At 45.2% G+C, this 57,246-nt stretch carries 60 protein-coding genes, 1 other RNA gene, 1 pseudogene and 1 other annotated feature (1 of these 63 only partly in view); of the genes and pseudogenes, 51 read left to right on the top strand and 11 right to left on the bottom strand.

Going from position 1 to position 57,246, the window contains the following annotated elements; genetic code table 11:
* The first annotated feature begins 113 nt into the window (after positions 1–113).
* Together GNE05_RS21065 and GNE05_RS17430 are read left to right on the top strand one after the other, a co-directional pair.
* Positions 114–272: a hypothetical protein gene (locus tag GNE05_RS21065; RefSeq protein WP_164071354.1), complete on the top strand. Its 159-nt coding sequence runs from the start codon at positions 114–116 to the stop codon at positions 270–272.
* A gap of 91 nt (positions 273–363) precedes the next feature.
* Positions 364–604 (top strand) — a binding site (T-box leader).
* A gap of 61 nt (positions 605–665) precedes the next feature.
* Positions 666–2,006 carry an amino acid permease gene (locus GNE05_RS17430; RefSeq protein WP_029973563.1) on the top strand — a complete coding sequence of 447 codons (1,341 nt, stop codon included), beginning with the start codon at positions 666–668 and terminating at the stop codon, positions 2,004–2,006.
* A gap of 34 nt (positions 2,007–2,040) precedes the next feature.
* Here GNE05_RS17430 and GNE05_RS17425 read toward each other — a convergent pair whose 3' ends face one another.
* Positions 2,041–2,958 carry a DMT family transporter gene (locus GNE05_RS17425; protein ID WP_003151595.1) on the bottom strand — a complete coding sequence of 306 codons (918 nt, stop codon included), beginning with the start codon at positions 2,956–2,958 and terminating at the stop codon, positions 2,041–2,043.
* Positions 2,959–3,055: 97 nt separating this feature from the next.
* On the opposite strand from GNE05_RS17425, the gene GNE05_RS17420 reads away from it, so the two are divergent.
* Together GNE05_RS17420 and GNE05_RS17415 are read left to right on the top strand one after the other, a co-directional pair.
* Complete coding sequence (locus tag GNE05_RS17420) at positions 3,056–3,949, top strand: LysR family transcriptional regulator (RefSeq protein ID WP_053285139.1); 894 nt, start codon at positions 3,056–3,058, stop codon at positions 3,947–3,949.
* Positions 3,950–4,062: 113 nt separating this feature from the next.
* Entirely contained in the window at positions 4,063–5,070 is a 1,008-nt protein-coding gene (locus tag GNE05_RS17415) for an LLM class flavin-dependent oxidoreductase (protein WP_110085650.1), read from the top strand.
* 35 nt (positions 5,071–5,105) lie between these two features.
* On the opposite strand, the gene GNE05_RS17410 is transcribed toward GNE05_RS17415, so the two are convergent.
* Positions 5,106–6,194, bottom strand: coding sequence for an arabinose utilization transcriptional regulator AraR (locus GNE05_RS17410; protein ID WP_160183028.1), 1,089 nt, complete (start codon positions 6,192–6,194; stop codon positions 5,106–5,108).
* Between the two features lie 256 nt (positions 6,195–6,450).
* Between GNE05_RS17410 and GNE05_RS17405 the strand changes: the two genes are divergently transcribed.
* The 7 genes from GNE05_RS17405 to eno all read left to right on the top strand — a co-directional run bounded on the left by GNE05_RS17405 (position 6,451) and on the right by eno (position 15,326).
* Positions 6,451–7,845 carry an arabinose-proton symporter AraE gene (locus tag GNE05_RS17405; protein ID WP_003151605.1) on the top strand — a complete coding sequence of 465 codons (1,395 nt, stop codon included), beginning with the start codon at positions 6,451–6,453 and terminating at the stop codon, positions 7,843–7,845.
* Positions 7,846–8,109: 264 nt separating this feature from the next.
* Entirely contained in the window at positions 8,110–9,144 is a 1,035-nt protein-coding gene (gene cggR, locus GNE05_RS17400; RefSeq protein ID WP_003151607.1) for a gapA transcriptional regulator CggR, read from the top strand.
* Positions 9,145–9,177: 33 nt separating this feature from the next.
* The gene (gene gap, locus GNE05_RS17395; RefSeq protein WP_003151611.1) at positions 9,178–10,185 is read left to right on the top strand and encodes a type I glyceraldehyde-3-phosphate dehydrogenase; all 1,008 of its coding nucleotides are present in this window, start codon (positions 9,178–9,180) and stop codon (positions 10,183–10,185) included.
* Positions 10,186–10,506: 321 nt separating this feature from the next.
* Positions 10,507–11,691, top strand: coding sequence for a phosphoglycerate kinase (locus tag GNE05_RS17390; RefSeq protein WP_025649298.1), 1,185 nt, complete (start codon positions 10,507–10,509; stop codon positions 11,689–11,691).
* 25 nt (positions 11,692–11,716) lie between these two features.
* A complete protein-coding gene (gene tpiA, locus GNE05_RS17385; RefSeq protein ID WP_003151618.1) occupies positions 11,717–12,478 on the top strand; it encodes a triose-phosphate isomerase in 762 nt (253 codons plus the stop codon).
* A complete protein-coding gene (gene gpmI, locus GNE05_RS17380; protein WP_003151620.1) occupies positions 12,471–14,006 on the top strand; it encodes a 2,3-bisphosphoglycerate-independent phosphoglycerate mutase in 1,536 nt (511 codons plus the stop codon). The genes tpiA and gpmI overlap by 8 nt, the downstream gene beginning before the upstream one ends.
* 27 nt (positions 14,007–14,033) lie before the next feature.
* On the top strand, positions 14,034–15,326 hold the full coding sequence (gene eno, locus GNE05_RS17375) for a phosphopyruvate hydratase (RefSeq protein ID WP_007409956.1): 1,293 nt from the start codon (positions 14,034–14,036) through the stop codon (positions 15,324–15,326).
* A gap of 30 nt (positions 15,327–15,356) precedes the next feature.
* Here the strand turns inward: eno and GNE05_RS17370 are convergent, their stop codons facing one another.
* The gene (locus GNE05_RS17370; protein ID WP_022553806.1) at positions 15,357–15,818 is read right to left on the bottom strand and encodes a GNAT family N-acetyltransferase; all 462 of its coding nucleotides are present in this window, start codon (positions 15,816–15,818) and stop codon (positions 15,357–15,359) included.
* Between the two features lie 131 nt (positions 15,819–15,949).
* Here GNE05_RS17370 and GNE05_RS17365 point away from each other — a divergent pair, with 131 nt between their 5' ends.
* A complete protein-coding gene (locus GNE05_RS17365; protein WP_029973565.1) occupies positions 15,950–17,728 on the top strand; it encodes a zinc ribbon domain-containing protein in 1,779 nt (592 codons plus the stop codon).
* A gap of 40 nt (positions 17,729–17,768) precedes the next feature.
* Here the strand turns inward: GNE05_RS17365 and GNE05_RS17360 are convergent, their stop codons facing one another.
* Positions 17,769–18,479 (bottom strand): hypothetical protein, encoded by a 711-nt coding sequence (locus tag GNE05_RS17360; protein WP_014418906.1) that lies wholly within the window; start codon positions 18,477–18,479, stop codon positions 17,769–17,771.
* A 434-nt stretch (positions 18,480–18,913) separates the two neighbouring features.
* On the opposite strand from GNE05_RS17360, the gene GNE05_RS17355 reads away from it, so the two are divergent.
* On the top strand, positions 18,914–19,546 hold the full coding sequence (locus tag GNE05_RS17355; protein ID WP_025649294.1) for an NAAT family transporter: 633 nt from the start codon (positions 18,914–18,916) through the stop codon (positions 19,544–19,546).
* 20 nt (positions 19,547–19,566) lie between these two features.
* On the opposite strand, the gene GNE05_RS17350 is transcribed toward GNE05_RS17355, so the two are convergent.
* Positions 19,567–20,124: a GbsR/MarR family transcriptional regulator gene (locus GNE05_RS17350; RefSeq protein ID WP_014418904.1), complete on the bottom strand. Its 558-nt coding sequence runs from the start codon at positions 20,122–20,124 to the stop codon at positions 19,567–19,569.
* 260 nt (positions 20,125–20,384) lie between these two features.
* Here GNE05_RS17350 and opuCA point away from each other — a divergent pair, with 260 nt between their 5' ends.
* From opuCA to opuCD, 4 genes are read left to right on the top strand one after another with little or no spacing between them, the layout of a single operon-like run.
* Positions 20,385–21,524, top strand: a complete 1,140-nt coding sequence (gene opuCA, locus GNE05_RS17345; RefSeq protein WP_053285144.1) for an osmoprotectant ABC transporter ATP-binding protein OpuCA — start codon at positions 20,385–20,387, stop codon at positions 21,522–21,524.
* 20 nt (positions 21,525–21,544) lie between these two features.
* On the top strand, positions 21,545–22,198 hold the full coding sequence (locus GNE05_RS17340) for an ABC transporter permease (RefSeq protein ID WP_003151654.1): 654 nt from the start codon (positions 21,545–21,547) through the stop codon (positions 22,196–22,198).
* A 37-nt stretch (positions 22,199–22,235) separates the two neighbouring features.
* The gene (gene opuCC, locus GNE05_RS17335; protein ID WP_160183215.1) at positions 22,236–23,129 is read left to right on the top strand and encodes an osmoprotectant ABC transporter substrate-binding lipoprotein OpuCC; all 894 of its coding nucleotides are present in this window, start codon (positions 22,236–22,238) and stop codon (positions 23,127–23,129) included.
* Between the two features lie 17 nt (positions 23,130–23,146).
* On the top strand, positions 23,147–23,821 hold the full coding sequence (gene opuCD, locus GNE05_RS17330) for a glycine betaine/carnitine/choline/choline sulfate ABC transporter permease OpuCD (RefSeq protein WP_012118473.1): 675 nt from the start codon (positions 23,147–23,149) through the stop codon (positions 23,819–23,821).
* Positions 23,822–23,855: 34 nt separating this feature from the next.
* On the opposite strand, the gene GNE05_RS17325 is transcribed toward opuCD, so the two are convergent.
* Positions 23,856–24,389: a GbsR/MarR family transcriptional regulator gene (locus tag GNE05_RS17325; RefSeq protein ID WP_003151660.1), complete on the bottom strand. Its 534-nt coding sequence runs from the start codon at positions 24,387–24,389 to the stop codon at positions 23,856–23,858.
* 285 nt (positions 24,390–24,674) lie between these two features.
* Here GNE05_RS17325 and GNE05_RS17320 point away from each other — a divergent pair, with 285 nt between their 5' ends.
* From GNE05_RS17320 to GNE05_RS17245, 16 genes are all read left to right on the top strand, one after another.
* Complete coding sequence (locus GNE05_RS17320) at positions 24,675–25,820, top strand: betaine/proline/choline family ABC transporter ATP-binding protein (RefSeq protein WP_032869653.1); 1,146 nt, start codon at positions 24,675–24,677, stop codon at positions 25,818–25,820.
* A gap of 16 nt (positions 25,821–25,836) precedes the next feature.
* Entirely contained in the window at positions 25,837–26,490 is a 654-nt protein-coding gene (locus GNE05_RS17315; protein WP_017418898.1) for an ABC transporter permease, read from the top strand.
* 14 nt (positions 26,491–26,504) lie between these two features.
* Entirely contained in the window at positions 26,505–27,422 is a 918-nt protein-coding gene (locus tag GNE05_RS17310; RefSeq protein ID WP_160183027.1) for an osmoprotectant ABC transporter substrate-binding protein, read from the top strand.
* Between the two features lie 18 nt (positions 27,423–27,440).
* Positions 27,441–28,112: an ABC transporter permease gene (locus GNE05_RS17305; protein WP_069013014.1), complete on the top strand. Its 672-nt coding sequence runs from the start codon at positions 27,441–27,443 to the stop codon at positions 28,110–28,112.
* A gap of 213 nt (positions 28,113–28,325) precedes the next feature.
* Positions 28,326–31,418, top strand: coding sequence for a lantibiotic dehydratase (locus tag GNE05_RS17300; protein WP_053574264.1), 3,093 nt, complete (start codon positions 28,326–28,328; stop codon positions 31,416–31,418).
* Positions 31,409–33,253, top strand: a complete 1,845-nt coding sequence (locus tag GNE05_RS17295; RefSeq protein WP_053574265.1) for an ABC transporter ATP-binding protein — start codon at positions 31,409–31,411, stop codon at positions 33,251–33,253. Before GNE05_RS17300 ends, GNE05_RS17295 begins: the two co-directional genes overlap by 10 nt.
* Positions 33,226–34,551, top strand: a complete 1,326-nt coding sequence (locus tag GNE05_RS17290; RefSeq protein WP_069013015.1) for a lanthionine synthetase C family protein — start codon at positions 33,226–33,228, stop codon at positions 34,549–34,551. Before GNE05_RS17295 ends, GNE05_RS17290 begins: the two co-directional genes overlap by 28 nt.
* A gap of 72 nt (positions 34,552–34,623) precedes the next feature.
* Entirely contained in the window at positions 34,624–34,785 is a 162-nt protein-coding gene (locus tag GNE05_RS17285) for a gallidermin/nisin family lantibiotic (RefSeq protein ID WP_076983573.1), read from the top strand.
* Between the two features lie 5 nt (positions 34,786–34,790).
* Positions 34,791–35,135, top strand: coding sequence for a lanthionine synthetase LanC family protein (locus GNE05_RS17280; RefSeq protein ID WP_076983574.1), 345 nt, complete (start codon positions 34,791–34,793; stop codon positions 35,133–35,135).
* 77 nt (positions 35,136–35,212) lie between these two features.
* Entirely contained in the window at positions 35,213–35,383 is a 171-nt protein-coding gene (locus GNE05_RS17275; RefSeq protein WP_069013017.1) for a gallidermin/nisin family lantibiotic, read from the top strand.
* Between the two features lie 551 nt (positions 35,384–35,934).
* Positions 35,935–36,441 carry a NisI/SpaI family lantibiotic immunity lipoprotein gene (locus GNE05_RS17270; RefSeq protein ID WP_053574262.1) on the top strand — a complete coding sequence of 169 codons (507 nt, stop codon included), beginning with the start codon at positions 35,935–35,937 and terminating at the stop codon, positions 36,439–36,441.
* A gap of 1 nt (position 36,442) precedes the next feature.
* Complete coding sequence (locus tag GNE05_RS17265; RefSeq protein ID WP_053574261.1) at positions 36,443–37,159, top strand: lantibiotic protection ABC transporter ATP-binding protein; 717 nt, start codon at positions 36,443–36,445, stop codon at positions 37,157–37,159.
* Positions 37,156–37,911, top strand: a complete 756-nt coding sequence (locus GNE05_RS17260) for a lantibiotic immunity ABC transporter MutE/EpiE family permease subunit (RefSeq protein WP_053574260.1) — start codon at positions 37,156–37,158, stop codon at positions 37,909–37,911. Before GNE05_RS17265 ends, GNE05_RS17260 begins: the two co-directional genes overlap by 4 nt.
* A gap of 1 nt (position 37,912) precedes the next feature.
* Complete coding sequence (locus tag GNE05_RS17255; protein WP_053574259.1) at positions 37,913–38,683, top strand: lantibiotic immunity ABC transporter MutG family permease subunit; 771 nt, start codon at positions 37,913–37,915, stop codon at positions 38,681–38,683.
* Positions 38,684–38,700: 17 nt separating this feature from the next.
* Positions 38,701–39,363, top strand: a complete 663-nt coding sequence (locus GNE05_RS17250; RefSeq protein WP_053574258.1) for a response regulator transcription factor — start codon at positions 38,701–38,703, stop codon at positions 39,361–39,363.
* Positions 39,354–40,727: a sensor histidine kinase gene (locus GNE05_RS17245; protein ID WP_053574257.1), complete on the top strand. Its 1,374-nt coding sequence runs from the start codon at positions 39,354–39,356 to the stop codon at positions 40,725–40,727. The genes GNE05_RS17250 and GNE05_RS17245 overlap by 10 nt, the downstream gene beginning before the upstream one ends.
* 276 nt (positions 40,728–41,003) lie before the next feature.
* Here GNE05_RS17245 and GNE05_RS21565 read toward each other — a convergent pair.
* From GNE05_RS21565 to GNE05_RS17230, 4 genes and pseudogenes are all read right to left on the bottom strand, one after another.
* Positions 41,004–41,167, bottom strand: a pseudogene (locus tag GNE05_RS21565) (hypothetical protein); the annotation flags it as partial.
* A gap of 108 nt (positions 41,168–41,275) precedes the next feature.
* On the bottom strand, positions 41,276–41,596 hold the full coding sequence (gene catR / locus GNE05_RS17240) for a catDE operon transcriptional regulator CatR (protein WP_059367807.1): 321 nt from the start codon (positions 41,594–41,596) through the stop codon (positions 41,276–41,278).
* An 81-nt stretch (positions 41,597–41,677) separates the two neighbouring features.
* A complete protein-coding gene (locus tag GNE05_RS17235; RefSeq protein WP_003151674.1) occupies positions 41,678–42,109 on the bottom strand; it encodes a helix-turn-helix domain-containing protein in 432 nt (143 codons plus the stop codon).
* 24 nt (positions 42,110–42,133) lie between these two features.
* Positions 42,134–42,544 (bottom strand): transcriptional repressor RghR, encoded by a 411-nt coding sequence (locus GNE05_RS17230; RefSeq protein ID WP_014418895.1) that lies wholly within the window; start codon positions 42,542–42,544, stop codon positions 42,134–42,136.
* A gap of 195 nt (positions 42,545–42,739) precedes the next feature.
* Here GNE05_RS17230 and GNE05_RS17225 point away from each other — a divergent pair, with 195 nt between their 5' ends.
* The 9 genes from GNE05_RS17225 (at position 42,740) to GNE05_RS17185 (ending at position 49,363) form a co-directional block, all read left to right on the top strand.
* Positions 42,740–42,925 (top strand): helix-turn-helix domain-containing protein, encoded by a 186-nt coding sequence (locus GNE05_RS17225; RefSeq protein WP_087920807.1) that lies wholly within the window; start codon positions 42,740–42,742, stop codon positions 42,923–42,925.
* Positions 42,926–43,048: 123 nt separating this feature from the next.
* Positions 43,049–43,279 (top strand): preprotein translocase subunit SecG, encoded by a 231-nt coding sequence (secG, locus tag GNE05_RS17220; protein WP_003151681.1) that lies wholly within the window; start codon positions 43,049–43,051, stop codon positions 43,277–43,279.
* A gap of 118 nt (positions 43,280–43,397) precedes the next feature.
* A complete protein-coding gene (locus GNE05_RS17215; protein WP_007409986.1) occupies positions 43,398–44,138 on the top strand; it encodes an alpha/beta hydrolase in 741 nt (246 codons plus the stop codon).
* Positions 44,139–44,156: 18 nt separating this feature from the next.
* On the top strand, positions 44,157–46,490 hold the full coding sequence (gene rnr, locus GNE05_RS17210) for a ribonuclease R (protein ID WP_014418894.1): 2,334 nt from the start codon (positions 44,157–44,159) through the stop codon (positions 46,488–46,490).
* Positions 46,491–46,629: 139 nt separating this feature from the next.
* The gene (smpB, locus tag GNE05_RS17205) at positions 46,630–47,100 is read left to right on the top strand and encodes an SsrA-binding protein (RefSeq protein WP_160183026.1); all 471 of its coding nucleotides are present in this window, start codon (positions 46,630–46,632) and stop codon (positions 47,098–47,100) included.
* A gap of 168 nt (positions 47,101–47,268) precedes the next feature.
* Positions 47,269–47,631: a transfer-messenger RNA gene (gene ssrA / locus GNE05_RS17200) on the top strand.
* A 74-nt stretch (positions 47,632–47,705) separates the two neighbouring features.
* Complete coding sequence (locus GNE05_RS17195; protein WP_014418893.1) at positions 47,706–48,011, top strand: barstar family protein; 306 nt, start codon at positions 47,706–47,708, stop codon at positions 48,009–48,011.
* 137 nt (positions 48,012–48,148) lie between these two features.
* Complete coding sequence (locus tag GNE05_RS17190) at positions 48,149–48,454, top strand: barstar family protein (protein WP_160183025.1); 306 nt, start codon at positions 48,149–48,151, stop codon at positions 48,452–48,454.
* Between the two features lie 114 nt (positions 48,455–48,568).
* A complete protein-coding gene (locus tag GNE05_RS17185; RefSeq protein WP_014721805.1) occupies positions 48,569–49,363 on the top strand; it encodes an SDR family NAD(P)-dependent oxidoreductase in 795 nt (264 codons plus the stop codon).
* 38 nt (positions 49,364–49,401) lie between these two features.
* On the opposite strand, the gene GNE05_RS17180 is transcribed toward GNE05_RS17185, so the two are convergent.
* A complete protein-coding gene (locus GNE05_RS17180; RefSeq protein ID WP_017418907.1) occupies positions 49,402–50,292 on the bottom strand; it encodes a LysR family transcriptional regulator in 891 nt (296 codons plus the stop codon).
* A 151-nt stretch (positions 50,293–50,443) separates the two neighbouring features.
* Here GNE05_RS17180 and GNE05_RS17175 point away from each other — a divergent pair, with 151 nt between their 5' ends.
* The 9 genes in view from GNE05_RS17175 to GNE05_RS17135 are tightly spaced (at most 25 nt apart) and all read left to right on the top strand, a layout consistent with a single transcriptional unit that may run on beyond the window.
* Positions 50,444–50,983: a GNAT family N-acetyltransferase gene (locus tag GNE05_RS17175; protein WP_003151702.1), complete on the top strand. Its 540-nt coding sequence runs from the start codon at positions 50,444–50,446 to the stop codon at positions 50,981–50,983.
* A complete protein-coding gene (locus GNE05_RS17170) occupies positions 50,980–51,792 on the top strand; it encodes an amino acid ABC transporter substrate-binding protein (protein ID WP_014418889.1) in 813 nt (270 codons plus the stop codon). Before GNE05_RS17175 ends, GNE05_RS17170 begins: the two co-directional genes overlap by 4 nt.
* 25 nt (positions 51,793–51,817) lie before the next feature.
* A complete protein-coding gene (locus GNE05_RS17165; RefSeq protein WP_014418888.1) occupies positions 51,818–52,630 on the top strand; it encodes an amino acid ABC transporter substrate-binding protein in 813 nt (270 codons plus the stop codon).
* A gap of 22 nt (positions 52,631–52,652) precedes the next feature.
* Positions 52,653–53,375 (top strand): amino acid ABC transporter permease, encoded by a 723-nt coding sequence (locus tag GNE05_RS17160; protein WP_007409997.1) that lies wholly within the window; start codon positions 52,653–52,655, stop codon positions 53,373–53,375.
* Between the two features lie 15 nt (positions 53,376–53,390).
* The gene (locus tag GNE05_RS17155) at positions 53,391–54,098 is read left to right on the top strand and encodes an amino acid ABC transporter permease (RefSeq protein ID WP_014418887.1); all 708 of its coding nucleotides are present in this window, start codon (positions 53,391–53,393) and stop codon (positions 54,096–54,098) included.
* Positions 54,095–54,874: an amino acid ABC transporter ATP-binding protein gene (locus GNE05_RS17150; RefSeq protein WP_007613788.1), complete on the top strand. Its 780-nt coding sequence runs from the start codon at positions 54,095–54,097 to the stop codon at positions 54,872–54,874. The genes GNE05_RS17155 and GNE05_RS17150 overlap by 4 nt, the downstream gene beginning before the upstream one ends.
* Complete coding sequence (locus tag GNE05_RS17145) at positions 54,871–55,878, top strand: LLM class flavin-dependent oxidoreductase (protein WP_017418912.1); 1,008 nt, start codon at positions 54,871–54,873, stop codon at positions 55,876–55,878. The genes GNE05_RS17150 and GNE05_RS17145 overlap by 4 nt, the downstream gene beginning before the upstream one ends.
* 11 nt (positions 55,879–55,889) lie before the next feature.
* Positions 55,890–56,177, top strand: a complete 288-nt coding sequence (locus tag GNE05_RS17140) for a glutaredoxin family protein (RefSeq protein WP_095060538.1) — start codon at positions 55,890–55,892, stop codon at positions 56,175–56,177.
* Positions 56,174–57,246, top strand: partial view of an LLM class flavin-dependent oxidoreductase gene (locus GNE05_RS17135; protein WP_160183024.1) — the 5' portion only. It continues 256 nt past the right edge of the window; only the first 1,073 of its 1,329 coding nucleotides appear in the window; it begins with the start codon at positions 56,174–56,176; its stop codon lies off the right edge, out of view. Before GNE05_RS17140 ends, GNE05_RS17135 begins: the two co-directional genes overlap by 4 nt.

The raw sequence follows: 57,246 nt of genomic DNA, 5'->3' as shown, positions 1-57,246 counted from the left end.
ATGATAAAGCAAGTTTCAATATAAGGAAAACAGAATTTTAAAATTGTTTTTTCAATTTTGTATATAAAAAAAGAGAAAAAGCCGCCGATGATAGAAAGTGAGGAGGCACCTGAATGAAAAAAGCATGGATTCTCGTCATATCATTCGGCATTGCACTTGCGCTGTTTTTATACGCAAACACAAAGGTGAAAGCGGAAAGCGCGGCGCCCGGAAAGCAAAGCCTTGTGTCCGGATTTCAGCTGAAATTTCCGAATCACCGGGTAGGACAATAGGCGGCAAAAATTAGTATTGACTTTGAAAATAGAAGACTGTATATTATGATACTATATTCAGAAAATAAAAACTCAAGAGATTCATTTAACATAAAACACTGTGAACGGGAGCAGTAAAAGAATCCAGTCAGAAAAAGAGAGCCGCGGGTTGGTGCAACGCGGACTGATTGTTCTTTGAACTCGCCCGGAAGTGGCAGGGCGGAACGGAATTGTCGGAATATTCCCTATGTCCTAACGGCTGACCTTCGTTAAAAGGTTTTTAAGCTGGATTCCGGATATTTCGGGATCAACAAGAGTGGTACCGCGGCTGCCTGAGGCACGCCGTCTCTTTTCCTAAAGAGGCGGCGTGCTTTTTTATGTGATGAACACTTTTTGCGAGAGGGCGTGTGATAGATGGAAAAGGACAAGCAAACGTTAAAACGGACGATGTCGTCCAGACACATTATGATGATGGCGCTTGGAGGCGCAATCGGGGCCGGGCTCTTTAAAGGCAGCAGCACGGCGATTGATGAAGCGGGGCCGTCCGTGCTGTTGGCCTACCTCCTCGGCGGAATCATTCTGCTATTTATTATGCAAGGGCTGGCCGAAATGGCAGTCAGAAACAAACATGCAAGGACGTTCCGTGATTTGGTTCAGCAGTCGCTCGGATCGTACGCTGCATACTTTTTAGATTGGATCTATTGGAAAATGTGGGTGCTCAATATTGCCGCGGAGGCGGTCGTAGCCGCCATTTTCATTCAATATTGGCTGCCGGAATGTCCGATATGGATACTGGCTCTGATCATTTCCATCGTGGTGACGGTCGTAAACATGCTTTCTGTGAAACTGTTTGCCGAGACGGAGTACTGGCTCGCGCTTATTAAAATTACAGTGATTGTCATCTTTATTTTATGCGGTATTCTGCTTTTATTTTTCTCATTCGGCAATCACACGGCGCCGGGGCTGTCTCATTTAACGGATCACGGAGGATTTTTCCCGCATGGAGCGGGGGGCGTCATTACGGCGATGCTCGTCGTGATCTACTCATACGGCGGAACGGAAATCATCGGCGTCACGCTGGCGGAGACAAAAAATCCCGAAAAGGTGATCCCGAAAGCTGTCCGAAGCACGTTAACGCGGATTGTCGCTTTTTACTTGCTGCCGTTCTTCATCATCGTCAGCCTGATTCCTTGGAATCAAGTCAACAGCGTTCCCGAAAGCCCGTTTGTCATAGTATTTAAGATGATCGGAATTCCGGGTGCCGACCATATTATGAATGCCGTCATTCTTCTTGCGATTATCTCGTCTATGAATTCGGGACTGTACGGATCATCCCGCGTCTTGTTTACGCAGGCTTCTGACGGCCGGGTGCCGAAAGTTTTTTCAAAACTATCGAAGAAAAAGGTTCCCGTCTATGCGATTCTGACTTGTACGTCATTTTTATATGTAGGCGTCCTGATTTCTTTATTCGCAGGAAGCCGGACGTTTAATTATTTGATGGGTTCACTCGGCTATACGGTGCTGTTCATCTGGCTGATTATCGGCTTCGCCCATTTGAAATCAAGAAAACATTCAACAGAACAGCCGGCTTATTACGTCAAATGGTTCCCATACACGACATGGTTCGCGGTGCTTGCGCTTTTGGCCATCCTGATCGGCGTAATTGCGACGACATCCATCGTCATCACATGCATCACTGCGGCCATCTATCTCCTCATTACGGCTGCGTATCTTGTGAAAGGGAGACGTCAATAAATAAAAAAACTCTTGCCCCGCGGCAAGAGTTTTTTTAATGAACGGCCTTTTTTTCTGCGGCCAGAGCAGGTGTTTTCAGTTTTTTCGGTGTTATATTCACAAAACAAATGCTTGTGACGATCAGAAGCAGTCCGGCTAAAAGGCTGACGGTAAGCGGCTCATGCAGGAATATCGAGCTGACGACAATGGATATGAGCGGGATCAGGAAGGTGTAAGAGGCAACCTTGCTTGCTTCCCCTGAACCGACAAGCGTAAAAAAGGCGAGCCAGCCGAGCGCGATAACAAAAACTGAAATGAACAGAAGGCTCAGAATGAACGGAGCTTTCCATTGAATCGCTGAAAAGCTTTCTGAAAAATGGCCGGAGCTGACAAGCAGCACGCCGCCGATCAGAAGCTGAAGAGCGACCATCCAGATAGAATCCGCGCGTCCGCCCGTTCTTTTCACATATACCGTGCCGAGCGCCCAGCTGACCGCAGAGCCTAAGGCCAAAAGAATGCCGGCGATGGAAATATGGCCTCCGAAACCGGCTGCGCTGATGACGGCGACACCGGCAAAGCCCAGAATAAGACCGGCTATTTTTAAAGGATACATCGATTCCCCGAGCCACAGCCAAGAAAAAACGCCCATTAACACCGGCTGGAAAAACACGATGGCTGAAAATAAGCCGGCAGGCAGGTAATTCAAGCCGACCGTTTGCAGGCCGTAAAATAAAGTAATATTTAAAATGGCAGAAATAAGATAGATCGGCCACGTTTCTTTAAAACGCAGCTTTTTAAAACGGGGCAGCGCCACCATTAATAATAGAAGTCCGCCGATCAGCGTGCGGATTCCGGCAAACAGAAGAGGCGGCGAATAGGCAAGCGCGGCCTTTGTCAGCGGCCAGTTAATTCCCCATACCGTGACTAGAAACGCCAGCATAAGAGCCGTCTGTATTTTCGAAAGCTGTTTCACGTCGTTCACTCCTTGTAGAACAATTCCATCATATGATACGGTAATCAGTAAGATAAATAAAATGAATCTTTTTTATAAGGAGCATAAGTAAAACGTTATGACAATTACACAACTGCGGGTTTTTGTTCAAATCGCTGAAACGGGAAGCTTTACAAAAGCGGGGCAGGCGCTGAATATGACGCAGCCCGCCGTCAGCCATGCCATCTCTGCGCTTGAGTCAGAGCTCGGCATCAAGCTGATCATCCGCGAGCGCCGCAACGGCGTAAGGCTCACGGACACGGGCGGAAAAATTCTCGTCCATATCAGAGAGGTGCTCAAAGGCATAGAAAAAGCCGAGCAGCTGGCGGCCGCGGAAAGAGGTCTTGAACAGGGAACGATTCACATCGGCACATTTCCGGCCGCTTCCGCTTATTTCATTCCAAAGCTGATCAGCGTGTTTAAAAAACGGTATCCGAAGCTTGAACTGGTGCTTCATGAAGGAACGGCGGACGAAGTAAAAGAATGGCTGCAATCCCGGATGATTGACGCGGGCATTCTGCTGTTCCCGACAGAGGATATGGATTACTTTCTGCTGAAAAAAGACAAAATGGCAGCGGTTATGCATAAAGATCATCCTCTCGCCGCACGCTCAACCGTAACGATAAAAGATCTGGACGGTGAACCGATGGTGGTTTGCGAAGGCGGTTACACGTCACCTTTTGCAGGCCTGTTTAAACAAGCCGGTGCCGAACTTTGCGCCGCCTTTACCGTGTTTAATGTCAGTACGTCCATCAATATGGTGCGGGAGGGGTTGGGTATGGCAATCTTATCCGATATGTCCATGGCCGGCAATCCCCTCCCGGAAGAAGTGGTGATTAAAGAGTTTGCGCCGGATGTATTCAGGGAGGTGCAGCTGGCGGTTCCTTCCATGAAAGACGCATCACTTGCCGCCAAGCTTTTTATTGATGTCGCCGAGGAGCTGTTCATCCGTAAGAAAACCGCCGCTGACTGATTGTTCGAAGATCATCGAATCAAATTGTTTAACTCACGGGAAAAGCTGTGGTAAGGTGTGTGGTAGAGACCTTGTTTAAGATCTGCTTACACTAAACCATAAAGGAGAAAACGATGGCTGAACATACATTGAAAGATACTGCGTTTTCCGTATTGAATTTATCGCCGGTCGTACAGGGGGGAACGGTTGCTGAATCGTTCCGCAACAGCATGGATTTAGCGCGCCGCGCCGAGGAGTGGGGCTATAACCGCTATTGGCTTGCGGAGCATCATAATATAGAAGGCGTTGCCAGCTCGGCAACGGCGGTGCTGATCGGCCACATCGCCGGCGGCACGAAAAAAATCCGCGTCGGTTCTGGGGGTATTATGCTGCCGAATCATTCTTCACTTGTGATCGCGGAGCAATTCGGAACCCTTGAAACGTTATATCCGGGGCGGATTGACCTGGGGCTCGGACGCGCGCCGGGGACCGACCAATTAACGGCGAGAGCCTTACGAAGAAACATAAACAGCGGGGAAGATTTTCCGGAGCAGCTTGAAGAATTGAGAAATTACTTCAAACCGTCAGGCAATGTGCGCAATCAAGTCCGCGCCATTCCGGGCGAAGGGCTGGACGTGCCGATCTGGCTTCTGGGCTCAAGCGGCTTCAGCGCGCGTCTTGCGGGAGAGCTCGGGCTTCCGTTCGCCTTTGCGGCTCACTTTTCACCGAAAAACACCGTGCCCGCCCTTGAGCTGTACCGCAGCTCCTTCCGTCCGTCAGGCGTACTGGATCAACCGTACGCGATGGTCGGCGTCACCGTCATTGCCGCCGATACGGATGAAAAGGCGGAGCATCTGGCAACATCGCATTATCAAAGATTTTTAGACCTCGTCCGCGGCACGCCGAACCAGCTGAAGCCTCCTGTTGAAGACATGGATCAAATCTGGTCGCCGTATGAAAAAGCGATGGTCAATGAACAGCTCAGTTCAACGATCGTCGGCGGACCGGAGCGTGTGAAGGAGAAGCTGGAAAGCTTCATCCGGACAACACAGGCGGATGAAATCATGGTGAATTCAGAAAGCTTTGAGCATGCCGACAGAATGAGATCATTTGAAATCATCGCCGAATTAAAAAACAGCTGAGCAAAAAAAGCAATGTGCCGCGCACATTGCTTTTTTTATTCGCCGATCCGCCTGACTGAATTCCGGATGATGAGTTCCGGTTCATACACGACGTCATCCTTCTTCGGTTTTTTATGTTCTAAGCAGTCGATGACGTATTTTGCCGCCGCTTTCCCCATAATGGATTTCGGATGCTTGACAGAGGTGAGCTTCACCTCGGAAATCTGGGCGAAATGTGAATCGTCATAGCCCATGACCGACACGTCATCAGGCACCTTTAACCCGAATTCTCTGAGAAGATTAATCGTCTTCAGCGCAATTTCGTCATTGTAGCAAAGAATGGCCGTCGGATGTGACCCGCTGTTTTGCTCAAGGGTATGCTTTATTTTTTGGAGAAGCACGGTTTCTTTTTCCTCAGTCGTGTAAGTCACGATCATGTCCGGAGACGGAAAAATCCCGCGCTCCCGATGCGCCTGAAGATAGCCGTTCATCCGTTTGACGCCCTGCGTGTCATCCGCTTTAAAGATTCCCATAATGTGCGTGTGGCCGAGAGACATGACGTATTCGCAAGCCAGCATGCCGCCTTTGACATCATTGACGGAAAAGCTCGGTGCGGCCAGCTCCGCATAAGAGGCGTTAATCATGGCAAACGGAATGCCGTTTTTCTCCAGATTGAGATAGTAGCCGATGTTGGGCGTCTGCAGCGCGCTTTTTGTAGGCTCGACAATCAGCCCGTCTATATTTTTGGACAGCAGGTTTTCAAGGCCGCGCCGCTCACTTTCTGTATTGTTGTTGGTGCTCGTCAGCAGCATGGAATAGCCCTGTTCGCTTAAATAAGATTCAATTCCCCTGATGATGCTCGGAAAAATATAGTCTGATATGTACGTTGTAATGACGCCGATCGTTTTGTTTGAATGCATGGCTGATTTCGCCGTGCGTGAAGCGACAAAGGTGCCTCCGCCCTGAACGCTGTACAGCAGCCCCTGCGAGACCAAATCGCCGATCGCCTTTCTGATGGTATGGCGGCTGACGCCGAACTGCTGCATCAGCTCATTTTCCGTAGGCAGCTTTTCGTCCGGCTGTATTTTTCCTTGATTCAGCCATGAACAAATTTCTTCTTTTACTTGAGCATATTTCGGTAGCATATCAATTCCTCCAAAATGTATACGGACAAATTCCAGTATAACATAGTAAGCCCTTTCATCAAGCTGTAAAAATAATTGACAGATTATGAAAAACTGCTTATTCTTTATTTGTACGTACTAATTTTCCTTATTTTTAGATAAAATTCTTTACAAGTACGTACAAATGTGGCGGTTCTGAAGAAAACAAAGCAACATCAAGCGCCGCACTCAGATTTGTAAGCGTTTTTATTCTATTATTCGCGGGAGGGTAAAATTCATGAAGAATCACCCGGCACCAATTGGCTCAAATGTACCTGTCACTCGGCAGCATTCCAAGTGGTTTGTCATTCTCATCTCATGCGCGGCCGGACTGGGAGGGCTTTTGTACGGTTATGACACGGCGGTGATTTCCGGCGCCATCGGTTTCCTGAAAGATTTGTACCGCTTAAGTCCTTTTATGGAAGGGCTCGTGATTTCAAGCATAATGATCGGCGGTGTTTTCGGCGTCGGGATTTCCGGATTTTTGAGCGACCGTTTCGGACGGAGAAAGATTTTGATGGCAGCGGCGCTGTTGTTTGCGGTGTCAGCGGTTGTCTCTGCGCTTTCGCAAAGTGTGTCTTCCTTAGTGATCGCCAGAGTCATCGGCGGTCTGGGAATCGGCATGGGCTCCTCGCTTTCTGTCACGTATATTACCGAAGCCGCTCCGCCGGCCATACGCGGCAGTCTGTCTTCACTGTATCAGCTGTTTACGATATTAGGGATCTCCGGCACTTATTTTATTAACCTCGCCGTTCAGCAGTCCGGCTCGTATGAATGGGGAGTGCACACCGGCTGGCGCTGGATGCTCGCTTACGGCATGATTCCGTCCGTCATCTTTTTTATCGTGCTGCTTATCGTGCCTGAAAGCCCGCGCTGGCTTGCGAAAGCGGGGCGCCGGAATGAAGCCCTCGCCGTGCTGACGCGCATTAACGGCGAGCAGACCGCGAAAGAAGAAATCAAACAAATCGAAACGTCTTTACAATTAGAAAAAATGGGGTCATTGTCTCAGCTGTTTAAACCGGGGCTGAGAAAAGCGCTTGTGATCGGGATTCTGCTGGCTTTATTCAATCAGGTCATCGGCATGAACGCAATTACGTATTACGGGCCGGAAATTTTCAAAATGATGGGCTTCGGACAGAATGCGGGGTTTATCACGACATGCATCGTCGGTGTCGTTGAAGTGATTTTCACCATTATCGCGGTTCTTTTAGTCGATAAGGTAGGCCGGAAAAAGCTGATGGGGGTCGGATCAGCCTTTATGGCGCTGTTCATGATCTTAATCGGGGCATCCTTTTATTTTCAGCTGGCGAGCGGTCCGGCTTTAGTCGTCATCATATTGGGATTCGTCGCCGCTTTCTGCGTATCAGTCGGGCCGATTACGTGGATCATGATTTCGGAAATCTTTCCGAACCACCTCCGCGCACGCGCCGCCGGTATTGCGACGATATTCTTATGGGGGGCCAACTGGGCGATCGGCCAGTTCGTGCCGATGATGATCAGCGGGTTGGGGCTCGCGTACACCTTCTGGATATTCGCCGTCATTAATATTCTCTGTTTCTTGTTTGTCGTGACGATCTGCCCTGAGACGAAAAATAAATCATTAGAAGAAATAGAAAAACTCTGGATAAAATGAAAGCGTTTTACGACAAAAGTCCGCTCCGGCGGGCTTTTGTCTGTCACCTTCATTCCGTTTCTGTATATAATGACTGTATCAAGGAGATACTGGGAAATCCTGCGAAGAATGTCGACGAATTGACCTTTAACAGTTGAATTAACAATGTCATCCTGTTAAAATAATTAAAGAAAGCAGACATAATTTTTTTTGGCTATGATGGGACGTTTTTTGTCATAGCGGGACATTTTCTGTCCAGTATGAATAGGAAGGAACGTTTGAGTCATGAACCAGTTAATACAAGCTCAAAAAAAATTATTGCCTGATCTTTTGCTTGTGATGCAGAAAAGATTTGAAATCTTGCAGTATATCAGGCTTACCGAACCGATCGGCCGCAGAAGTCTTGCAGCCAGTCTCGGATTGACCGAGCGCGTTCTCAGAAGCGAGGTTCAGTTTTTGAAAGAACAGAATCTCATCGATATTAAAACAAACGGCATGACAATGACGGAAGAGGGCTACTCACTGCTTTCGATTCTGGAAGATACGATGAAGGATGTTTTAGGATTGACGCTTTTGGAAAAGACATTAAAAGAGCGGCTTAATCTGAAAGACGCCATTATCGTTTCCGGAGACAGCGACCAATCTCCTTGGGTCAAAAAAGAATTAGGGAGAGCGGCCGTTGCATGTATGAAAAAGAGATTTTCAGGCAAAAATATCGTCGCTGTAACCGGCGGTACGACAATTGAAGCCGTCGCCGATATGATGACGCCGGATTCAAAAAACCGCGAGCTCCTGTTTGTGCCCGCAAGAGGCGGTTTAGGCGAAGATGTGAAAAACCAGGCGAACACCATATGCGCGCATATGGCGGAAAAGGCTTCAGGCACTTACCGGCTTTTGTTCGTTCCCGGGCAGCTGTCACAAGGCGCCTACTCATCTATTATTGAAGAGCCTTCCGTAAAAGAGGTGCTTCACACGATTAAATCAGCGAGTATGCTCGTTCACGGAATCGGCGAAGCTAGAACAATGGCGGAGCGAAGAAACACGCCTTTGGAAGATTTGAAGAAAATAGATGACAATCATGCGGTGACAGAGGCATTCGGCTACTACTTTAATGCGGACGGAGAAGTCGTTCACAAGGTGCATTCAGTCGGAATGCAGCTTGATGACCTCGATGCCATTCCCGACATTATCGCGGTAGCGGGCGGATCATCAAAAGCAGAAGCAATCGAAGCTTATTTTAAAAAGCAGCGAAACACGGTTCTCGTCACGGACGAAGGAGCCGCAAAGAAGTTATTAAGGGATAACAGTCCCTCAATATAAATATCTCTCACTTATTTAAAGGAGGAAATAATCATGGCAGTAAAAGTCGGTATTAACGGTTTTGGTCGTATTGGACGTAACGTATTCCGCGCAGCATTAAACAATCCTGAAGTTGAGGTAGTAGCGGTTAACGATTTAACAGACGCTAACATGCTTGCTCATCTTTTACAATATGATTCCGTACACGGAAAATTAGATGCAGAAGTTAAAGTTGACGGCAGCAACCTTGTTGTTAACGGCAAAACAATCGAAGTTTCTGCTGAGCGCGATCCTGCGAAACTCAGCTGGGGCAAACAAGGCGTTGAAATCGTAGTTGAATCTACTGGTTTCTTCACAAAACGCGCAGACGCTGCGAAACACTTAGAAGCAGGCGCGAAAAAAGTTATCATCTCTGCACCTGCTAACGAAGAAGATATCACAATCGTTATGGGTGTTAACGAAGACAAATACGATGCGGCTAACCACCATGTTATCTCTAACGCATCTTGCACAACAAACTGCCTTGCGCCGTTTGCAAAAGTACTTAACGACAAATTCGGCATCAAACGCGGTATGATGACAACTGTTCACTCTTACACAAACGATCAGCAAATTCTTGATCTTCCGCACAAAGACTACCGTCGTGCGCGTGCAGCAGCTGAAAACATCATTCCTACATCAACTGGTGCTGCTAAAGCAGTTTCCCTTGTTCTTCCTGAACTGAAAGGCAAACTGAACGGCGGAGCTATGCGTGTGCCGACTCCAAACGTTTCTCTTGTTGACCTAGTTGCTGAACTGAACAAAGACGTAACGGCTGAAGACGTAAACGCAGCTCTTAAAGAAGCGGCTGAAGGCGATCTTAAAGGAATTCTCGGCTACAGCGAAGAGCCATTAGTATCCGGAGATTACAACGGCAATGCTAACTCTTCTACAATCGATGCTCTTTCTACAATGGTTATGGAAGGCAGCATGGTAAAAGTAATCTCTTGGTACGATAACGAAAGCGGCTACTCTAACCGCGTTGTTGACCTTGCAGCTTACATCGCAAAACAAGGTCTTTAATTCATAGCTCCCGGAAAGGGCCGGACTTGGTTCTTTCGGACAGAAACGCTATAATGAAAGCGGACAAGGGAAGGGGACGGACTCCCTTTCCCTTTTTCCATGAGAACCGGCTTTCAGAAAGCGCCGGATTGCTGCAGAACGTCCGCGTTTTGAAGTTTCCGCGGCACTTTCGTTTTCTGAGCCGCCTGCCCTGGCTCAGAAGACGATCTGCCCCGTGCCCGGAAGCTGCAATCTGCCCCGCGGCGGAAGCATCATGAGGCGGTTTCACGTTTCACGTTTTTCGTGCTATGCAAACCATTTTGAAGGAGGATCTCCTAAGGCATGAATAAAAAAACAGTAAAAGACATCGACGTAAAAGGCAAAGTCGTATTCTGCCGCGTTGACTTTAACGTTCCAATGAAAGACGGGGAAGTAACAGACGATACTCGTATCCGAGCTGCGCTTCCAACAATCAAACACCTTGCAGACCAAGGCGCGAAAGTCCTTCTTGCGAGCCACTTAGGCCGCCCGAAAGGCGAAACGGTTGAGGAGCTTCGTTTAACTCCTGTCGCTGCACGCTTAGGCGAACTGCTCGGCAAAGAAGTGAAAAAAGCGGATGAAGCTTACGGCGATGCTGTAAAAGCACAAATTTCTGATATGAAGGACGGAGACGTTCTTGTATTGGAAAACGTACGTTTCTACCCTGGTGAAGAGAAAAACGATCCTGAGCTTGCTAAAGCATTTGCTGAGCTTGCGGATGTATATGTCAATGACGCATTCGGTGCTGCCCACCGTGCTCACGCATCTACAGCCGGAATTGCCGAGCATCTGCCGGCGGTTGCAGGATTCCTGATGGAAAAAGAGCTTGACGTTCTCGGCAAAGCCGTGACAAATCCTGAGCGCCCGTTTACGGCAATCATCGGCGGCGCGAAAGTAAAAGACAAAATCGGCGTAATCGAAAGTCTGCTTGATAAAGTGGACAACCTGATCATCGGCGGAGGTCTTGCTTACACATTCGTAAAAGCGCTTGGCTATGAAGTCGGTAAATCTTTGCTTGAAGAAGATAAAATCGAACTTGCAAAATCATTCATGGACCGCGCGAAAGAAAAAGGCGTTACATTCTATATGCCGGAAGACGTGCTCGTTGCTGATGATTTCTCTAACGATGCAAACGTTCAAATCGTGCCGATCTCTGAGATTCCAAGTGATTTAGAAGCGATCGACATCGGAACGAAAACCCGCGAAACGTACGCTGAAGTTATCAAAAACAGCAAACTTGTCGTATGGAACGGACCGATGGGCGTATTCGAAATCGACTTGTTCGCTCAAGGCACAAAAGCAGTGGCTGAAGCATTGGCAGAGGCAAACGATACATACTCTGTCATCGGCGGAGGAGACTCTGCGGCAGCCGTTGAAAAATTCGGCCTTGCTGACAAAATGAGCCATATCTCAACAGGCGGCGGCGCATCCCTTGAATTCATGGAAGGCAAAGAGCTTCCGGGTGTAGCTGCGCTGAACGATAAATAAAAACTGCTATAAGGAAGTGGAACAGATGAGAAAACCAATTATAGCCGGTAACTGGAAAATGAACAAAACACTCGGCGAAGCTGTCAGCTTCGTTGAAGAAGTGAAATCTTCCATTCCAGCAGCAGACAAAGCGGAAGCCGTTGTTTGCGCACCAGCTCTTTTCTTAGAAAAGCTGACTTCTGCTGTTAAAGGAACTGACCTGAAAGTCGGCGCCCAAAACATGCATTTTGAAGAAAACGGTGCGTTCACAGGTGAAATCAGCCCGGTCGCTCTGAAAGACCTTGGCGTGGATTACTGCGTCATCGGCCACTCTGAGCGCCGTGAAATGTTCGCTGAAACTGATGAAACAGTTAACAAAAAAGCGCATGCCGCTTTCAAACACGGCATTGTGCCGATCATTTGCGTAGGTGAAACGCTTGAAGAGCGCGAAGCCGGAAAAACAAATGATCTTGTTGCCGATCAAGTGAAAAAAGGTCTTGCGGGTCTTTCTGAAGAGCAAGTTGCCGCTTCCGTTATTGCGTATGAGCCAATCTGGGCAATCGGAACAGGCAAATCTTCTACAGCGAAAGATGCTAACGACGTCTGCGCGCATATCCGTAAAGTCGTTGCTGAAAGCTTCAGCCAGGAAACTGCTGACAAGCTCCGCATTCAATACGGCGGCAGCGTAAAACCTGCAAATATTAAAGAATATATGGCAGAGTCCGATATTGACGGTGCTTTGGTCGGCGGCGCAAGCCTTGAACCGCAGTCATTCGTTCAATTATTGGAGGAAGGTCAATATGAGTAAAAAACCAGCTGCACTCATCATTCTTGATGGGTTCGGATTACGCAATGAAACAGTCGGAAACGCAGTCGCACAAGCGAAAAAACCGAATTTCGACCGTTATTGGAACCAATACCCTCATCAGACGCTGACGGCATCAGGCGAAGCAGTCGGACTGCCTGAAGGACAGATGGGGAACTCTGAAGTCGGTCATTTGAATATCGGCGCAGGACGTATTGTGTACCAAAGCTTAACACGCGTGAACGTTGCCATCCGCGAAGGCGAATTCGAACGCAATCAAACGTTCCTTGACGCCATCAAAAACGCGAAAGACAACGACAAAGCGCTGCACCTGTTCGGCCTTCTTTCTGACGGAGGCGTACACAGTCATATCAATCATTTATTCGCGCTGCTGAAGCTTGCGAAAAGTGAAGGACTGACGAAGGTGTATATTCACGGTTTCCTCGACGGCCGCGATGTAGGTCCGCAAACAGCGAAAACTTACATTCAGCAGCTGAATGAGCAGATCGAAGAAATCGGTGTCGGCGAAATCGCCAGCATTTCCGGACGCTACTACTCCATGGACCGCGACAAACGCTGGGACCGTGTGGAAAAAGCGTACCGCGCAATGGCTTACGGCGAAGGCCCGTCTTACCGCAGCGCGATGGATGTAGTCGATGATTCTTATGCGAACGGCATTCATGATGAATTCGTCATTCCGTCCGTCATCACAAAAGAAAACGGTGAACCCGTTGCGAAAATTCATGACGGCGATTCTGTGATTTTCTATAATTTCAGACCGGACCGCGCTATCCAGATTTCAAACACGTTTACCAACAAAGATTTCCGCGATTTCGACCGCGGTGAAAATCATCCGAAAAACCTGTATTTCGTCTGCCTGACTCACTTCAGTGAATCTGTTGACGGATATGTGGCTTTTAAACCGGTAAACCTTGACAATACGGTGGGTGAAGTATTAGCACAGCACGGGTTAAAACAGCTTCGCATTGCAGAAACTGAAAAGTATCCGCACGTTACGTTCTTTATGAGCGGCGGCCGCGAAGAAGAATTCCCGGGCGAAGAGCGCATCCTCATTAACTCGCCGAAGGTCGCGACATATGACCTGAAGCCTGAAATGAGCGCGTATGAAGTGAAGGATGCTCTTGTAAAAGAAATCGCGGCTGACAAGCACGACGCGATCATCCTGAACTTTGCAAACCCTGACATGGTCGGCCACTCCGGAATGGTCGAACCGACGATTAAAGCAATTGAAGCAGTGGACGAATGCTTAGGCGAAGTGGTTGACGCCATCATCGCTAAAGGCGGACATGCCATCATTACCGCTGATCACGGTAATGCGGACATTCTGATTACAGAAACAGGCGAACCGCACACTGCCCATACGACAAACCCAGTCCCAGTCATTGTGACGAAAGAAGGCGTGACGCTGCGCGAAGGCGGAATCCTAGGCGACCTCGCACCAACGTTATTAGACCTTCTCGGTGTTGAAAAACCGAAAGAAATGACAGGAACATCTTTAATTCAAAAATAAGCGTAAATCAAAAGGAGAGACAAACTCATGCCATACATTGTTGATGTTTATGCACGCGAAGTCCTTGACTCCCGCGGCAACCCAACAGTTGAAGTTGAAGTATATACAGAAACAGGAGCTTTCGGCCGCGCATTAGTGCCAAGCGGAGCTTCTACAGGTGAATACGAAGCGGTTGAGCTTCGTGACGGCGACAAAGACCGTTACCTTGGAAAAGGCGTGTTAACTGCTGTTAACAACGTAAACGAAATCATTTCTCCAGAGCTTCTCGGCTTTGACGTAACTGAACAAAACGCAATCGATCAGCTTTTAATCGAGCTTGACGGAACTGAAAACAAAGGCAAACTCGGTGCGAACGCAATCCTTGGCGTATCTATGGCTTGTGCGCGCGCAGCTGCTGATTTCTTACAGATTCCTCTTTACCAATACCTTGGAGGATTTAACTCAAAAACGCTTCCTGTACCGATGATGAACATCGTAAACGGCGGAGAACATGCTGACAACAACGTAGACATTCAAGAATTCATGATTATGCCTGTAGGCGCGCCTAACTTCCGTGAAGCGCTTCGCATGGGCGCTCAAATCTTCCACAGCCTGAAATCCGTTCTTTCTGCTAAAGGAATGAACACAGCTGTAGGTGACGAAGGCGGATTCGCTCCGAACCTTGGTTCTAACGAAGAAGCGCTTCAAACAATCGTTGAAGCAATCGAAAAAGCCGGCTTCAAACCTGGCGAAGAAGTGAAACTTGCGATGGATGCTGCATCTTCTGAGTTCTACAACAAAGAAGACGGCAAATATCATCTGTCTGGCGAAGGCGTTGTGAAAACATCTGCTGAAATGGTTGACTGGTACGAAGAAATGGTTTCTAAATACCCAATCATCTCTATCGAAGACGGACTTGACGAGAACGACTGGGAAGGCCACAAACTTCTTACAGAGCGTCTTGGCAAAAAAGTTCAGCTTGTCGGTGACGACCTTTTCGTTACAAACACGAAAAAGCTTGCTGAAGGTATCAAAAACGGCGTAGGCAACTCTATCCTGATCAAAGTAAACCAAATCGGTACATTGACTGAAACATTCGATGCGATCGAAATGGCGAAACGCGCAGGCTACACTGCTGTTATCTCTCACCGTTCAGGTGAAACTGAAGACAGCACAATCGCTGACATCGCTGTGGCAACTAATGCAGGACAAATCAAAACAGGTGCTCCGTCCCGTACGGACCGTGTTGCGAAATACAACCAGCTTCTTCGCATCGAAGATCAGTTGGCTGAAACTGCTCAATACCACGGTATCAACTCTTTCTATAACTTGAATAAGTAATCGAAAAAACCTCCCCATGGGGAGGTTTTTTTATATATCTGCATAAAGCCTTACCATGTCGCGGCACTGTATCCCGTTTTCGAAAATCTCCTCTTCATAATGCCTGATGAAAAAATCATGGTCGATGGCTTGAAGCCTGAAGCCGCATTTTTGGTAAAGGGCAAGCTGGCCTATACTGGAGTTGCCCGTTCCAATTTCAATAGTCGCCGCTCCCATTTGTTTTGCCTTATTCACGGCCTCTTCTATGAGCTTTCTGCCGATGCCATTGTTGTGCATTGATTCTTTCACCGCAATGTTGACGATTTCTACTGTTTTTGGTCTTGTTTTCAAAAGGACGAAGACTCCTGCAAGCTCGTCTGACGTCCAAGCCGTATAGCATTCTCCTCTTACAAGATAATCATCGACAATCTCTTTCGACGGATCGGCCAGCAGCAATAGTTCGTACAGCGCTTCATCCGGCTCCGCGGCTTTTCGGATGCTCAGTTTTTGCATGTCCGTTTCTCCTCCTCCGTTATGATCGACAGCTATTTTTCAAAATAACTCCAAAATCATTCTACTTTATTATAAAATATGAAACATAGGAAAAGTTATACAAGTTTTGCAGATTGAATAGGAGGAAAGTCATGTCTTTTTGTAAGTATTGCGGCCAGCAGAACAACGAAGAGGCGCATTTTTGTAAAGAATGCGGAAAACCGATCGGGAAAGGAAGCCGGCTGGAGCGGCAGGCGGCTGAATCCGCATCACAGCCGAGAAAGCCGATCCCTAAAAAAACGCTCTTCCTATGGGGAGGCATTGCCGCAGCGCTGATCTTATTGATTGCCGCATATAAAACCGGAGCCTGGCTGACATCTGAAAAAAGGCTCACAGATCAATTCGAACAGGCGGTTCATGACGGGGACACGAAAAAGCTCGCAGCCCTGCTCACTCCTTCAGACAAAAAACTGAAGCTGAATGAGACCAATGTCAAACCGCTCCTTGCATACGCAAAGAAACACGATGAACTGCTGGCATCGCTTCGCGGCAATTCATCAGAAAAAGATGCGGTATACGTCAAAAAAGAGGGAAAAACCCTTCTTTTGTTTGACCATTACGAACTGAAAGTCGATCCGGTTTATTTCCGCGTCACAAGCAATTATAAAGGCGCCGATCTTTATATCAACAGCGAGAAAACAGGTACGGTCAAAAAAGCCGATGAAACCCAAATCTTCGGCCCGTATGCACCCGGTGTCTACACGGCGGAAGCCAAGCTTAAAAATGAGACGGTTGACGTTGTCAAAAAGCAAGAGGCAGAGGCGGCCGGCAGCCGGAATGTTGAGTTTGACCTGCCGTTAGACGCCGAGGATGTGACATTCACTCCGGCAGACAGCTTCAAAAGCGCGAAAGGCGATCTGCTGATAAACGGCAAGTCCGTCCATAAAGATCCGTTTACATCCGTTACATACGGTCCGCTCTTAACTGACGGTTCCATGACAGCCGCCGTGGAGGCTGATTTTCCTTGGGGGAAAATGAAAACTGCCGATGTTCCGATCAACAGTACTGATGTGGACTTAACGCTTATCCCGGATCAAGATACACAACAAACAATCATGGACACGATTGTCAAAACAACGAAGCAGTATACAAAAGCGATGGCAGACGGAAATACCGATCAGATGACCGAGGCTGGTTCCGCCTGGAAAGAGCAGACGAAAGAAGTGGTATCCGGCATGAAGAGTTCCGGCACCTTTTTGAAGGATCAGTATAAAGAGACAAGCTTTGATCTGGATTCATTTGCGATTTCTCAAGAGAACGGCCGCTGGCAAGTAACTGTTACGGGTAAAGAGCTTCATGAGTCTGCTTATTTCGACGGGAATACGAAGCCTGATATGGAAGAGGCTGAGCCGAGCTTTCACTATGTACTCTCATATGATACAAAACATAAAAAATGGGTTTTCGAAAAAGCTGACCCTGCCTCAGATTCTTCCGGGACAAATGTAAAAAAAATAAAAAACGACCAGCCGAAAACCTATACATCCGCATGGGCATCATCCAAAGGAAATACAGCTTCAGGCAGCGTGACAAACGAGCAAGTCACATCGTTTATGACTGATTACCTGACAAATCAATCAAGCGCCGTCAGCCTTAACAATTTTGCCATCATGGCGGGCAATTTAGAAGAGGGGAGCCCTTTGTATGCTGATCAGCAGAAACTGGTCAAAAAACTGCACAGCGAGGGGACGACCGAAGTATTTAATGAAGTGAATGTCAAAAGCTTTTCACAGAAAGGCTCCCATTTGACGATTCACACGTACGAGGAGTTTTATATTACGAAAGCCGGCGGCAGTCCGAAGCTCAGAACATACAATTGGACGTATGGCGGCGTTGTTAAAGACGGAAGAATTTATTTAACATCCATTCAATAAAAAAAACCCCCGCGCCAATCAGGCGGCGGGGTTTCCGTTTTTAAAAGAAGAAATAATTCATGAGTTCTTTTATATAATGCTTGATCGTGAATTGAAACGTTACGCAAATGATCAAATAGATGACGATAACAGAATAAATGATATCCGCCTTAGTAGTGAGCTGATGCTGATAGCTCGCCAGCATGAGCGGAGGCACGGCAAACGCCGCTCCTAAAAGACCGACAGCCAGAATGGTGAAGCAAACGGTTGTATGAAGCAGCATAAAAATGAGGGCAAGAAGCAAAATAGCTGTAAACGGAATCAAAAAGGCCCCGAATCTGGACAGCGAATCTTTAAATGACACCTGCGCGCCGCCGGCCTTCAAAGCGATAAAAATCAAGAGATACAGGCAGAAAACGCATAATGCAAAGGTAAGCGCCGGCTTGATCACAACTGCGGTAAAACTGACGTCACGAAAGCCGTCTGATAGAAGAATATAAAACATAATCGGCGTCACCAGGCAGAAAAGCACCATGTTGATGATGCTGCTGACAAGCTGTTCGCCGCCTGTCGTTTTACATGTTTGGTACGGTCTCTTTAACACATCAAGCACGAATAAGGCAAATTGCTTTGAAGCCTGCTTAGCGGCGGCGCCGGCCTGAGCGGCCTGGCCCTGCGTTTGGCCTGCGCCTCCCTGCCCGGGCTGGGGCGCCCCGCATTTTTCACAAAACTTTCCGCCATCAGTATGATGGCCGCATTGAGAACAATACATTCTAAAACTCCTTTTACAAGTAATATAGGGATTTTGTTCAATATTTACATTATAAAAGAAAATAGGACGGATGTAACGGAGTTTTCTAAAGATATACAAATCACTTTCTCTATGAATTGATAATAGAGAAAAAGTACCCATTATGGTAGAATTTTAATGAAGCTGATAGATATCATGTCTCTCGGCGCATTGATTCAGAGTGAAAAAGGAAATTAACGCATGCTAAAAAAATTGAAAATGCTTTATCGGCTGTTGAAATTCGGAAAAGGCTTATGGAGATAGCAAACAAAAAAAACCGTCCTTAGGACGGTTTTTTTTGTTTCCGGATCGTCCGGCTGAGGTTATAAAAAGCAGACCCCGGGGTAAAAACCATGCATAAGAAACAGCGGAGAACAAAACATAACTCAATAACGGCAAGCCATAAGGAGGTACGCATGTTTTCATTCATCATTCATGTCTTCATTTCACTGTTTGCAGTCTCCAATCCCATCGGAAACGTGCCGATTTTTCTTTCACTGACGGAAGGGTACTCGGAGAAAGAACGGACAGCGATTGCGCGCAAGGCTTCCGTGCTGTCGTTTATCATCTTGGCGGCTTTTTTAATCTTCGGCCATCTGATCTTTAAACTGTTTGACATTAACATTCATGCCTTACGTATCGCGGGCGGCATTTTTATTTTCGGCATCGCTTATAATCTTCTGAACGCGAAGAAATCTCATGTACAGTCTCTCCATCATGAAGAGAAAGGGGAGAGCAAGGAGAAAGCCGATATATCTGTGACGCCTTTGTCGATTCCGATTATCGCCGGTCCCGGTACGATCGCGACAGTGATGAGTCTGTCGGCCGGCCATGGCGGCATCATCCATTACATCAGCGTGCTTATCGGCATTGCGGCCGTCATCGCGATGACGTTCATCTTCTTTCACTATTCTTCTTTCATCAGCAATAAGCTCGGGAAAACCGAAATGAACGTCATTACCCGACTGATGGGGCTGATTTTGGCGGTGGTGGCGATCGGCATGATCGGCGCCGGTCTGAAAGGCATGTTCCCGATATTGGTTTCCTGACTTAAAAAAGCAGCGCCCGGTTATCTTCGGGTGCTGCTTTTTTCTATTTTCGGCACATGCTGAAACACTTCTTCACTCTCAAAAAATTCTATCAAACGGCTCAGCCAGTCATAATAATGGAGCCAATCCGTCAGTTCATCCAAAAGCTGGCGGGCTTTTTCTTCAATATCGGGACTGAGATTTTCCGATTCCAGAAGCTCAGTCAGCTCGCGGTTCAGCTTTTTATAGAGCATTTTGTTTTTGCTGACCGCCTTTGTCCAATTTGCCGTAAACAGGGAGATAAACGTCTGGTAATAATCACGCTCGACGTCGTAAAGGTCTTTCCGAACGCCTTTTTCAAACACTTTTTCAGCCAGATTGGCATCGGTCATTTCGCGGACCACCTGGCTCATCCTCGTTTTGCTCATCCCGGTCGCCTCTGACAGCTCATTTAACGTCATCGGCTTGCGGTTCATATAAATAATACCGAGCACACGTCCAAGTGTGGCCGGCATTCCGAATGTATGCATATTCTCGGCGATTCTCTCAATGAGATGCTCTTCAGCATGCCCGATGATATCAAGAGCGTTTTTTTCCACGGCTGATCATCCCTTCACTGGCTTTTCATGCTGACAATATATCATATTTTTTACAGTTGATGAAAAAGATGATGCGGCAGGATATGCGAGCTATCGGGAGCGATTGTAAGAACATCCGCATTGTCAGCGGGATAACATGAAAAAATACGTATATTGTATATAATTTCAACACATTGTAAACTTTTTATTTTACAAATTTCATCTTATAATAAAGATTATACTTTTCAGAAAAATAACGGAACCCTTCGGAGGTGCACGGATTGCTGAGATTAGAAAATGTATCGAAAGTCTATAAAGGCGGAAAAAAAGCTGTCAACAGCATTGATTTAAATATCGAAAAAGGCGAGTTTATTTGTTTTATCGGGCCGAGCGGCTGCGGAAAAACGACGACGATGAAAATGATTAACAGACTGATTGAGCCGTCATCCGGAAAGATTTTTATCGATGGCGAAAACATTATGGAGCAGGACCCGGTGGAGCTGAGACGGAAAATCGGCTACGTCATTCAGCAGATCGGACTTTTCCCTCATATGACCATTCAGCAGAACATTTCCCTCGTGCCGAAACTGCTGAAATGGCCGGAACAAAAGCGGAAGGAACGGGCGCGGGAGCTTTTGAAGCTCGTCGATATGGGCCCGGAATATTTAGACCGCTATCCTCACGAGCTGAGCGGCGGACAGCAGCAGAGAATCGGCGTGCTGCGCGCCCTTGCAGCGGAACCGCCTCTTATTCTTATGGATGAACCGTTCGGAGCGCTTGATCCGATTACGCGGGATTCCCTTCAAGAAGAATTCAAAAAACTGCAAAGAACATTGAATAAAACGATTGTGTTTGTAACACACGATATGGATGAAGCTATTAAGCTGGCTGACCGGATCGTCATTTTAAAAGCGGGAGAGATCGTTCAGGCCGGCACTCCTGATGACATTCTCCGGAATCCGGCTAATGAGTTTGTCGAAGAATTTATCGGCAAAGAACGGTTATTGCAATCAAGACCGGACATTGAACGCGTCGAGCAGATGATGAACAAAAAGCCTGTCACCGTTACGGCGGACAAAACGCTTTCGCAGGCGATACAGGTGATGCGGGAGCACCGTGTCGATTCCCTGCTTGTCGTTGATGACCTGAATGTGCTGCAAGGGTATGTCGATGTCGAGATCATTGATCAGAACCGGAAAAAAGCGAGCCTCGTCGGCGACGTGCTCCGCTCTGATCTGTATATGGTCGAGCAGGGGACACTGCTGCGCGATACCGTACGCAAAATTTTAAAGCGCGGAATGAAATATGTACCCGTCGTTGATGAACAAAGGCATTTAGTCGGAATTGTCACGCGGGCGAGCCTTGTCGACATCGTTTACGATTCAATCTGGGGCGAGGAAGACCAGCTGGTGACAGGCTGACAAGGGGAGGAACGCTTACAATGAATGAAATGATCAAGTTTTTGCAGACGAACGGCGGAGAACTGTTATATAAAACGTGGGAGCATTTATACATTTCGATCATCGCCGTCATATTAGGCATTGTCGTCGCCGTTCCGCTCGGAGTGGCGCTGACGAGAATGAAAAAGGGCGCAGGCGCCGTCATCGGCGCCGTCAACATTGTGCAGACCTTGCCGAGTCTCGCGATACTGGCATTTTTTATCCCGCTGTTAGGCGTGGGAAAGGTGCCCGCGATCGTCGCGCTGTTTTTCTATTCGGTGCTGCCGATTCTCCGGAACACGTATACAGGCATTCAAGGCGTAAACAAAAATCTGCTGGAATCGGGAAAAGGCATCGGGATGACGGTCTGGGAGCAGATCAGGCTTGTGGAACTGCCGCTTGCGGTTCCGGTGATCATGGCGGGCATCCGCACATCCACCATTTATCTGATCGGCTGGGCGACGCTTGCTTCCTTTATCGGGGGCGGCGGGCTCGGAGACTATATTTTTATCGGCCTGAATCTCTATCAGCCTGAATATATTATCGGCGGCGCCGTGCCCGTCACCATTTTAGCCATTATCATTGATTATCTGCTAGCGGCGACGGAACGGAAGGTGACGCCGAAAGGGCTGAAAGGACTGAAGGAAGTATCATAAGGAGTTGGCTGTTTTGAAAAGAAATCAAAAGAGATGGATGTGCGCACTGGCGCTGTCGGCTGCTCTGCTTCTAGGCGGCTGTTCCCTTCCCGGCCTGAGCGGGGCTTCCGACGATACGATCAAAATCGGGGCGCAAAGCATAACGGAATCAGAAATTATCGCCAATATGATCGCACAGATGATTGAACACAATACAGACTTGAATACGGCATTAATTAAAAACCTCGGATCGAACTATGTCCAGCAGCAGGCGATGCTCGGCGGTGAAATCGATATCGCCGCGACGCGCTACTCGGGAACGGATTTAACGAGCACCCTCGGCATGGAAGCGGAAAAAGACCCGAAAAAAGCATTATCCATCGTCCAGAAGGAATTTGAGAAACGCTTCCATTACAAATGGTTTGATTCTTACGGATTTGAGAACACATACGCTTTTACCGTCACGAAAGAGCTTGCGGAAAAAGACCATTTAGACAAAGTGTCCGATATTAAGAAGCATGCGGATCAATTTAAGCTCGGTGTAGACAATGCGTGGCTGAAAAGAAAAGGTGACGGCTATAAGGGCTTTACCGACACGTACGGCTTTGAATTCGGCACAACCTATCCGATGCAGATCGGACTTGTATACGATGCCGTGAAAAATGGGAAAATGGACGCCGTCCTCGCTTATTCAACGGACGGACGGATTAAAGCGTACGATCTGAAAATTTTAAAAGACGACAAGCAATTTTTCCCGCCGTATGACTGTTCGCCGGTCATTCCCGACAGTGTGCTGAAGCAGCATCCTGAACTGAAGGGCATTGTGAATAAACTGATCGGCAAAATCGATACGGAAACGATGCAGGAATTGAATTACGAGGTGGACGGCAAGCTGAAAGAACCGTCCGTCGTCGCTAAAGAATTTTTGGAGAAACATCATTATTTTGAATAAGAAATGAGGTGGGGCAAATGGAAGTGCTGCAGCAGCTCGGCACTTATTATTCTCAAAACGGCGCCTATGTGCTTCAGGAGTTTTACCGCCATTTTCTCATGTCGGTATACGGCGTTTTATTTGCGGCGATCGTCGGGGTTCCGCTCGGCATCTTCATTGCCAGGCACAGAACATTAAGCGGCTGGGTATTCGCGGTGACAAACGTGATTCAGACCGTGCCGGCGCTTGCGATGCTTGCGGTGCTGATGCTCGTCATGGGGCTCGGCGCCAATACGGTGATATTGTCGCTGTTTTTATATTCGCTTCTTCCGATCATCCGGAATACGTACACGGGAATCGCCAGCATTGAACACGCTTATCTTGAATCAGGAAAAGCGATGGGCATGACCAAATTTCAGGTGCTCCGCATGGTGGAGCTGCCGCTTGCGCTTTCCGTCATCATGGCGGGGCTGCGGACGGCGCTCGTCATCGCGATCGGCATTACGGCAATCGGTACGTTTGTCGGCGCGGGCGGACTCGGTGACATTATTGTCAGGGGCTCAAACGCCACGAACGGAACCGCGATTATTTTGGCCGGCGCCATTCCGACAGCGCTGATGGCCGTTATCGCAGATCTTGTGATGGCATGGCTGGAGCGGGCGCTGAGTCCGGTGAGAAAGAAAAAACGAACCAAAGCGCCGAATGCGGCATGAAAAAAAACGCCTTGCGGGTCAGGGCGTTTTTTTCTTATGGCTTCGGAACATGCTTGAAAATTTCTTCGCTTTCAAAAAACTCGATCAGACGGCTGATCCAGTTGTAGTAATCTAGCCAATCCTTTAATTCTTTCAGCAGTTCGTTGATTTTTTCCTCAGCTTCTTCCGGCACGCCGTTTTCAAGGACGGCCGTCAGTTCGCGGTTCAGCTTTTTATGCATCATTTTATTTTTGCTGACGACCTTGCTCCATGTGGCCGTAAACAGCGTAATAAAGGTTTGGTAATAATCCTGCTCGACGTCGTATAAATCTTTGCGGACGCCTTTTTCAAACACTTTTTCCGCCAGATTGACGTCAAGCATTTCACGGACCGCCTGGCTCATTCTCGTTTTGCTCATGCCGGTCGCTTCTGATAATTCAGTTAAGGTCATCGGCTTGCGGTTCATATAAATAATGCCTAAAATGCGCCCCACCGTCGCGGGCATTCCGAATGTATGCATATTTTCAGCGATTCGTTCTATCAAATGATCTTCAGCTTGTTCGATTACGTGTAACGGATCTTTCTCCAACAGTTTCAATCCTTTCAGTCAGCAATTCCGATGTCAATATACCACATTTTTAAACCGGCGGAAATGCTCTTCCGAGAGAATTTGGCAGTAATCCGGAGCAATAAGAAGAACTTTGCCGGTCAATACGGGTTAATCAGTGCTTACACAACCTTTATATATAATATGGACAAATTGTAAACTTTTTAATTTACAAAGTTTAATTTATAATGGAAAACGTTCAATTGTCTGAAAAGTTAAATTTGAATTTAACGAATTGAATAAACTTAACCATGGAGGTGTGAGTGTTTGCTGACATTAGAAAATGTCTCGAAAATGTATAAAGGCGGGAAAAAAGCCGTCAACAGCATCAACCTGAATATCGCCAAAGGCGAATTTATTTGTTTTATCGGACCGAGCGGCTGCGGCAAAACGACGACGATGAAAATGATCAACCGCTTAATTGAACCGACAGAAGGCAGAATCCTGATAGAGGGCCGAAACATTATGGAACAAGACCCGGTGGAACTCAGAAGAAGCATCGGCTATGTCATCCAGCAGATCGGGCTGTTTCCGCATATGACCATTCAGCAGAACATTACGCTCGTTCCGAAGCTTTTAAAGCATCCTGCTGAAAAACGGAAGGAACGGGCGCGGGAGCTTTTAAAGCTCGTTGATATGGGGCCTGAATATTTAGACCGTTACCCTCATGAACTGAGCGGAGGACAGCAGCAGCGAATAGGTGTATTACGGGCACTTGCCGCAGAGCCGCCGCTCATCTTAATGGATGAACCGTTCGGGGCGCTTGACCCGATTACGAGAGATTCCCTTCAGGAAGAATTTAAAAAACTGCAAAAAACCTTACATAAAACCATCGTATTTGTTACCCATGATATGGACGAAGCCATCAAGCTTGCGGACAGAATCGTCATTCTGAAAGCGGGAGAAATCGTCCAGGCCGGAACGCCTGATGAGATTCTCAGATTTCCGGCGAATGAATTTGTTGAGGAGTTTATCGGCAAGGAACGGCTGATCCAATCATCCAGCCCTGATATTGAACGGGTGGAGCAGATCATGAATCCCGATCCCGTGACGGTAACACCTGAGAAAACACTGTCAGCCGCCATTCAGCTGATGCGTGCCGAGCGGGTGGATTCGCTGCTCGTCATTGATGAAAAGAACGTTCTCCAAGGTTATGTCGATGTGGAGATGATTGACCGCAATCGAAGACAAGCGGTAACCGTCGCGGAAGTGCTTGACCGGGATCTGTACACGGTCAGAAGCGGCACTCTGCTCCGCGACGCCGTCCATAAAATTTTAAAAAGAGGCATGAAATTTGTGCCGGTCCTTGATGAAGCCGGCCGGCTAACGGGAATCGTGACAAGGGCAAGCCTCGTAGACATCGTCTATGACTCCATCTGGGGAGAAGAGAATCAGCTCGCGGTGATGTCATGAGGAGGCTTCAATTGATATGAATCAGACCGTGCAATTTTTACAGGCAAATGGAGGAGAGATGCTTTATAAAACATGGGAGCATCTGTACATCTCATTAATCGCCGTCATGGCGGGCATTCTCGCCGCCGTTCCGCTCGGCGTCCTGCTGACGAGGATGAAAAGAGGAGCCGGCGCCGTCATCGGCATCGTCAACATCATTCAAACCTTGCCGAGCCTTGCCATTCTTGCGTTTTTTATTCCGCTTTTAGGCGTAGGAAAGGTCCCGGCCGTTGCGGCGCTGTTTTTCTATTCCATGCTGCCGATTCTCAGAAACACGTATACGGGGATTCTCGGCGTCAATCGGCATCTTTTGGAATCGGGAAAAGGAATCGGCATGACGGCATGGGAGCAGATCAGGCTTGTAGAGCTCCCGCTTGCCGCTCCGGTCATCATGGCGGGCATCAGGACATCTTCGATTTATTTAATCGGCTGGGCGACGCTCGCCTCCTTTATCGGCGGAGGCGGGCTGGGAGATTACATTTTTATCGGCCTGAATCTTTATCAGCCGGAGTATATTATCGCAGGCGCCGTTCCGGTCACAGTGCTGGCGGCAGCCGTCGATTACATGCTGGGGATGACAGAACGGAAAGTCACGCCTGACGGGCTGAAAAGCATAAAGGACGCTTCATAAGGAGGAGGTCTCTCATGGGGAATAGATGCAAAAAACGGCTGCTCGCAATTGTCTGTATCGGCATGCTGCTCCTTGGTGGATGCTCGCTCCCGGGATTGAGCGCCGCATCGGAGGACACCATTAAAATCGGCGCGCAAAGCATGACCGAATCAGAAATCATCGCGAGCATGCTCGGACAGATGATCGAACATCACAGCGGGTTGAAAACATCCGTTATTAAAAATCTCGGCTCCAATGCCGTACAGCAGCAATCCTTGATCAACGGTGATATTGATATCGCCGCGACGCGCTATACAGGAGACGCGCTGACCGGGACGCTTCGCATGGAGCCGGAAAAAGACCCGGACAAAGCGCTGCGGCTCGTTCAGCGTGAATTTCAAAACAGATATGACATGAAATGGTTTGATTCTTACGGCTTTGATAATACATACGTCTTTACCGTTTCCGAACAGCTTGCCAGCAAGTATCATTTAGAAACGGTATCCGATGTCAAAAAAGAAGCGTCTCATCTGAAATTCGGCGTCGATAACTATTGGATGAAGCTGAGAGGCAACGGATATCAGGATTTTATGAACACATACGGAATGTCATTTGAAGGCACGTATCCGATGCAGATCGGCCTTGTTTACGACGCGCTGAAAAGCAGAAAGATGGATATCGCGCTCGCTTATTCCACCGACGGAAGAATCGTCGCTTACGGACTGAAAACGCTGAAGGATGATAAGCGGTTCTTTCCTCCGTATGACTGTTCACCCGTCGTTCCGGATCATGTATTAAAAGAGCATCCCGAACTGGAGGGCGTGATCAATCAAATGATCGGCGCGATTGATACAAAGATGATGCAGAAAATGAATTACGAAGTTGACGGCCGATTAAAAGAGCCGTCCGTCGTGGCCAAGGAATATTTAGAAAAACATCATTACTTTGAATAACGGAAAGGAGATGTGCGGATGGACACGATGAAGGAGCTGTTTACGTATTATGCTCAAAACGGCAGTTATGTTCTGTATGAGTGCTGGCGGCACTTTCTCATGTCGGCGTACGGCGTCGTTTTCGCCGCCATTCTCGCCATTCCGGCCGGAATTGTGACAGCAAGGCACGGGCGTCTCGCCGGCTGGGTGTTTGCTGTGGCGAACGTGATTCAAACCGTTCCGGCGCTTGCGATGCTCGCCGTCCTGATGCTCGTCATGGGACTCGGCGCCAATACGGTCATCACGGCTTTGTTTTTGTATTCACTGCTGCCGATTCTCAGAAATACGCACACGGGCATTATCAATATCGAGCACGCTTATCTCGAGTCGGGAAAAGCGATGGGCATGACGAAATACCAAATCCTTCGTATGGTGGAGCTGCCGCTTGCGCTTTCCGTCATTATGGCGGGTCTCCGAACGGCGCTCGTCATTGCCATCGGCATCACGGCGATCGGCACCTTCGTCGGGGCGGGCGGCCTCGGCGATATGATCGTCAGAGGGTCGAACGCGACAAACGGAACCGCCATTATTTTGGCGGGCGCCATCCCGACCGCGCTGATGGCGGTATTAGCTGATTTAATGATGGTCTGGATTGAAAGAATGTTAAATCAAGTGAAACAAAAAAGTGAAAAAAAGCTTATAGGTGTTTAGAATAAAAAAAGGATTCTTTTCTTAGGGGAAAAGAATCCTTTTTATATGGGGTTTATCGGGCTATATCTTGATACTTTCTTGATTTTCCAAATGTATATTATAAATAGTACATTTATAATAATTTTCATAAAATAGAATTAAATGGAGGTTATCGCGGGAAAATGTTGAATAGTTTTTATATACAGTGAATACATAGGGGGGCTATAGACTAATATGAAATCCTTATATACACTTGAAAATAATTATATGATTCGGGTTCCTTTAGTACATCATGTCTTGAAAAATGAGAACTTTCAGGATACCGATCAGTTGTTGCATGACTTTGGCAGTGATTCACTCTTTCGGGAACAAATACTGGTATCTAGTAAGACATTATATGACACAATGAATACTTTCATTCAGTCACCGGATAAATTAAAAGGGAAAAAAAAGCGGAACTTCCGGCAGGCAATTTTGAAGTACGCAATTAGACGAGCAACAAGAACAACACCCTTTGGCCTTTTTTCTGCAGTGGGTATTGGGTCTTTTTCTAATGAGAATCAATTATCTTTCAATCAGCATTCATTTTACAAAAAAGCTCGGGTTGATTTTGAATGGCTCTATCAATTAATCAAAAAACTAGAGAGCGAATACACTGAGTTGCTTTCTTTTACAATAAATCCCGCTTGTTACATCAAAGGTGATCGGGCTTACTTGTTGTATAGCACAGATGGAAAATCTGAAGAGGTTAGTGTTCGTGCAACATCGGTTTTTTATCTAATAAATGAACTCTGTGGTGAATGTGTTGCTTATCAAGAAATTATTCGTAGTTTGACAGAGAACTATGAAAATACCCCAATAAGCAAAATTAATCAATATGTAGAAGACCTTATTGACAAAGAGTTTCTGATATCAAATTTACGGCCGCCAATGACTGTTTCAGATCAATTTCAGTATTTAATTGCTCAAGCGGAAAGCAGCCAAATTCCAAATGAGTTTCTTCGGGCTTGCAGGAAAATTCAATATCAAATAGATGAATATAACCGGATCACTATCGGAAAGGGAGAGTACAAGTATTTAAATCTGATTGAGACAATGAACGAACTCATAAAGACTTCATCTCCTTTGCAAGTGGACACTGGATTAGATGACTTCTCCATTCAACTAGATAATGAAACATCTCTTGCGATAAGTGAATTGGCTAGCGTGTTTACTTATATGGCTGTCCCCTTCGCAAAAAGATTAGACCACTTAGAAAAGTACAAAAATGTGTTTTTGGAGCGTTATGGGTATGAAAGAGAGATTCCTCTTTTAGAAATGCTTTGTTCCAGTGCGGGCATTGGTGCTCCTGCTACTTACACGAATCCTTCTAATGAATTCTTCGAAGAAACATCATTTGGGGAGCAATTTTCGCCTGAAATAAAACAATTTTTTATGAGAAAATACTTTGAATCAGTTAGAAAGAAAACTCCTATTCAACTAAACGATGAAACATTCCATAGAATATGCAACTCTGAAATTGCAGATGAAGAAATTCCGGTGTCGTTCGAACTCAATTTCTTTCTTAAATTACGTAATGGCAGAGTCCTGCTTTATTTAGGGCCCAATGTCGGATCTACGCGTGCTGGGAAAACATTTGGAAGATTTACTCACTTATCTGATTCAATCAGTACTGTCATAAAAAATATACACAACAAAGAAAAGGATATAATAGACAGTAAAGTAAAAATTTGTGAGTTGAGTATCGTACCTAATCAGGTCAGGTCTGGAAATGTAACAAGGAATGAAAACTATCGGGAAAAAGAAATGACTCTTTTTACAAACAGTGTCCTGCATCACAGTGATTCTGTTAAAGCAGAAGATGTTCTAATTGGGATCAATAAAAACCAAATCTTTTATGCCAGACATAAAAGTACTGGTGAAATTCTTTCTTTTGAATCAAATCATATGTTTAATCCTTTATTAATGCCAAACGCCTTAAGGTTTTTATTAGAAATTTCAAGAGACGGCAAAAGGGAATGGAATAATTTCCCGTGGTTGAGCATCTACAGTGATTTTAAGTATATTCCTGAAATCAAATATAAAGAAATAATCTTATCATGTGAACAATGGTTGGTACACAAAAGTGATTTAAGCATGCATTCGAATTCATCGATAGAAGAGGCGAAAACTGCTTTTTTTGAATTTCACTGTACTTATAACCTTCCGCAAACATTTTATATCGTTAACGCAGATAATCGATTATTAATTGATATAGAGGATGATCGTACTTTGGATGTTTTTTTCTGGGAACTTAAAAAAACGGATCACAACCAGCCATTACAACTTGTAGCTGCTGAGCATGATGCAGATGCTTTAAAGGATAGAAACCAAAATGTCTATTCGGGGGAAATCGTCGTTCCGCTTGTCAGAAATAAACCAGAAAAACCATTGGATTTACCGATCTTTAACTCGATAGAGGAAAATAGGTTCGAAAGAATTAAAATGCCTTTTGAAGATTGGCTGTTTATTAAACTTTATTGTAAACAAACTAGAGAAGAAGAGCTCATTGCCTTTGAAATAGCTGATTTTTATAACGAAACTTCCCGTAAATTTCCAGTAAGGCATTTCTTTATGAGATATCGAGATCCAAAGCCACATATAAGACTTAGATTTAATGGAAAAGTAGAAGTGCTGTACAGCTTATTTCCACAATTATTGAATTGGCTGAAAAGCTTAAGAGAAAAAGGGCTGGTTACAGAGTTTGTTATCACCCAATATGAGCGGGAGATAGAACGATATGGCGGGCCAGAACTAATGGATGCGGCAGAAGAGCTTTTCTGTGAAGATAGTAAAGTTGTTGAAACGATGATTAGAATGCATCGGATGAAGGACATTGCGTTAAGCAATGAAATCGCAGGTATGGTTTCTGTCATACAATTTTTAGAACAGTTCGAGCTTACGTTTGAAGAGCAATTAACTTTTTTAGAGAAAAATTGTCTGCAGAATGAGTATCGTACTGAATTTAAGAAGGATAGAGAAAAGTATATTGAAATATGCAACTCTGATAGAGATTGGGATAATCTCAGAAAAACAAGTGATGGCAGAATATTATACGAAATATTGAAAGTAAGAAAGATAGCTGCAGCTAATTACGCATGTTTAATAAAAAAGGAATTTAATAACAAAGAAGCAGTATTTTCACGTATAGGTAGTGTAATCCACCTGCATTGCAATCGTTTATTCGGAACCGATAGAGAAATGGAAAATAAAATACTTACACTTTGCAGACATTCATTATATGCGCAGCGATATCATAAGAAGAATGGTAGTTTAGCATGGAAGTAAAGGAACAACTGAAGCTAAAAGAGCTGCTGTTTATCATGAAACAAATGCCTAAGACATTCAAATTGATTTTTACCTTAGAGAGGGCACTGTTTATAAAGTTGATTGTATTCAGTATTATTACTGGTATTTTGCCTATTGTGTCACTATATATTTCACAAGAATTGATCAATTCCCTTGTGACTATTCAGAAAGATGTTTCAATTGTTATCAGCATTTTCTTGACATATCTAGGGGTATCGTTTTTTTCGGAACTCATTTCGCAGATTTCAGAATATTATAATGGTAAATTTCAATTAAATATTGGCTATAAACTTAACTATAAAGTCATGAAAAAGAGCAGTAATCTAGCTCTTAAGGATTTCGAAAATCCAGAAATATATGACAAGTTAGAGAGGGTAACAAAAGAGATTAGTTATAAGCCCTATCAGATTATTCAAGCCATCATCACAATGACCACATCATGTGTGACGCTGCTCTCATCCATTGCGTTTTTGATGTCATGGAACCCTAAAGTATCCCTGCTATTACTAGTTATTCCAGTGATTTCTCTATTTTATTTCTTGAAGATTGGACAGCAAGAATTTTTTATACACTGGAAACGGGCAGGACAGGAAAGGAAATCATGGTATATCAGCTATATACTCACACATGACTTTTCTTTTAAAGAATTAAAATTGTATAACCTTAAGGATTATTTATTAAACAAGTACTGGGATATCAAAAAAACATTTATAGGACAAGATACAAAAATATTGAGAAAGAAAACGTATTTAAACCTCATATATGAGATTGCAGTGCAATTAGTTGGAGCTGTCATTATCTTTATTGCCATCATGTCGGCTTTCGCGGGAAAAATAATGGTCGGTAATGTAATGAGTTATATCAGATCGGTTTCTCTGGTGCAAAATCACTCACAATCTATTATGACAAGCATTTATTCCATCTATAACAGCAATCTCTATATGAATCAATTGTATGAGTTTCTGGAATTAAAAGAAGAGAAAAATGAAGGTCACAAGAAACAAATTGTTGAGCCTATTGATTCTGTTGTTTTTCAAAATGTCAGCTTTATCTATCCCAATCAAGGAGAACAGACACTGAAACATATTAATGTCTCATTGCATAAAGGAGAACGTGTAGCCATTGTTGGACCAAACGGATCAGGGAAAAGTACATTTATTAAGCTTCTTACCGGCTTATATGAAGTTCAGCAGGGCGACATTTTAATTAATGGAATAAATATAAAAGAACTGGATATGGACAGTTATATGAACCAAATTGCAGCGCTATTTCAAGACTTTATGAAATACGAAATGACATTAAAAGAAAATATAGGATTCGGACAAATTGATAAACTACATCAAACAAACAAAATGCATGAAGTTCTCGATATTGTGAAGGTCGATTTCTTAAAAAGCCACTCTTCCTATCAATTCGATACACAGCTCGGACTATGGTTTGATGAAGGAAGACAGCTATCCGGTGGACAATGGCAAAAGATTGCTTTGGCAAGAGCATATTTTAGAGAGGCTTCTATGTATATTCTTGACGAACCAAGTGCTGCTTTAGATCCTATTGCTGAAAAAGAAATCTTCGATACCTTTTTCAGTTTGTCTAAGGATAAAATAGGAATATTTATCTCCCATCGATTGGTTGCAGCTAAATTGGCAGACCGAATCATTGTGATGGATAATGGAGAGATTGTCGGAATAGGCAAACATGAAGAGTTATTAAAAACATGTCCGCTGTATAAAAAGATGGATGAGTCCGAAAACTACATGAATCCACTAGAGGAGGAACGAAGTAAATGGACAGAAGTACAGTATCAGGGATAGAAATTGAAACTGTTAAAAAAATTGCTCGTCAAATGTCAAATTTCGATAAAGTGCTGGAAATTGTGAATCAAAAAGATAATTTTCATAGTATTGGTGGAGTTCCGCTTATTCCTTGGAAGTCGACTGCTTTAAGCCATGGCATACCAGGCATTTGTATGCTGTACGGTGAATTGAACGCTCATTTTCCTGCTGAAGGATGGGACGAGCTGGGACATCAATATTTATCTATGTTAGTAGATGAAATAAAAGAAAAAGGGCTGCAAACTCCGTCAATGTTTTCGGGAGCAGCAGGTATTGGACTGGCAGCTGTCTGCTTATCGCAAGATTTTGCCTATTATAATGGTTTTATCGCTCGTATTAACGAATATCTGGCTGAAGTTGTACCTTTATTGCTAAATGAATATAAACAGAGACAACTTTATATGACTGATTACGATGTTATAGAGGGTGTCAGCGGAATTGCGAGCTACCTGTTGTTGTTTCAGGAAGATAAGAGAATGAAGGATTTGTTAATTCAAATTTTAAAATATCTCGTTAGGTTAACAGAAGACATTAATGTGAAAGGAGAAAAAGTCCCGGGTTGGCATATTCCATCTCTACATCAGTTTACTGATATTGAAAAAAAATCTTATCCTTACGGTAATTTTAATATCGGTTTAGCACATGGAATACCTGGTCCTATTTGTATTCTATCCTCAGCGCTTATGGAAGGAATTAAAGTAAATGGTCAAGAGCATGCTGTTGAAAAAATGGTCGAGTTTCTTCTAGAGTTTTCACAAAATGATAAAGATCATTTGTATTGGAAAGGAATCATAAGCTTTGAAGAGTATCAATATGGATTACAGCCAAGTACAGTAAATTTTAGCAGAGATGCTTGGTGTTATGGGAGACCTGGTGTTTGTTTAGCGCTTGTTAAAGCTGGAAAAGCCCTTCGAAATAATCAATATATAAATCTCGGAGTACAGAATTTAAAGTATACAATCTCTGATATACAAGGAATTTTTTCACCTACCATATGCCATGGTTTTAGCGGAATTGCTCAGATTTTGCTTGGAGTGAATCAACTGACCGGGCAGGAGCATTTTAAAGATGAACTTGAAAAGATTAAACGAAAGATTGTTAGTTTCTATGATAAAAATTATATTTTTGGGTTCCATAACTATGAATCGTTAGAAGGGAACAAAGTAGTTCCTTTACAGTACGTTGGTCTATTGGATGGAGTAATAGGTGTAGGACTAGGAATTTTAAATATGGAATTAGGATCAAAAACAGAATGGACAAAAGCATTATTAATTTGAATAAAAAGTAAAAAATGATAAAATATTGATATTCGTCTGATAGTATATAGGTATTGAAAGGAGGTGACTAATATGTCAAAGTTCGATGACTTCGATTTGGATGTTGTAAAAGTATCTAAACAAGACTCAAAAATTACTCCTCAAGTGTTAAGTAAATCACTTTGTACACCAGGGTGTATAACTGGTCCTTTGCAAACTTGCTACCTTTGTTTTCCAACATTTGCTAAGTGCTGAAAATTGTGAATCAAAAAGATAATTTTCATAGTATTGGTAGAGTTCCGCTTATTCTTTGGAAGTCGACTGCTTTAAGCCATGGCATACCAGGCATTTGTATGCTGTACGGTGAATTGAATGCTCATTTTCCTGCTGAAGGATGGGACGAGCTGGGACATCAATATTTATCTATGTTAGTAGATGAAATAAAAGAAAAAGGGCTGCAAACTCCGTCAATGTTTTCGGGAGCAGCAGGTATTGGACTGGCAGCTGTCTGCTTATCGAAAGATTTTGCCTATTATAATGGTTTTATCGCTCGTATTAACGAATATCTGGCTGAAGTTGTATCTTATGGACAAAAGCATTATTAATTTGAATAAAAAGTAAAAAAAGATAAAATCTTGATATTTGTCTGATAGTATATAGGTATTGAAAGGAGGTGACTAATATGTCAAAGTTCGATGACTTCGATTTGGATGTTGTAAAAGTATCTAAACAAGACTCAAAAATCACTCCGCAATGGAAAAGTGAATCAGTTTGTACACCAGGGTGTGTAACTGGTGTTTTGCAAACTTGCTTCCTTCAAACAATTACTTGTAACTGCCATATCTCTAAATAAGTAAAAAACCAGGATTTTGTTCTGACTCTTGCCTTCTCAGTGTTATACATAATTATTTTCCCAGAGTTAGAACGCAAAAAAATATTTTTACAATTAAGTAACGAGTGTGAAAGAGCTTTAATTTCACACTCGTTTTTTATTTGACTGTTGATAAATAGACAGGAGTGAAAAAAGTCATTCGATGACTGTAGTTATATCCACAGTCTTTCCGCCAAATACAAAGACGGTTTTACTATGTTGGTATTCTCAAGATAACATATTTTAGACGGATGAAAAAAGAGATTAAACCATCTAAAGTAAGTAAGGAATGTTGCCTGATCACACTCTTTTTATATGGTCATATAATCGAGTCGCTGTAGGCCAAATACTTAAAGTTTCCAGCTGGAAATGCATTTTGATTAAATTTTGATAAAAGTATTTTAGAATAATCATCATTCGATAAGAAAAGCTCTATTACAAAGATATTTGTTCGTATGGCAAAGAATCTTTGATCCATTTTTTATATTTAACATCTTTTTGGAGGAAATTTCATAAGAGTGAGGTGATGTATAGTGTTTCTAAAAAGATGTGTAATTGTTTTTGGTTGCTTTATTGTTTTATTTATGTTGTCCGCATGCCAATCATTAACAAAGTTTAAAGATAAAGTTTATGAAGAAACAAAAAAAACAATGCATTTTACTGATGACAATGAGAACGAAACATCTGAAACAACGGAGAGTCTGATTGACCAGGGAAAACATGATCAGGTGGTGTATGACGGCAAGATTTATCAGCTGCAGGATAAAGTTGATAAAGATATTAAAGGAAAAGTTATAGGGGCAATAGGCAAAACTTTTTTTGTTGATGGCGATGGAAAGAGATGGTCTGAAGAAGAACTGAAAGAGCCTTATATCTATATGGATCCGGATAAAATAAGGGATAAAAATCCATTCCGCTATGGAAAGGTATACAGTACAAAGGAACATCCTGATACTAAAGACGAAATCATTGTTGAATGCAATAGTGAGTATTATAAAGCGATTATAATAAATAATGAAAAGGATAAAGGGAGAGAGTGACATGAGTTCAGTCCTATTAGAGACCAAAGGTCTTACAAAAAAGTTTGGAAAAGAAACAGCAGTTGCGGATGTTTCATTAACCGTTCAAAAAAATAGCATTTATGGTTTGTTGGGACCAAACGGAGCTGGGAAATCAACTACACTCAAAATTTTAACGGGAATTTTACGGAAGACTTCTGGCGAGATTTTCTTCGATGGACATAAATGGAAACGCTCTGATTTAAAAAATATTGGATCATTAATAGAATCTCCACCTCTTTATGATAATTTAACTGCATTTGAAAATGTGAAAGTACATGCTACGCTGCTCGGTCTTTCAAAGGAACGGATAAACAGCGTGCTCGAAACTGTCGATATGTTACATGCTGGAAAGAAAAGAGCAGGACAATTCTCGATGGGAATGAGGCAGCGGCTTGGAATTGCAATTGCTTTATTAAATCATCCTAAATTATTAATCCTCGATGAACCAACAAACGGGCTAGATCCAATTGGTATACAGGAGCTTAGGGACCTTATTCGCTCATTTCCTCTAGAAGGAATAACTGTTATTTTATCTAGTCACATTCTTTCAGAAGTCGAGCAAATAGCAGATCATATTGGTATTATCAGCGACGGCCATCTGGGATACCAAGGAGAAATAAATAAAGCTGATAATTTGGAGCAATTGTTTATGGAAGTTGTCAAATCAAGTCGTGAAAAAGGAGGTGCAAAAAAATGAAAAATTATATAAAAGCCGAAAACCTGAAGTTTAAAAGAACGTTTTCTAGAAGAATGATTATTTTTGTACCTCTTCTTAATATAGTTTTTTCTTTTTTAATGAACATTCAATTTTTTGTATCAGGTACTTTTAACTGGTGGTCTATTATCTTTATGCCGGTGATGATTTCATTATTTTGTTCTTTATCTCATCAAAAAGAAAAAAGGGCCTCTAATTATAACGGTACGTACTCATTGCCTGTAGATTTAGAAAAATTATGGTATGCAAAGATTATAATTATTATGATTTATTCACTAATATCTCAGATTGTATTTTTAATTTTTATGTTTCTTATGGGTTTCGTTATAGCTGATTTGTCCAACGTTTCACTTTCTATTATTGCTGCGAGTATATTACTTTGGATAACAAGTCTTTGGCAAATCCCTCTCTGTTTATATGTAGCTAGAAAGTGGGGATTCACAATAGCTGTCATGTTTAATCTGATAGGGGCTTTAGTTTTAGGAATTATGCCAGCATCTCGTGCTTTTTGGTGGTTTATTCCTTGGAGTTGGCCAATTCGAATGATGTGCCCCGCTATTGGTATTCATCCTAACGGCTTGCTGCTTGAAAAAAATGATCCTTTGCTTAGTTGGGCGGTCGTACCTTCTGCTGTATTCATTTCTATTGTCTTATTGTTGATCCTTGCATTTCTGACCAGCCGTTCGTTTGCTCCTGCCAAAGATTACAGAACAAATAAGCAGGAGGCGATGTAAGTTGAGACTATTATTGAGGTGCTTAAAAGCTGATTTCCAGAAAACAAAGAACACCTCCTTTATTTGGTTGCATATTCTTATACCTCTAGTATGTTCAGTTGTATTTATTCTTTATTTTTATGGGAGAAATCAGAGTCAATTTCAACAGTATAAAACTTTTATGGAAGCTATCGCAGTTGCTATGCCTCTTCTCATTGGGGTGCTTTGCGGAATGACTGCATCATTAGAAGAACAGGCAGGCAAATTTAAAGTGTTACTGGGAAGCACTTCTCCGAAAATCATTGCTTATGTGAGTAAAACGCTATTGCTCATCTTAATGAATATTTGCTCTATTTCCATATCAATTATCAGTTATTTATTGGGGTTAAAGTTTATTTTAAAAGTGCCGAATTTATCTTACACTATTTTTATATCGGGTGGCGCGTGGCTCGTTGCCGGCAGTATAGCTCTTTATTTTATCTATTTTTTTATTAGCCTCATGTTCGGAACGGGGGCTTCTGTCCTTATAGGAGGGGCTGGTCTGTTAATGACTTCACTTATGAATACAGGTTTAGGTGATATCATATGGAAATATAATCCTTGGGCTTGGGGAGTTAGATTGTCAGGGCTAAACGGCATGTTACAATTCAAAGAAATCAATGAGAAGCTTAAACCTTTTTTTATCCAAGAAATAAATATAGGTGCATTAATTGTGATATTTAGTATAATATGTTTATTCACTGTCAGTCTTATATGGTTTAGTAGATGGGAAGGCAGACAAACTTTTGAATAGTATAGGGGGACCATGGAGTGGCGAATATCCTTGCTGTTGATGATGAAAAGGACATTCTTGTCCTGATAAAGAATATTTTACGTCGTGATCAGCATCAGGTTGACACATTAATTAGTGTACAAGGCCAGCCGCTTGATATATTTCAAGGGTACGATTTAATTTTGCTTGATGTTATGATGCCGAATATAGATGGCTTTGCTCTTTGTAAACAGATCCGGCCGTTGGTTGATTGTCCGATTTTATTCCTAACGGCTAAGACTGAAGAGGAAGCAATAGTGAACGGCCTCATTACAGGCGGAGATGATTATATTACAAAGCCGTTTGGTATCATGGAGCTTAGTGCCAGAGTTAATGCCCATTTAAGAAGAGAGCATAGAGAGAAGCATCAGTCGAAAAGAGTCATTTCAGGTTTTTTGTTTCATTTTGATAGTAAAGAAGTTTTTATTAATAATCACAAACTTAACCTTACAAAAAATGAATATAAAATCTGTGAATTCTTAGCACAAAATAAAGGAAGAATTTTTTCAAGAGAACAAATTTACGAGGAGATATACGGAATAGAGGGGAATGCCTTATATTCAACAATTACTGAATTTATTAGAACGATTCGCAAGAAATGTAAAGAGCACAATGCAGATCCCATTAAAACGATATGGGGCGTCGGTTACAGATGGGAGTAGGTTTCAAAGGAAAAAAAACGCTCCTTAAGGAACTTATAAAGTATATGGCGACGCTATGTATCAGTTTGGTTGTGGTCGCTGTGCTTTATTTATTTATTAATATACTTGCAATGAATACTGGATTTTCCTATCCAGCTAATTATAATGAACGAGAAGCTGAAAAACTTGTGCCAAAACTTGCAACTGTTGATAAAGTGACCCCGGATATGATTCCGGATACAATGTCGTATGCTATTCTTGATAAGAAATCAAAAAAAGAAACGGCTGGGACCGTTAAAGAAGAGGATCTGCATCTGGTAAAAAAGAAGATAGAAAAAAAGCCATATGTTAACTATAAACAAAAAGGGTACTTGGTTATAGAAAGAAAAAATGAGTACTGTGTTTTGCAATATTCATTACGGGCAGATTTCAGTTCGCCTTTATTAAGAAAATACCTTCCTAACTATGAGCTAACAAGTATGTGTATATTAGTCATTTTGTTTATAACCGTTATTTTTATTGTGACAACATACTTTGCCAATGGATTAAAAAAACACTTTGAGACACTCAATATAATCACACGATCTATTAAAGAACAGGATTTGCAATTCAAACCTGAATTTACGAATATCAAGGAGTTTGATTGTGTAATCGATTCTTTACTGGATATGAAAGATGCTCTTCAAAATTCACTCGAGGCACAGTGGCGTTTAGAAAAAAATAAAAAAGAGCAAATTGGCGCTTTGGCACATGATATCAAAATTCCGATGACCATTATTAAAGGGAATGCTGAATTACTCAGCTTATCAATACAAAATGAAGAACAAGCTGAATATACAAAATATATCCTCGGTGCAGGGAATAGGATTGAACAATATATTCATCAGTTGATTCACCTTTCAAAGACGGAGGAGTCACTAACGATCAATTTGGAGAAAGCTTCAATTGATGAGTTAACGAATGCTTTACAGGAAGATATATCGGCCTATAAAGGGAATAAGGAAGTTAACATCTTATTCAAAAAAGAAAACCTAATGCATAAAGTGAAGGTAGACTGTCAATTGTTACATAGGGCTTTATTAAATATTCTTACGAACGCAGTTGATCATACGCCAGAGGGTGGGGGTGTCTCGGTTCAAGCAGAATGTGACTATGCAAACTTTCTCTTTGTGGTGACAGACACAGGGAATGGATTTTCTCAGGATGGCTTAAAGAAAGCGACAGATCTTTTTTACATGGATGATAAGAGCCGTCATTCTAATGGTCATTATGGAATGGGGCTTACTTTTGCAAAGAATGTAGTAAACCTTCATAACGGAGAACTTAAGATAGGTAATAGCCAATATGGTGGAGGACAAGTGCGAGTAAGCATACCTATAAGATAGAAGTGATAAAAACCCATGCTTTGATTGGAAGGCATGGGTTATTTATTAAATAATAAACTGATCCATCTTCTCATTAAGCTCCTTCACAATCTGTTAAAATTCTTCGATATTCTAGAGCACTTGAACCATTGAATTGGATGATCACTCGCTAATCGAAATTGTTTCTTTGATTTCGGGAACGGATTCCTCATATAGAGAAGCGATATTTTGATTGATAGTAATCGATTGGTTTGTAAGTTCGTCACTTCCTTAAAGGTGGTTTGTTTGCTCTTAGTTAAGTGTCCTCATTTTGCTTTTGTCTGTGTAAATCAGAAAATCCTTTTCTTTAGAAGACAGGTGCTCGGTCAAATTGTGATATCATTGATGCCGTCAATTAAAACCATTTTGTTCTGATTGATTTCATCTGTCTTTTAAATGATGCGCTGCATATTATAAGTGCCTTCTTCAGATGGTGATCTATGGGTCCTTCGACTTAGATATTGTATTTTCATATGGAAAAAATAAAAAACGGCTCTTTTCTCTCTTTTGAGACAGAACCGTTTTATCAATTAGTCAAAGGGGTCAATCCATTCCGTTGCCCATTTAGATATCTCCTCTAAAATAGGGGCTAATGCGCAGCCTTTTTCCGTTAATGAATACTCAATGCGGACAGGCGTTTCGGGGATAACATCCCGTTTGATGACACCTTCTGTTTCAAGTTCTTTCAGACGTTCTGACAAGACTCTTCCGCTTAAATTCGGAAGCGCCGCTTCAATTTCGCTAAATCGCTGCTGTCCGTTCAATAACTGAAAGACGATTAGAGCCACCCAGCGTTTACTTAGGATGTCGACCGCTTTTTCGAATCTGGGGCACATTTCTGATTGGTTCATGCTTTTTCACCTCGTCTTCTGCTATTATACCGCAAAATCGGAGGGAACGTACGTCTGGCGCTTGTTAAGTTGAGGAGAGGATCAAAAAGAGGATGAGGAATCCGGGGAGCGTTTTTTCGCTTCAGCCGCAATAAAATCAAAGTATTTGCTGACGCTTTCAATATCTTCTTTTGTGAAGTGCTGCCACTTTTTGCTGTCAAACAGCGGCAGATGCTCCGCGCCTCTGTCAACGGCGGTCTGATAGATGGCGCAGATGGATTGATAGCTTTCGGAGGTTTCACGGATTTCCTCCTGAAATGCCTTGATGTGTCCGGCCCGCGCCATTAACTCCTCGTACGGAATTTTTAATGTGTCCGCCAATTTTCTGATGGTCGCCGGTTTAGGAATGCCGCGGTGCCCGTTTTCAATTCTGGAAATGGTCGCCGAGCTGACGCCGGAATAGACGGCAAGCTGATTGACGGTAAGCTTCCGGGCGCGGCGCAGCTCTCTTAATTGCTTTCCGAATGTGTTCAATAAGATCGCCTCACATGTGCAAAGTCATGAGTCTTCATTTGTTCTTTTTTTGGCTTCCGCCGCTAAGAACGCAAAGTATTTATCAAGCAGAACCAAGTCTTCTTTCGACAGGTGCCGCCAGTTCTCCCGCTCCAAAAGGGATAAATCATGCAGCTCATACGTTTCGGCTTTTTCCAGCAAGGTGCAGCCCGTGTCGTACGGGGCTCTCGTTTCCTGGACGGTCTCTATATATCCCGCCGTCTGCATCAGTTCCTCATACGGGATTTTTAACGCATCTGCGAGCTTTTTAATGGTTGCTGGTTTCGGCACCCCGCGTTTGCCGTTTTCAATCCGCGAGATTCCCGCGGCGCTGACGCCTGAATACGTTGCCAGCTGATTCACTGTCAGATGCCTTTTTTCCCGTAATGTCCGCAATTGTTTCCCGAAGCTTTCCACAGTCTCTCCCCCTCCCGCGGTCTATTTATATTCTAGTATGTTTATTGACTAAAGGGAATAGCCAGGCTGGAAAAGTATTGACAAAAGTTAACAAAAGCCGTATCTTATGTATAAGAAAGAAAGTATTTGACAGAACGGAAGGTGAAGAAAGTGGTCGAAAAGATACAGATCAGAAGAGATTATGTGCTGCAGTATATGGTCAATAATGACTACTCGTTAAACCAGCTCGCCCTGGAGATCGGAATATCTCCCGCCACACTGAGCCGTGTACTGAATGGAGAGCGAAGGCCGGGCCAGCTGGTCATCGGAAAAATGCTCTATTACTTTGACATGAAATTTGAAGATCTTTTTTACTACGACTTTGTTGACAAAAGTCAATGATGATGGAAGATTCAAACGCGTTTCCGTTTTTCTGACATGATGTGCACCAATACGGCGTGACATGCCTTTGTTTTTCATGTAAAATAGAAGCAATGTAGGCCAGTCAGTCTGGAGGTGTATGGGATGCACACATTATTGATTACCTTATTGGTTATCGTCAGTATTGCACTTATTATTGTCGTATTGCTTCAAACCAGCAAAAGCGCCGGTTTATCGGGTGCAATTTCAGGCGGGGCGGAGCAGCTTTTCGGAAAACAGAAAGCAAGGGGCCTTGATCTGATTCTTCACCGCACAACCGTTGTGCTGGCAGTCTTGTTTTTCGTGTTGACGATTTCGCTAGCGTATATCGTATAAGGCAATGTTTGTATAAGGTCTGATTTAATATCAGGCCTTTTTCTTGTTGAGAGACGGCGTTTGTTTCTCGCAAAACTGTGGAAAACTAAATTGAATGTGCAAAAAAGGGGTTATGAGCATGAAAATTGTGACACCAAAACCATTTACATTTAAAGGCGGAGACAAAGCGGTGCTTCTGCTGCACGGATTTACGGGAAATACGGCAGACGTCAGAATGCTCGGCCGCTACTTGAATGAGCGCGGCTACACTTGTCACGCGCCTCAATATAAAGGGCACGGCGTTCCGCCGGAAGAGCTGGTACATACGGGGCCTGAAGATTGGTGGAAAGACGTCATGGACGGTTATGAATATTTACGGTCTGAAGGCTATGAAAACATTGCGGCCTGCGGACTGTCGCTTGGCGGGGTTTTTTCATTGAAATTGGGTTACACTGTACCCATAAAGGGAATTGTTCCTATGTGTGCGCCGATGCACATTAAAAGTGAAGAGGTTATGTACGAAGGAGTTCTTTCCTACGCGCGCAATTATAAAAAATTCGAAGGAAAACAGCCGGAGCAGATTGAAAAGGAAATGAAGGAGTTTGAAAAAACACCGATGAATACGCTCAAATCGCTTCAGGAGCTGATTGCCGATGTGCGCAAAAACGTCGACATGATCTATTCCCCGACATTTGTGGTTCAGGCACGGCATGACCATATGATTAATACAGAAAGTGCGAACATCATTTACAACGAGGTGGAAACGGACGACAAACAGCTGAAATGGTATGAAGAATCAGGCCATGTCATTACGCTCGATAAAGAACGGGACCTCGTTCATCAGGATGTGTACGAATTTTTAGAGAAACTCGATTGGTAACAAACAGGAGGTCGAATAATGGAAAAAGAAGCGTTTATGGACCGTCTTCTCGCGTTTATGAAGGAAGAGGCGTACAAGCCCCTTACCGTTCAGGAACTCGAGGAGATGCTGAACATCACGGAAGCAGATGAATTTAAAGAGCTGGTAAAAGCGCTGGTGGCGCTCGAGGAGACGGGACAGATTGTCCGCACCAGAAGCAACCGCTACGGGCTTCCGGAAAAAATGAATTTAGTAAAAGGAAAAATTTCCGCGCATGCAAAGGGATTCGCGTTTCTATTGCCGGAGGATACCTCTTTAAGCGACGTGTTTATTCCGCCGAATGAGCTGAATACGGCCATGAACGGCGATATCGTCATGGTGCGGCTCAATTCCCAGTCAAGCGGATCGAGACAGGAAGGCACGGTCATCCGCATCCTGGAAAGAAGCATCGACCGCGTCGTGGGCACATACACAGAAACGAAAAGCTTCGGCTTTGTCATCCCGGATGATAAGAAAATCACGAGTGATATTTTTATTCCGAAACATGCCAATAACGGCGCTGCGGAAGGCCATAAAGTCGTCGTCAAACTGACAAGCTACCCTGAAGGCAGAATGAACGCCGAAGGAGAAATCGTTGAAATACTCGGCCATAAAAATGATCCGGGGATCGATATTTTATCAATTATCCATAAGCACGGCCTGCCGGGGGACTTTCCGGCTGAAGTGATGGAGCAGGCAACAAGCACGCCCGATTCCATCGATGAAAAAGACATCAAAGACCGCCGTGATCTCCGCGATCAGGTCATTGTCACCATTGACGGCGCGGATGCGAAGGATCTGGATGACGCCGTCACCGTGACAAAGCTTGATAACGGCAGCTACAAGCTCGGCGTCCATATTGCCGACGTCAGCCATTACGTCACGGAGAATTCCCCGATTGACAAAGAAGCGCTGGAAAGAGGGACAAGCGTATACTTGGTTGACCGGGTCATTCCGATGATTCCTCACAGACTGTCTAACGGAATCTGTTCTTTAAATCCGAAGGTCGACCGGCTGACGCTTTCCTGCGAAATGACAATCAACCAGCAGGGGCAGGTAACAGAGCACGAGATCTTCCAAAGCGTCATTAAAACGACGGAAAGAATGACCTATTCAGATGTCAACCGGATTCTCACAGAAGACGACGCCGAGCTGAAAGAAAGATATGAGCCGCTCGTCCCGATGTTTAAAGACATGGAACGTCTGGCGGAAATTCTCCGGGCGAAACGGATGGACCGCGGCGCCGTGGATTTTGATTTCAAAGAGGCGAAGGTCCTCGTCGATGAGGAAGGCGCCGTAAAAGACGTCGTCATCAGAGAGCGCTCAGTAGCGGAAAAGCTGATTGAAGAATTCATGCTTGTCGCAAACGAAACGGTGGCCGAGCACTTCCATTGGATGAACGTGCCGTTTATTTACCGGATTCACGAAGAGCCGAACGCCGAAAAACTGCAAAAGTTTCTGGAGTTCGTCACGACATTCGGTTATATCGTCAAAGGGAAAGCCGGAGACATTCATCCGCGCGCGCTGCAAAGCATTCTTGACGAAGTGCGGGACCGTCCGGAAGAAACGGTGATTTCAACCGTCATGCTCCGTTCCATGAAGCAGGCGAAATACGACCCGCAAAGCCTGGGCCATTTCGGGCTGGCGACTGAGTTTTATACACACTTCACATCGCCGATCCGCCGTTATCCTGACTTAATCGTTCACAGGCTGATCAGAACGTATTTGATCAACGGACAATCGGACGAAGCGACTCAAGAAAAGTGGGCCGAACGCCTTCCGGAAATCGCTGATCATACGTCAACGATGGAACGTCGCGCCGTTGATGCAGAGCGGGAAACGGACGATCTGAAAAAAGCGGAATATATGCTTGATAAAATCGGCGAGGAATTTGACGGCATGATCAGTTCCGTCACGAATTTCGGAATGTTTGTCGAGCTGCCGAATACGATTGAAGGGCTTGTGCACGTCAGCTTTATGACGGATGATTATTACCGTTTTGACGAGCAGCATTTCGCCATGATCGGCGAACGCACGGGCAACGTTTACCGCATCGGAGACGAAATCACGGTCAAAGTCGTCGACGTCAATAAAGATGAGAGAAACATCGACTTTGAAATTGTCGGCATGAAAGGCACCCGCCGTCCGAGAGAAACAACAGGCGACCGCAGAAAACGCGGCAGACCGGCGCGGAAACGTGTATTAAACAGCAATACCCCGGCTTCACCGCCGAAATCGGAGGAAAAAGGGGAATGGTTTACAAAACCGAAGAAGAAAAAGAAAAAACGCGGTTTCCAAAACGCGCCGAAACAAAAACGCAAAAAGAAGAAGTAAATGCGAAAAGCAAATGGGGCAAAATGCTCTGTTTGCTTTCTTTCGCAAGCCGCATTTTCATTGTCGCGGAACGCTCCATTTGCTAAAATAAAGCGTATCGCACACATGAACGGTTTTTGCGGAGAGAGGAGGATAAGGCATGCCAAAAGGATCAGGCAAAGTATTATCACAAAACAAAAAAGCAAACCATGATTACTTTATAGAAGAAACCTATGAAACAGGCATCGTGCTGCAGGGGACGGAGATTAAGGCCATCCGCGCCGGCCGCGTAAACATGAAGGATTCCTTTGCGAAAATCGAGCGCGGCGAAGTGTTCCTCCACAACATGCACATCAGCCCGTACGAGCAGGGAAACCGCTATAACCACGACCCGCTCCGGACGAGAAAGCTTTTGATGCACCGGAAAGAAATCAATAAGCTGATCGGCCTGACGAAAGAGAAAGGCTATTCCCTCGTGCCGCTGAAGCTGTATTTGAAAAACGGCTTCGCCAAAGTGTTAATCGGCCTCGGAAAAGGGAAGAAAACATACGATAAACGCGAAGATTTAAAACGAAAAGACGCCAAAAGAGAAATCGAAAGAGCGTTCAGAGACAGACAAAAAGGCTTCTGATGCATGAGCCTTGATGTGATGATATGCCCTGTGCTATACTGTTCACACATCAGATTCACAGGCTGTTTATTGAAGACATTCCCAATTGAATTTGCCTGTGATCATGGTATAATAACAGTACAGCCAGTTGAGCAAGAGCTTGATAGATCTCCCGTATACCCTTAACAAGGGGACGTTACGGATTCGACAGGGATGGATCGAGCTTGAGCTGCGAGCCGAGAGGCGATCTCGTTAACACGCACCTAAATATAACTGGCAAAACTAAAAGTTTTAACCAAAACTTAGCACTAGCTGCCTAATAAACGCAGCGAGCTCTTCCTGACATTGCCTATGTGTCCGTGAAGAGCACATCCAAGTAGGCTACGCTTGCGTTCCCGTCTGAGAACGTAAGAAGAGACTGACAGACTAGCTCTCGGAAGGCCCGCCCGCAGGCACGAAGACGAGTGAAACACGAAATATGCAGGCTACGCTCGTAGACGCTTAAGTAATCGATGTTTCTGGACGTGGGTTCGACTCCCACCGTCTCCATACATAACAGAGGAACCGCAGTGCCGTCACATGACGCACTGCGGTTTTTTCATGCCGAAATCAAGGAGTGAAAGTGAATGGAAATCGTCATCATAGACGAAAAAGATGTTACAAGCACAGAAGCATTACACCGAATCTTAAAAGATCAATTAGATTTCCCGGACTATTATGGTGAAAATCTGAATGCCTTATGGGATTGTCTGACAGGCTGGATAGAATATCCGCTGACTTTGGTGTGGAAGAATTTTGAGGCCAGTCAAAAGGCATTGGGTTCGGATGCTGATGATGTATTAAGGATATTAAAAAAGGCTCAGGCAGAATTAGATGGTGAATTTTTCATTCAAATCGATCAGCCGTCAGCCGGGACAACGGACAGGCACTAAAAAGTGCGTACTTCCTCTCATCTATTTTTCTATCCGATAATAGGGACGGACTTCTTTATTCTAATGATGGGTTAATCTATAAAACAACAGACCATTATAAAACATTTCATAAAATAAAATAGTGGAAGGTGTTATTGATGTTAAAAGTCATCATAGACGGAAAAGATGTTACAAGCACAGAAGCATTACACCGAATCTTAAAAGATCAATTAGATTTCCCGGACTATTATGGTGAAAATCTGAATGCCTTATGGGATTGTCTGACAGGCTGGATCGAACTTCCGCTGACTTTGGTGTGGAAGAACTTTGAGGCCAGTCAAAAGGCATTGGGTTCGGATGCGGACGATGTCTTGGAGCTGCTTCAAGAGGCTCAGGAAGAGTTAGGGAATCGATTTGACATTCAAATCGATCAGCCGTCAGCCGGGACAACGGACAGGCACTAAAAAGTGCGTACTTCCCCTCATCTATTTTTCTATCCGATAATAGGGACGGAAGGTTTCAGGCTTTCGATTTCTGTCCATATATAAGAAGAGACTTGCGATAGGGAGGAATGGATGATGGATTTGCAGTTGAAAGGGAAGACGGCGCTTGTGACAGGATCTACGTCAGGCATCGGGAAGGCGATTGCGGCTTCGCTGATTGCAGAAGGTGCGGCCGTGATCATTAACGGCCGCCGTGAAGAAAAGGTGAACGAAACGATCCGGGAACTAGAGAAACAGACGCCGGATGCCCGTCTCTATCCGGCCGCATTTGATTTAGGCACGGCGGAAGGGTGCGGCGCGATTTTTCAGCAGTATCCGGATGTGGATATTCTCGTCAACAATTTAGGAATCTTTGAACCTGCGGAATACTTTGATATTCCTGACGAAGAGTGGCTCCGGTTTTTCGAGGTGAATATCATGAGCGGCGTGAGGCTGACACGCCGGTATGCAAAGCGGATGATTGAACGGAAGGAAGGGCGGGTGATTTTTATCGCGAGTGAAGCGGCCGTCATGCCTTCTCAGGAAATGGCCCATTACAGCGCTACGAAAACGACGCAGCTGTCGCTGTCACGCAGTCTGGCCGAGCTCACGGAAGGGACGAATGTGACGGTGAATACGGTCATGCCCGGCTCCACGAAAACAGAGGGCGTCGAAACAATGCTCGAGTCGCTTTATCCCGGTGAAAACCTGACCGCGGTGGAGGCGGAGAGACGATTTATGAAGGAAAATCGTCCGACGTCGATCATTCAGCGATTGATCCGTCCGGAAGAAATCGCCCACTTTGTCGCCTTTTTAAGCAGCCCGCTGTCGTCTGCCATTAACGGATCTGCATTGCGGATCGACGGCGGCTTGGTGCGGAGCATTATATAAGATGAACGTAAAAAAACCCCCGTAAAGCGGGGGTTTTTTTAATGCGGATCACGCTGAAACCGGCCGATGATCCTGCTGATTAAATCTTTTGTGGCGCAGTCAAAATGCTCTTCTTTTTGGTTTGTCAACAGCCCGACCGGTGGTGAAATTGTTAAGTTATTGATCGGAATGACCTTCGTGCCCTCGATCGGTTCTGAGTGCGCCGTCGCCGTAAAGATTGAGACGCCGATATTTTCCCTGACATAGTATTGATGAGCCATGCTGCTGGTCAGCTCCATTTTTCGATAGCGGCTCCCGATGGCACGCTGCAGGTGCTGTTCAATTTGAATCCGGATCGGGCAATTGGCGGGCGTGAAAATCAGGCATTCATTTTCTAAATCCTCGAGATTGACGCTTGCTTTGTCGGCAAGGGGATGTCTGTCTGACACGATGACATTGAGCGAGTCATGGAAAAACGGATCGAAATAATTTTCCAGAATCAGCTCCGGCTCGCCGCATACGGCAAAATCAATGGCGCCCTCCAGCAGTTTGCGGCTGCATGTATTGGCATCATCCACGCTGACATTGACCGACATGTCAGGATAATCATGTAAGAAACCCCGCAGTACGGCAGGGAAGATCAGGCTTGCCGTCGGTTCGGATATGCCGATCTGAATAAGGCCGGCCTGGCCCTGTCTGATGTCGGCCAAAGTATGGTCAAGCACCTCGTATTGCGCGAGAAGCTGCCCGGCCCGCTCATGAAACAGCCGCCCCGCCCTTGTCAGTTTCAGCTTCTTTCCCCGTTCAAACAGCTGCGCGCCTACATCCTGTTCCAGCTGTTTAATCCGCATTGAAATCGTCGGCTGTGAGTAGTTCAGAATTTCGGCGGCCTTATAAAAGCTGCCTGACTGTACGATGGTATGAAACGTTTTAATGGTGCGTAATTCCAACGAAATCCCCTCCCGGCTGTTCATTAATTTTCTTGAACCTTTCCTTTACTTTTTTTGATTAGTCAAATAAATCAGTTTGCTTTATAGTATAAACAATCAAAGCTTAGTAAACAAATTGGAATTATATATTTTTGCGGGGAGAGTGACTTGAATGAGTGAAGACATTTTTCGATTGGCTGAGAAAAAGGATGCGCCGGAGTTTTTAGAGCTGCTGTACAGCGCGTTTCAGCCGATCCGCAATTTGGAGATTGACTGGCCGTCGGCGCGGGCCGACATCGATATGGTAACAGAAAATATTGAAAATCATTCAGCCGTCGTGCTCGAACGGGACGGACGGCTTCTTTCAACAATTACGATCCGTTTTCCGTGGGAGAGTGACACGCCTCCGTCAAAATATCCGTTTGTCTGGTGGTTTGCGACGCTTCCTGAGCTGAAGGGGCAGGGCATCGGCAGCAAACTTTTGACTTATGTGGAAGAACACGTGCTGCGGGATACGCTGAAGGCCCCGGCCATCACGCTCGGCACTTCGGCGCGCAAGCATCCCTGGCTTGTAGATATGTACAGACGGAGGGGGTATGAAGTGTATTTTGAGCAGGAGAAAGACGGAGACATCGGAGTCATGATGAGAAAGGTGCTCATACCGGAGCGGTTTGACGCGTCGCTGTTAGGCACACCGAGCTGGGCGCAATGATAAAAAAACGGATCAGAGCCGGCTGTCTGCTTCTGCTGCTCGGCGTGCTGGCCGGGTGCGGGCAAGGAGAAAGCACAAAAGCGGGGAGCGGCGTGCAGACCGTCATTGTCGGCACGGGAACTGATTTTCCGAACATTGCTTTTATGGATGAAAAAGGCGAGCTGACCGGCTATGACATTGAAGTGATGAAAGCCATTGATAAACAGCTGCCGCAATACAAATTTGTCTTTAAGACGATGGATTTTTCGAATCTGCTCACAAGTCTCGGAAACAGGAAAATTGACGTGATCGCGCACAATATGGCGAAAAATAAGGAACGGGAGAAACGCTTTTTGTATCACAAGATCCCGTATAACTACTCGCCGATGTACATCACGGTGAAGGCGGATAATGACGCGATACACACGCTCCGGGATTTAAAAGGGAAAACCGTCATCGTCGGCGCGACGTCAAACGCGGCGGACTATATGACGGCATACAACAAAACCCACGGCAGCCCGATACATTTGAAATACGCCGGGCAGGGCAGCAATGATACAGCAAACCAAATTGAGACGGGACGCGCTGACGCCACCGTATCCACGCCGTTTGCCGTCGATTTTCAAAATAAGACGCACGCGTTCAAACAAAAAACGGTCGGTGATGTGCTGCTGGATACCGAGGTGTATTTTATGTTCAATAAAAACAGCCAAACCCTGGCGGACGATACGGATCGGGCGATTCAAAAGCTTGAGAAGGACGGCACATTGAAAAGGCTGAGTGAAAAATGGCTCGGCGCGGATTATTCAAAATCAAGTTTCACGAAATAACTGAAGCAGAAAACGGGGCGATCACATGAAAATAAGACTGGCGGTCATGTCATTAACAATTGCCGCAACGGCGGCGTTATCAGCCTGCGGCGCGGGCGGGGAGGCGGCATCAGGCAATCAGAAAAACGTGAAGAACATCACGGTCGGCACGGGAACTCAATTTCCGAATATTTGCTTTATTGATGATGAAGGCAAATTGACGGGCTACGACGTTGAGCTGGTGAAAGAGCTTGACAGGCGCCTGCCGGACTATCGTTTCACTTTTAAAACGATGGATTTCTCCAACCTGCTTGTCAGCCTCGGCCAGCATAAAGTCGATATCGTAGCCCATCAAATGGAGAAAAGCGCCGAACGGGAGAAAAAATTTCTGTTCAATCAAGTCGCGTATAACAACTTCCCGCTGAAAATCACGGTGCTTCAAGAAAACGGGAACATTCACGGCATTGATGACTTGAAAGGGAAGCGGGTCATTACGAGTCCGACGTCAAACGGCGCGCTTGTGCTGAAAAAATGGAATGAAAAACACGGCAGTCCGTTTGAAATCGCTTATGCCGGCCAAGGTTCAAACGATGCGGCCAATCAGCTGAAATCCGGCCGCGCCGATGCGACGATTTCTACGCCGTTTGCCGTCGATTTCCAAAACAAAACGAGCGCGATCAAAGAAAAAACAGTCGGCGGGGTGCTGTCAAATGCCAAAGTGTTCTTTATGTTTAACAAAAATGAACAAACGCTGAGCGATGACATTGATAAAGCCCTGCAGGAAATCATTGATGACGGCACGCTTAAAAAGCTGAGTGAAAAGTGGCTCGGCGCGGATTATTCAAAGGAGCAATATTAAGTGAAAAAGAGAGGGATCGGCAATGGAAAAAGCGTTTGATATCAGTATGATCGCGTCCTTTGTGCCGACATTGCTCGGGTATTTGCCCGTCACGCTGTATATATTGGCGGTGTCTTTGCTGTTCGGCTTTCTATTGGGGCTGCTTTTGGCGCTGCCCCGCATCTATCGCATTCCCGTTTTGAATCAGTTTGCGAAGCTGTATATCTCTTTTTTCAGAGGAACGCCTATCATGGTGCAGCTGTTCATTGTATTTTACGGCATTCCGGCGCTCACGGCGCTCGCCGGAATTGATACCTCCAAAATGGACCCTTTGTATGCGGCCATCGCCACGTATGCGCTGAGCAGCGCGGCAAGAGCGGCCGAAATCATCAGGGGAGGTGTGAACAGCGTCGACCGCGGGCAGGCGGAGGCGGCGTTCAGCATCGGGCTGAACGGGGGGCAGACATTCCGGCGCATCATTCTGCCGCAGGCGCTTGTGCAGGCCTTTCCCAACATCGGGAATATGGTGATCGGTTTCTTAAAAGATACATCACTCGCTTTTTCGATCGGGGTGATGGATATGTCGGGCAGAGGACAGACCTTGATTACATCGAGCAATCATTCTTTAGAAGTGTATATCTCGCTTTCTGTTCTGTATTATGCGGCCGCCCTTTTATTTGAATGTGTCTTCAGATGGGCCGAAAAACGAATCAAGAAAGATGAGACGCGCCTTGTGACGGTTTTTGACATGAGCGCGCACGGCTGAAAAGGAGGGAGAACAGTGGAGCTGGACATTCCGTTTATCGGCACTGCGATAAAACAAATGGTGAAAACCGTTCCGCTTACATTGGCGATGACGGTCATTCCGATTATCACCGGATTTTTCATAGCTCTCGGCAATATCACGGTGCGTATATTCCGCATCAAATGGCTGCTGGCCTGCTCATCGTTTTACGTGTCTTTTTTCCGCAGCACCCCGGCGATTCTCCATATTATGCTGATTTATTTAGGGATTCCGCTGATTGCCGATCAATTCAGCCGCGCGTTTCATCTCGGCTGGTCGGCCAATCAGATTCCGGTCGCCGTGTTTGTCATCATGGCACTGTCATTAACGGCAGGCGCTTATATGACGGAAATTCTCCGATCCGGGATCATGGCCGTCGATACAGGGCAGGCGGAGGCGGCATATTCAATCGGCCTGACGCGGGGACAGATGATTCGGCGCGTGGTTCTGCCGCAGGCGTTCATGATATCTCTCCCGAACTTCACCAACATAGGCATCGGCTTTTTGCATACCACTTCCATCGCTGCAATTGTTGCAGTGCCTGAAATTACAGGAACGGCGACGATTGCGGCATCCGATAACTATGCATTTCTGGAAGCATTTATCGGGGCGGCCGTGATTTATTGGGGATTAACGCTGATTCTCGAAGCTGTAAACAGTCTGGCGGAAAAAAGGGCAGCCAGATATCAAGGAGGCGCATTATGATCGAAATCCGAAACATTCAGAAACATTTTGGCAGTCATCACGTGCTAAAGGGGATCAATTTAAGTGTCCGGAAAGGAGAAGTCGTGACCATCATCGGCCCGAGCGGTTCCGGGAAAACCACTTTTCTGCGCTGCCTTAATTTACTTGAGCGGCCGGATGAGGGCGCCATTTCGCTGCACGGTGAAGTCATTAACTGCAAAAAGCCTGCCAAAAAAGACATTCTCAGACTGAGGAAACAGACGGCGATGGTTTTTCAGCAATATCATTTGTTTTCGCATAAAACGGCGATTCAAAATGTCATGGAAGGCCTGACGGTCGCAAGGAAAATGAAAAAACCAGATGCGTACGCCATTGCCGAGCGGGAACTGGCCAAGGTGGGGCTTCAGGATAAATTGCACGCTTATCCGAATCAACTGTCGGGAGGACAAAAGCAGCGGGTCGGGATTGCCCGGGCGCTTGCCATTCATCCTGATGTGATGCTGTTTGATGAACCGACCGCGGCCCTCGATCCGGAGCTTGTCGGCGAGGTGCTCGAGGTGATGCTTAACATTGTGCGGACCGGCGCCACCATGATTATTGTCACACATGAAATGGAGTTTGCCAGAAGAGTGTCCGACCAAATTGTGTTTATGGATGAAGGAGCAATCGTGGAACAAGGAACGCCTGAGGAAGTCTTTTACAAGACGAAAAAAGAAAGAACGAAGAAGTTCCTCCGCCGCGTGCTGCCTGATTACGGTTATGACATAAAAGAGCGCATAAAGGAGCCTGTCGTATGATTCGTTTAAGCATTTTAGACCAAAGTGTCACCGCGGAAAACCAAACCGCAGAAGAAGCCTTGCGGCAAACGGTGAAATTGGCTCAGGAGGCCGAACAATACGGATATGACCGTTTCTGGGCGGCGGAGCATCATAACAATGAAGAGATAGCAGGATCAGCTCCGGAAATTGTTCTGGGGTATCTTGCCGCAAGCACGAAAAAAATCCGTCTCGCATCCGGCGGGGTGATGCTGCAGCATTACAGTCCTTATAAAGTGGCGGAGCAGTTCCGGGTTCTGTCCGCCCTTGCTCCCGGCCGTGTGGCGCTCGGTGTCGGCAAAGCGCCCGGCGGATTTCAGCTGTCAACCGATGCGCTGCAGCGGGAGCTTATTCAGCCCGCCCGTTTATTTGAAGAAAAGCTTGAGGAGCTGACTCATTTCATCCGAAATGATTTTCCGGACTCGCACCGCTACGCGTCATTGCGGCCGGCGCCGCATACTGAGTATGCGCCTGACATCTTTTTGCTCGGCGGCAGCACGGAAAGCGCGATATCCGCGGCCAAACTCGGCATTTCCTTCGTTTTCGCCTATTTCATAAACGGTGAAGAGGCTGCGTTAGAAAAAGCGCGCCACGCCTTTGACGAGCATCTGCCGAAAGGGTCGAAGGCGGAATTTCACCTTGCGCCGATGGTATTTACCGCGCATACAAAAGCAGAAGCGGAAAAACACGTGGTATCGCGTGAGTCGGTCAAAATCATTCTCGAAGACGGCAAAAAGATGAATGTCGGTTCCCGGGAACAAGCGGCAGCGTTTCTTGAACAAGTCACGCAGCCATATAAGCTGATTACACAAAAGACGGGTGTGATTGCCGGGACAAAAGAAGAGACCGCCGCCGAGCTGCGACGATTATCCGTTCAATACAGCATTACTGATTTTGTGATTTTGTCGCCTATCAAAAACGCTGAGGAAAAACGATTGTCTTACCGGCTGTTAAGCGAAGCGGTGCAGCCGGCCCCACAATTATAGGAGGGATGAACATGAGTCATGAAGTAAACGTAGTGGTCTGGAGCAAACAGGGCTGCTCCTATTGCGATGAAGTGAAAGGATATTTGCGGGAAAAAGCCGTTGCATACGAAACAATTGATGTGACAGAGCGGGATGAATTGCGCGACGTGCTGCAGACGAAGTACGGCATCCGTCATGTCCCCGTCGTTGAAATCGGCAGCGGTGACAGCCGTGTGTATCAGGCCGTTATTCAAGTCGGCATTGAACATGTAGAACGGGCGCTTGCCGATTACGAGGGGAAAAAGGGGGAGAGAAAATGAGCCGGACGGATCTTATTCAATTCGGAGCTATGATTCACGGTGTCGGCGGCACAACGGACGGTTGGCGTCATCCCGACGCCGATCCGACAGCAAGCACGAATGCAGCGTTTTACAGGCAAAAAGCGCAGACTGCTGAAAGAGGGCTGTTCAGCTTTGCTTTTATTGCGGACGGCTTGTTCATTTCTGAAAAGTCCATCCCGCACTTCTTAAATCGGTTTGAGCCGATCACTATTTTATCGGCGCTTGCCGCATCTACAACCCATCTTGGTTTAATCGGCACATTTTCCACATCGTTCACTGAGCCGTTCACCATCGCAAGACAGCTGATGTCTCTTGACCATATCAGCGGCGGCCGGGCGGGCTGGAATCTCGTCACCTCTCCGCAGGCGGGAGCCGCGCGCAATCACAGCAAAGAAAGCCTTCCCGACCACAGCCGGCGCTATGCCATCGCCCAGGAACATGTGGACGTGGTGCGCGGTCTGTGGAATTCCTGGGAAGAAGATGCCTTCGTCCGCAACAAAGAAACCGGGCAGTTTTTTGACCCTGACAAACTGCATCGCCTGTATCACAAAGGCGAGTATTTTCAAGTGGAGGGCCCGCTGAATATCGGCCGGTCCAAACAGGGAGAGCCGGTTGTTTTCCAAGCGGGGTCTTCAGAAACCGGCCGGTCGTTTGCCGCGAGGAATGCAGATGCAGTCTTTACGCACTCCAATTCATTTGAGGAAACGAAAGCTTTTTATGATGATGTGAAGAAGCGGGCGGCGGAATACGGCCGGGACGCTTCCAAGCTGCGGATTTTTCCGGGAATCAGTCCGATTATAGCCGGCTCACAAGAAGAAGCGGAAGCGAAATACCAAGAATTCGCCGAGCTGATTCCGATAGAGAACGCTGTTAAGTATGTGGCCAGATTTTTTGACGATTATGATCTGAGCCGTTTTCCGCTGGATGAGCCGTTCCCTGATTTGGGCGACGTCGGGAAAAACGCGTTTCAAAGCACGACAGACCGTATCAAAAGAGAGGCGAAAGCCCGGAATCTTACGCTGCGTCAAGTGGCGCGCGAAGCCGCGTT

Source organism: Bacillus sp. AM1(2019) (assembly GCF_009906915.1).
Taxonomy (GTDB): domain Bacteria; phylum Bacillota; class Bacilli; order Bacillales; family Bacillaceae; genus Bacillus; species Bacillus velezensis.
The sequence above is the reverse complement of the archived record's forward strand: the minus strand, read 5'-3'. Positions and strand labels throughout refer to the sequence as shown.

Excerpts from the sequence above, each read along its gene's own strand:
- GNE05_RS17275 (WP_069013017.1), top strand. The coding sequence starts at position 35,213 with ATGTCAAAGTTCGATGACTTCGATTTGGATGTTGTAAAAGTATCTAAA.
- GNE05_RS17430 (WP_029973563.1), top strand. The coding sequence starts at position 666 with ATGGAAAAGGACAAGCAAACGTTAAAACGGACGATGTCGTCCAGACAC.
- GNE05_RS17415 (WP_110085650.1), top strand. The coding sequence starts at position 4,063 with ATGGCTGAACATACATTGAAAGATACTGCGTTTTCCGTATTGAATTTA.
- cggR (WP_003151607.1), top strand. The coding sequence starts at position 8,110 with ATGAACCAGTTAATACAAGCTCAAAAAAAATTATTGCCTGATCTTTTG.
- GNE05_RS17170 (WP_014418889.1), top strand. The coding sequence starts at position 50,980 with ATGATAAAAAAACGGATCAGAGCCGGCTGTCTGCTTCTGCTGCTCGGC.
- GNE05_RS17360 (WP_014418906.1), bottom strand. The coding sequence starts at position 18,479 with ATGTATTGTTCTCAATGCGGCCATCATACTGATGGCGGAAAGTTTTGT.
- GNE05_RS17355 (WP_025649294.1), top strand. The coding sequence starts at position 18,914 with ATGTTTTCATTCATCATTCATGTCTTCATTTCACTGTTTGCAGTCTCC.
- GNE05_RS17160 (WP_007409997.1), top strand. The coding sequence starts at position 52,653 with ATGGAAAAAGCGTTTGATATCAGTATGATCGCGTCCTTTGTGCCGACA.
- GNE05_RS17315 (WP_017418898.1), top strand. The coding sequence starts at position 25,837 with ATGAATCAGACCGTGCAATTTTTACAGGCAAATGGAGGAGAGATGCTT.
- GNE05_RS17140 (WP_095060538.1), top strand. The coding sequence starts at position 55,890 with ATGAGTCATGAAGTAAACGTAGTGGTCTGGAGCAAACAGGGCTGCTCC.
- eno (WP_007409956.1), top strand. The coding sequence starts at position 14,034 with ATGCCATACATTGTTGATGTTTATGCACGCGAAGTCCTTGACTCCCGC.
- GNE05_RS17405 (WP_003151605.1), top strand. The coding sequence starts at position 6,451 with ATGAAGAATCACCCGGCACCAATTGGCTCAAATGTACCTGTCACTCGG.
- GNE05_RS17390 (WP_025649298.1), top strand. The coding sequence starts at position 10,507 with ATGAATAAAAAAACAGTAAAAGACATCGACGTAAAAGGCAAAGTCGTA.
- opuCC (WP_160183215.1), top strand. The coding sequence starts at position 22,236 with ATGTGCGCACTGGCGCTGTCGGCTGCTCTGCTTCTAGGCGGCTGTTCC.
- catR (WP_059367807.1), bottom strand. The coding sequence starts at position 41,596 with ATGAACCAATCAGAAATGTGCCCCAGATTCGAAAAAGCGGTCGACATC.
- GNE05_RS17285 (WP_076983573.1), top strand. The coding sequence starts at position 34,624 with ATGTCAAAGTTCGATGACTTCGATTTGGATGTTGTAAAAGTATCTAAA.
- GNE05_RS17195 (WP_014418893.1), top strand. The coding sequence starts at position 47,706 with ATGGAAATCGTCATCATAGACGAAAAAGATGTTACAAGCACAGAAGCA.
- rnr (WP_014418894.1), top strand. The coding sequence starts at position 44,157 with ATGGAAAAAGAAGCGTTTATGGACCGTCTTCTCGCGTTTATGAAGGAA.
- GNE05_RS17150 (WP_007613788.1), top strand. The coding sequence starts at position 54,095 with ATGATCGAAATCCGAAACATTCAGAAACATTTTGGCAGTCATCACGTG.
- GNE05_RS17420 (WP_053285139.1), top strand. The coding sequence starts at position 3,056 with ATGACAATTACACAACTGCGGGTTTTTGTTCAAATCGCTGAAACGGGA.
- GNE05_RS17295 (WP_053574265.1), top strand. The coding sequence starts at position 31,409 with ATGGAAGTAAAGGAACAACTGAAGCTAAAAGAGCTGCTGTTTATCATG.
- GNE05_RS17225 (WP_087920807.1), top strand. The coding sequence starts at position 42,740 with ATGGTCAATAATGACTACTCGTTAAACCAGCTCGCCCTGGAGATCGGA.
- GNE05_RS17185 (WP_014721805.1), top strand. The coding sequence starts at position 48,569 with ATGGATTTGCAGTTGAAAGGGAAGACGGCGCTTGTGACAGGATCTACG.
- secG (WP_003151681.1), top strand. The coding sequence starts at position 43,049 with ATGCACACATTATTGATTACCTTATTGGTTATCGTCAGTATTGCACTT.
- GNE05_RS17245 (WP_053574257.1), top strand. The coding sequence starts at position 39,354 with ATGGGAGTAGGTTTCAAAGGAAAAAAAACGCTCCTTAAGGAACTTATA.
- GNE05_RS17410 (WP_160183028.1), bottom strand. The coding sequence starts at position 6,194 with ATGCTACCGAAATATGCTCAAGTAAAAGAAGAAATTTGTTCATGGCTG.
- GNE05_RS17370 (WP_022553806.1), bottom strand. The coding sequence starts at position 15,818 with ATGCAAAAACTGAGCATCCGAAAAGCCGCGGAGCCGGATGAAGCGCTG.
- GNE05_RS17175 (WP_003151702.1), top strand. The coding sequence starts at position 50,444 with ATGAGTGAAGACATTTTTCGATTGGCTGAGAAAAAGGATGCGCCGGAG.
- GNE05_RS17365 (WP_029973565.1), top strand. The coding sequence starts at position 15,950 with ATGTCTTTTTGTAAGTATTGCGGCCAGCAGAACAACGAAGAGGCGCAT.
- GNE05_RS17300 (WP_053574264.1), top strand. The coding sequence starts at position 28,326 with ATGAAATCCTTATATACACTTGAAAATAATTATATGATTCGGGTTCCT.
- GNE05_RS17310 (WP_160183027.1), top strand. The coding sequence starts at position 26,505 with ATGGGGAATAGATGCAAAAAACGGCTGCTCGCAATTGTCTGTATCGGC.
- gpmI (WP_003151620.1), top strand. The coding sequence starts at position 12,471 with ATGAGTAAAAAACCAGCTGCACTCATCATTCTTGATGGGTTCGGATTA.
- GNE05_RS17145 (WP_017418912.1), top strand. The coding sequence starts at position 54,871 with ATGATTCGTTTAAGCATTTTAGACCAAAGTGTCACCGCGGAAAACCAA.
- GNE05_RS21065 (WP_164071354.1), top strand. The coding sequence starts at position 114 with ATGAAAAAAGCATGGATTCTCGTCATATCATTCGGCATTGCACTTGCG.
- smpB (WP_160183026.1), top strand. The coding sequence starts at position 46,630 with ATGCCAAAAGGATCAGGCAAAGTATTATCACAAAACAAAAAAGCAAAC.
- gap (WP_003151611.1), top strand. The coding sequence starts at position 9,178 with ATGGCAGTAAAAGTCGGTATTAACGGTTTTGGTCGTATTGGACGTAAC.
- GNE05_RS17265 (WP_053574261.1), top strand. The coding sequence starts at position 36,443 with ATGAGTTCAGTCCTATTAGAGACCAAAGGTCTTACAAAAAAGTTTGGA.
- opuCD (WP_012118473.1), top strand. The coding sequence starts at position 23,147 with ATGGAAGTGCTGCAGCAGCTCGGCACTTATTATTCTCAAAACGGCGCC.
- GNE05_RS17260 (WP_053574260.1), top strand. The coding sequence starts at position 37,156 with ATGAAAAATTATATAAAAGCCGAAAACCTGAAGTTTAAAAGAACGTTT.
- GNE05_RS17165 (WP_014418888.1), top strand. The coding sequence starts at position 51,818 with ATGAAAATAAGACTGGCGGTCATGTCATTAACAATTGCCGCAACGGCG.
- GNE05_RS17215 (WP_007409986.1), top strand. The coding sequence starts at position 43,398 with ATGAAAATTGTGACACCAAAACCATTTACATTTAAAGGCGGAGACAAA.
- GNE05_RS17190 (WP_160183025.1), top strand. The coding sequence starts at position 48,149 with ATGTTAAAAGTCATCATAGACGGAAAAGATGTTACAAGCACAGAAGCA.
- GNE05_RS17340 (WP_003151654.1), top strand. The coding sequence starts at position 21,545 with ATGAATGAAATGATCAAGTTTTTGCAGACGAACGGCGGAGAACTGTTA.
- tpiA (WP_003151618.1), top strand. The coding sequence starts at position 11,717 with ATGAGAAAACCAATTATAGCCGGTAACTGGAAAATGAACAAAACACTC.
- GNE05_RS17290 (WP_069013015.1), top strand. The coding sequence starts at position 33,226 with ATGGACAGAAGTACAGTATCAGGGATAGAAATTGAAACTGTTAAAAAA.
- GNE05_RS17305 (WP_069013014.1), top strand. The coding sequence starts at position 27,441 with ATGGACACGATGAAGGAGCTGTTTACGTATTATGCTCAAAACGGCAGT.